The sequence below is a fragment of the Enterobacter sp. AN-K1 genome (assembly GCF_020971765.1).
Taxonomy (GTDB): Bacteria; Pseudomonadota; Gammaproteobacteria; order Enterobacterales; family Enterobacteriaceae; genus Enterobacter; species Enterobacter hormaechei_C.
Window position 1 is genome coordinate 2,402,774 of the sequence record NZ_CP087390.1, and the last position, 57,456, is coordinate 2,460,229.

Annotated in this window: 53 protein-coding genes and 4 tRNA genes (2 of these 57 only partly in view); 36 read left to right on the plus strand and 21 right to left on the minus strand. The window is 55.3% G+C overall.

What is annotated here, in order from left to right; genetic code table 11:
* Together LOC22_RS11515 and rfaQ are read right to left on the minus strand one after the other, a co-directional pair.
* Positions 1 to 985 carry the 5' portion of a glycosyltransferase family 4 protein gene (locus tag LOC22_RS11515; RefSeq protein WP_015570036.1) on the minus strand. It extends 143 nt beyond the left edge of the window, so the window shows 985 of its 1,128 coding nt (coding positions 1-985); it begins with the start codon at positions 983 to 985; the stop codon falls past the left edge of the window.
* On the minus strand, positions 982 to 2,052 hold the full coding sequence (rfaQ, locus tag LOC22_RS11520) for a putative lipopolysaccharide heptosyltransferase III (protein ID WP_074145782.1): 1,071 nt from the start codon (positions 2,050 to 2,052) through the stop codon (positions 982 to 984). Before rfaQ ends, LOC22_RS11515 begins: the two co-directional genes overlap by 4 nt.
* A 150-nt stretch (positions 2,053 to 2,202) precedes the next feature.
* Here rfaQ and LOC22_RS11525 point away from each other — a divergent pair, with 150 nt between their 5' ends.
* Entirely contained in the window at positions 2,203 to 3,156 is a 954-nt protein-coding gene (locus tag LOC22_RS11525; RefSeq protein ID WP_023302886.1) for a polysaccharide deacetylase family protein, read from the plus strand.
* A gap of 26 nt (positions 3,157 to 3,182) precedes the next feature.
* Here LOC22_RS11525 and LOC22_RS11530 read toward each other — a convergent pair whose 3' ends face one another.
* Genes LOC22_RS11530 through rfaD form a run of 6 tightly spaced genes read right to left on the minus strand, consistent with a single transcriptional unit; the run spans position 3,183 to position 9,368 of the window.
* The gene (locus LOC22_RS11530; RefSeq protein WP_230238912.1) at positions 3,183 to 4,394 is read right to left on the minus strand and encodes an O-antigen ligase family protein; all 1,212 of its coding nucleotides are present in this window, start codon (positions 4,392 to 4,394) and stop codon (positions 3,183 to 3,185) included.
* Complete coding sequence (locus LOC22_RS11535; protein WP_230238913.1) at positions 4,382 to 5,281, minus strand: glycosyltransferase family 2 protein; 900 nt, start codon at positions 5,279 to 5,281, stop codon at positions 4,382 to 4,384. Before LOC22_RS11535 ends, LOC22_RS11530 begins: the two co-directional genes overlap by 13 nt.
* 5 nt (positions 5,282 to 5,286) lie before the next feature.
* Positions 5,287 to 6,396 carry a glycosyltransferase family 9 protein gene (locus tag LOC22_RS11540; protein WP_017693958.1) on the minus strand — a complete coding sequence of 370 codons (1,110 nt, stop codon included), beginning with the start codon at positions 6,394 to 6,396 and terminating at the stop codon, positions 5,287 to 5,289.
* Positions 6,397 to 6,399: 3 nt separating this feature from the next.
* Complete coding sequence (rfaC, locus tag LOC22_RS11545; protein ID WP_045142435.1) at positions 6,400 to 7,383, minus strand: lipopolysaccharide heptosyltransferase RfaC; 984 nt, start codon at positions 7,381 to 7,383, stop codon at positions 6,400 to 6,402.
* A 3-nt stretch (positions 7,384 to 7,386) separates the two neighbouring features.
* Positions 7,387 to 8,433 carry an ADP-heptose--LPS heptosyltransferase RfaF gene (rfaF, locus tag LOC22_RS11550; protein ID WP_015570031.1) on the minus strand — a complete coding sequence of 349 codons (1,047 nt, stop codon included), beginning with the start codon at positions 8,431 to 8,433 and terminating at the stop codon, positions 7,387 to 7,389.
* 2 nt (positions 8,434 to 8,435) lie between these two features.
* Entirely contained in the window at positions 8,436 to 9,368 is a 933-nt protein-coding gene (rfaD, locus tag LOC22_RS11555) for an ADP-glyceromanno-heptose 6-epimerase (RefSeq protein WP_003860858.1), read from the minus strand.
* A 213-nt stretch (positions 9,369 to 9,581) separates the two neighbouring features.
* Between rfaD and kbl the strand changes: the two genes are divergently transcribed.
* Together kbl and tdh are read left to right on the plus strand one after the other, a co-directional pair.
* Positions 9,582 to 10,778, plus strand: coding sequence for a glycine C-acetyltransferase (gene kbl / locus LOC22_RS11560; RefSeq protein WP_015570030.1), 1,197 nt, complete (start codon positions 9,582 to 9,584; stop codon positions 10,776 to 10,778).
* Positions 10,779 to 10,787: 9 nt separating this feature from the next.
* The gene (gene tdh, locus LOC22_RS11565; RefSeq protein WP_017383610.1) at positions 10,788 to 11,816 is read left to right on the plus strand and encodes an L-threonine 3-dehydrogenase; all 1,029 of its coding nucleotides are present in this window, start codon (positions 10,788 to 10,790) and stop codon (positions 11,814 to 11,816) included.
* Between the two features lie 27 nt (positions 11,817 to 11,843).
* On the opposite strand, the gene LOC22_RS11570 is transcribed toward tdh, so the two are convergent.
* Both LOC22_RS11570 and LOC22_RS11575 read right to left on the minus strand, forming a co-directional pair.
* The gene (locus LOC22_RS11570; RefSeq protein WP_015570028.1) at positions 11,844 to 12,758 is read right to left on the minus strand and encodes a hypothetical protein; all 915 of its coding nucleotides are present in this window, start codon (positions 12,756 to 12,758) and stop codon (positions 11,844 to 11,846) included.
* Between the two features lie 15 nt (positions 12,759 to 12,773).
* Entirely contained in the window at positions 12,774 to 13,979 is a 1,206-nt protein-coding gene (locus LOC22_RS11575) for a glycosyltransferase (RefSeq protein ID WP_017693957.1), read from the minus strand.
* Between the two features lie 205 nt (positions 13,980 to 14,184).
* On the opposite strand from LOC22_RS11575, the gene LOC22_RS11580 reads away from it, so the two are divergent.
* Positions 14,185 to 14,985, plus strand: coding sequence for a glycosyltransferase family 2 protein (locus LOC22_RS11580; RefSeq protein ID WP_023295721.1), 801 nt, complete (start codon positions 14,185 to 14,187; stop codon positions 14,983 to 14,985).
* Between the two features lie 11 nt (positions 14,986 to 14,996).
* Here LOC22_RS11580 and LOC22_RS11585 read toward each other — a convergent pair whose 3' ends face one another.
* The 3 genes from LOC22_RS11585 to gpmM are packed head-to-tail and all read right to left on the minus strand — an operon-like array spanning position 14,997 to position 18,770.
* Positions 14,997 to 15,929: a divergent polysaccharide deacetylase family protein gene (locus tag LOC22_RS11585; protein WP_033486964.1), complete on the minus strand. Its 933-nt coding sequence runs from the start codon at positions 15,927 to 15,929 to the stop codon at positions 14,997 to 14,999.
* 3 nt (positions 15,930 to 15,932) lie between these two features.
* Entirely contained in the window at positions 15,933 to 17,192 is a 1,260-nt protein-coding gene (gene envC / locus LOC22_RS11590) for a murein hydrolase activator EnvC (protein WP_230239551.1), read from the minus strand.
* Positions 17,193 to 17,225: 33 nt separating this feature from the next.
* Entirely contained in the window at positions 17,226 to 18,770 is a 1,545-nt protein-coding gene (gene gpmM / locus LOC22_RS11595; RefSeq protein ID WP_023302893.1) for a 2,3-bisphosphoglycerate-independent phosphoglycerate mutase, read from the minus strand.
* Between the two features lie 248 nt (positions 18,771 to 19,018).
* Here gpmM and LOC22_RS11600 point away from each other — a divergent pair, with 248 nt between their 5' ends.
* From LOC22_RS11600 to cysE, 5 genes are all read left to right on the plus strand, one after another.
* Positions 19,019 to 19,450, plus strand: coding sequence for a rhodanese-like domain-containing protein (locus tag LOC22_RS11600; protein WP_003860840.1), 432 nt, complete (start codon positions 19,019 to 19,021; stop codon positions 19,448 to 19,450).
* 11 nt (positions 19,451 to 19,461) lie between these two features.
* Positions 19,462 to 19,713 (plus strand): glutaredoxin 3, encoded by a 252-nt coding sequence (gene grxC / locus LOC22_RS11605; RefSeq protein WP_003860837.1) that lies wholly within the window; start codon positions 19,462 to 19,464, stop codon positions 19,711 to 19,713.
* A 31-nt stretch (positions 19,714 to 19,744) separates the two neighbouring features.
* Positions 19,745 to 20,212: a protein-export chaperone SecB gene (gene secB / locus LOC22_RS11610; protein ID WP_003860835.1), complete on the plus strand. Its 468-nt coding sequence runs from the start codon at positions 19,745 to 19,747 to the stop codon at positions 20,210 to 20,212.
* Positions 20,212 to 21,231, plus strand: a complete 1,020-nt coding sequence (gene gpsA, locus LOC22_RS11615) for an NAD(P)H-dependent glycerol-3-phosphate dehydrogenase (protein ID WP_006812398.1) — start codon at positions 20,212 to 20,214, stop codon at positions 21,229 to 21,231. The genes secB and gpsA overlap by 1 nt, the downstream gene beginning before the upstream one ends.
* Before the next feature lie 75 nt (positions 21,232 to 21,306).
* A complete protein-coding gene (cysE, locus tag LOC22_RS11620; protein ID WP_022646641.1) occupies positions 21,307 to 22,128 on the plus strand; it encodes a serine O-acetyltransferase in 822 nt (273 codons plus the stop codon).
* 54 nt (positions 22,129 to 22,182) lie between these two features.
* Here the strand turns inward: cysE and ppiC are convergent, their stop codons facing one another.
* Positions 22,183 to 22,464, minus strand: a complete 282-nt coding sequence (gene ppiC / locus LOC22_RS11625) for a peptidylprolyl isomerase PpiC (protein WP_006812396.1) — start codon at positions 22,462 to 22,464, stop codon at positions 22,183 to 22,185.
* 85 nt (positions 22,465 to 22,549) lie between these two features.
* Between ppiC and rep the strand changes: the two genes are divergently transcribed.
* The gene (rep, locus tag LOC22_RS11630) at positions 22,550 to 24,574 is read left to right on the plus strand and encodes a DNA helicase Rep (protein ID WP_230238914.1); all 2,025 of its coding nucleotides are present in this window, start codon (positions 22,550 to 22,552) and stop codon (positions 24,572 to 24,574) included.
* Between the two features lie 51 nt (positions 24,575 to 24,625).
* Here rep and gppA read toward each other — a convergent pair whose 3' ends face one another.
* Positions 24,626 to 26,110 carry a guanosine-5'-triphosphate,3'-diphosphate diphosphatase gene (gppA, locus tag LOC22_RS11635; RefSeq protein ID WP_230238915.1) on the minus strand — a complete coding sequence of 495 codons (1,485 nt, stop codon included), beginning with the start codon at positions 26,108 to 26,110 and terminating at the stop codon, positions 24,626 to 24,628.
* A gap of 6 nt (positions 26,111 to 26,116) precedes the next feature.
* Positions 26,117 to 27,385 carry an ATP-dependent RNA helicase RhlB gene (rhlB, locus tag LOC22_RS11640; RefSeq protein WP_010426359.1) on the minus strand — a complete coding sequence of 423 codons (1,269 nt, stop codon included), beginning with the start codon at positions 27,383 to 27,385 and terminating at the stop codon, positions 26,117 to 26,119.
* Positions 27,386 to 27,529: 144 nt separating this feature from the next.
* Here rhlB and trxA point away from each other — a divergent pair, with 144 nt between their 5' ends.
* The 17 genes from trxA to LOC22_RS11725 all read left to right on the plus strand — a co-directional run bounded on the left by trxA (position 27,530) and on the right by LOC22_RS11725 (position 42,685).
* Complete coding sequence (trxA, locus tag LOC22_RS11645; protein ID WP_004386384.1) at positions 27,530 to 27,859, plus strand: thioredoxin TrxA; 330 nt, start codon at positions 27,530 to 27,532, stop codon at positions 27,857 to 27,859.
* A gap of 341 nt (positions 27,860 to 28,200) precedes the next feature.
* Positions 28,201 to 29,460 (plus strand): transcription termination factor Rho, encoded by a 1,260-nt coding sequence (gene rho, locus LOC22_RS11650; protein WP_001054528.1) that lies wholly within the window; start codon positions 28,201 to 28,203, stop codon positions 29,458 to 29,460.
* 242 nt (positions 29,461 to 29,702) lie between these two features.
* On the plus strand, positions 29,703 to 30,806 hold the full coding sequence (gene wecA / locus LOC22_RS11655) for a UDP-N-acetylglucosamine--undecaprenyl-phosphate N-acetylglucosaminephosphotransferase (protein WP_001050933.1): 1,104 nt from the start codon (positions 29,703 to 29,705) through the stop codon (positions 30,804 to 30,806).
* Between the two features lie 13 nt (positions 30,807 to 30,819).
* The gene (gene wzzE / locus LOC22_RS11660) at positions 30,820 to 31,866 is read left to right on the plus strand and encodes an ECA polysaccharide chain length modulation protein (protein WP_017383601.1); all 1,047 of its coding nucleotides are present in this window, start codon (positions 30,820 to 30,822) and stop codon (positions 31,864 to 31,866) included.
* Between the two features lie 56 nt (positions 31,867 to 31,922).
* Entirely contained in the window at positions 31,923 to 33,053 is a 1,131-nt protein-coding gene (gene wecB, locus LOC22_RS11665; RefSeq protein WP_006812390.1) for a non-hydrolyzing UDP-N-acetylglucosamine 2-epimerase, read from the plus strand.
* Positions 33,050 to 34,312 (plus strand): UDP-N-acetyl-D-mannosamine dehydrogenase, encoded by a 1,263-nt coding sequence (gene wecC, locus LOC22_RS11670; RefSeq protein ID WP_015570020.1) that lies wholly within the window; start codon positions 33,050 to 33,052, stop codon positions 34,310 to 34,312. Before wecB ends, wecC begins: the two co-directional genes overlap by 4 nt.
* Complete coding sequence (rffC, locus tag LOC22_RS11675) at positions 34,309 to 34,986, plus strand: dTDP-4-amino-4,6-dideoxy-D-galactose acyltransferase (protein ID WP_032646798.1); 678 nt, start codon at positions 34,309 to 34,311, stop codon at positions 34,984 to 34,986. The genes wecC and rffC overlap by 4 nt, the downstream gene beginning before the upstream one ends.
* A gap of 4 nt (positions 34,987 to 34,990) precedes the next feature.
* The gene (rffA, locus tag LOC22_RS11680) at positions 34,991 to 36,121 is read left to right on the plus strand and encodes a dTDP-4-amino-4,6-dideoxygalactose transaminase (RefSeq protein ID WP_015570019.1); all 1,131 of its coding nucleotides are present in this window, start codon (positions 34,991 to 34,993) and stop codon (positions 36,119 to 36,121) included.
* 1 nt (position 36,122) lies between these two features.
* The gene (gene wzxE / locus LOC22_RS11685) at positions 36,123 to 37,373 is read left to right on the plus strand and encodes a lipid III flippase WzxE (RefSeq protein WP_230238916.1); all 1,251 of its coding nucleotides are present in this window, start codon (positions 36,123 to 36,125) and stop codon (positions 37,371 to 37,373) included.
* The gene (locus LOC22_RS11690) at positions 37,370 to 38,449 is read left to right on the plus strand and encodes a TDP-N-acetylfucosamine:lipid II N-acetylfucosaminyltransferase (protein WP_230238917.1); all 1,080 of its coding nucleotides are present in this window, start codon (positions 37,370 to 37,372) and stop codon (positions 38,447 to 38,449) included. The genes wzxE and LOC22_RS11690 overlap by 4 nt, the downstream gene beginning before the upstream one ends.
* On the plus strand, positions 38,446 to 39,798 hold the full coding sequence (wzyE, locus tag LOC22_RS11695; RefSeq protein WP_017693948.1) for an ECA oligosaccharide polymerase: 1,353 nt from the start codon (positions 38,446 to 38,448) through the stop codon (positions 39,796 to 39,798). The genes LOC22_RS11690 and wzyE overlap by 4 nt, the downstream gene beginning before the upstream one ends.
* 12 nt (positions 39,799 to 39,810) lie before the next feature.
* On the plus strand, positions 39,811 to 40,551 hold the full coding sequence (gene wecG, locus LOC22_RS11700) for a lipopolysaccharide N-acetylmannosaminouronosyltransferase (protein WP_015570015.1): 741 nt from the start codon (positions 39,811 to 39,813) through the stop codon (positions 40,549 to 40,551).
* A gap of 197 nt (positions 40,552 to 40,748) precedes the next feature.
* Entirely contained in the window at positions 40,749 to 42,134 is a 1,386-nt protein-coding gene (gene thrP / locus LOC22_RS11705) for a bifunctional threonine/serine APC transporter ThrP (RefSeq protein WP_017693946.1), read from the plus strand.
* Between the two features lie 102 nt (positions 42,135 to 42,236).
* Positions 42,237 to 42,313 (plus strand) — tRNA-Arg (locus tag LOC22_RS11710).
* Between the two features lie 67 nt (positions 42,314 to 42,380).
* Positions 42,381 to 42,456, plus strand: a tRNA-His gene (locus LOC22_RS11715).
* 21 nt (positions 42,457 to 42,477) lie between these two features.
* Positions 42,478 to 42,564, plus strand: a tRNA-Leu gene (locus LOC22_RS11720).
* A gap of 44 nt (positions 42,565 to 42,608) precedes the next feature.
* Positions 42,609 to 42,685: transfer RNA gene (locus tag LOC22_RS11725), tRNA-Pro, on the plus strand.
* A gap of 537 nt (positions 42,686 to 43,222) precedes the next feature.
* Here the strand turns inward: LOC22_RS11725 and hemY are convergent.
* From hemY to hemC, 4 genes are read right to left on the minus strand one after another with little or no spacing between them, the layout of a single operon-like run.
* Entirely contained in the window at positions 43,223 to 44,422 is a 1,200-nt protein-coding gene (gene hemY, locus LOC22_RS11730) for a protoheme IX biogenesis protein HemY (RefSeq protein WP_026080629.1), read from the minus strand.
* A 2-nt stretch (positions 44,423 to 44,424) separates the two neighbouring features.
* On the minus strand, positions 44,425 to 45,618 hold the full coding sequence (gene hemX / locus LOC22_RS11735; RefSeq protein WP_015570012.1) for a uroporphyrinogen-III C-methyltransferase: 1,194 nt from the start codon (positions 45,616 to 45,618) through the stop codon (positions 44,425 to 44,427).
* 20 nt (positions 45,619 to 45,638) lie between these two features.
* Entirely contained in the window at positions 45,639 to 46,379 is a 741-nt protein-coding gene (hemD, locus tag LOC22_RS11740; RefSeq protein WP_017383593.1) for a uroporphyrinogen-III synthase, read from the minus strand.
* Positions 46,376 to 47,317 carry a hydroxymethylbilane synthase gene (gene hemC, locus LOC22_RS11745; protein ID WP_017383592.1) on the minus strand — a complete coding sequence of 314 codons (942 nt, stop codon included), beginning with the start codon at positions 47,315 to 47,317 and terminating at the stop codon, positions 46,376 to 46,378. Before hemC ends, hemD begins: the two co-directional genes overlap by 4 nt.
* 350 nt (positions 47,318 to 47,667) lie before the next feature.
* Here hemC and cyaA point away from each other — a divergent pair, with 350 nt between their 5' ends.
* Complete coding sequence (cyaA, locus tag LOC22_RS11750; RefSeq protein ID WP_045349547.1) at positions 47,668 to 50,211, plus strand: class I adenylate cyclase; 2,544 nt, start codon at positions 47,668 to 47,670, stop codon at positions 50,209 to 50,211.
* A gap of 232 nt (positions 50,212 to 50,443) precedes the next feature.
* Here the strand turns inward: cyaA and cyaY are convergent, their stop codons facing one another.
* Positions 50,444 to 50,764: an iron donor protein CyaY gene (gene cyaY / locus LOC22_RS11755; RefSeq protein ID WP_003860816.1), complete on the minus strand. Its 321-nt coding sequence runs from the start codon at positions 50,762 to 50,764 to the stop codon at positions 50,444 to 50,446.
* A 135-nt stretch (positions 50,765 to 50,899) separates the two neighbouring features.
* On the opposite strand from cyaY, the gene lptM reads away from it, so the two are divergent.
* The 8 genes from lptM to corA form a co-directional block, all read left to right on the plus strand.
* Entirely contained in the window at positions 50,900 to 51,103 is a 204-nt protein-coding gene (gene lptM, locus LOC22_RS11760) for an LPS translocon maturation chaperone LptM (RefSeq protein ID WP_003860815.1), read from the plus strand.
* 35 nt (positions 51,104 to 51,138) lie between these two features.
* The gene (dapF, locus tag LOC22_RS11765) at positions 51,139 to 51,963 is read left to right on the plus strand and encodes a diaminopimelate epimerase (RefSeq protein WP_023295730.1); all 825 of its coding nucleotides are present in this window, start codon (positions 51,139 to 51,141) and stop codon (positions 51,961 to 51,963) included.
* Positions 51,960 to 52,667 carry a DUF484 domain-containing protein gene (locus tag LOC22_RS11770; RefSeq protein WP_015570007.1) on the plus strand — a complete coding sequence of 236 codons (708 nt, stop codon included), beginning with the start codon at positions 51,960 to 51,962 and terminating at the stop codon, positions 52,665 to 52,667. Before dapF ends, LOC22_RS11770 begins: the two co-directional genes overlap by 4 nt.
* Positions 52,664 to 53,566, plus strand: coding sequence for a tyrosine recombinase XerC (gene xerC / locus LOC22_RS11775; RefSeq protein WP_022650173.1), 903 nt, complete (start codon positions 52,664 to 52,666; stop codon positions 53,564 to 53,566). Before LOC22_RS11770 ends, xerC begins: the two co-directional genes overlap by 4 nt.
* Positions 53,566 to 54,282: a 5-amino-6-(5-phospho-D-ribitylamino)uracil phosphatase YigB gene (yigB, locus tag LOC22_RS11780; protein ID WP_015570005.1), complete on the plus strand. Its 717-nt coding sequence runs from the start codon at positions 53,566 to 53,568 to the stop codon at positions 54,280 to 54,282. Before xerC ends, yigB begins: the two co-directional genes overlap by 1 nt.
* A gap of 79 nt (positions 54,283 to 54,361) precedes the next feature.
* Complete coding sequence (gene uvrD, locus LOC22_RS11785; protein WP_017383586.1) at positions 54,362 to 56,524, plus strand: DNA helicase II; 2,163 nt, start codon at positions 54,362 to 54,364, stop codon at positions 56,522 to 56,524.
* A gap of 149 nt (positions 56,525 to 56,673) precedes the next feature.
* A complete protein-coding gene (ysgD, locus tag LOC22_RS11790) occupies positions 56,674 to 56,730 on the plus strand; it encodes a YsgD/CorL family protein (protein WP_212743980.1) in 57 nt (18 codons plus the stop codon).
* Between the two features lie 150 nt (positions 56,731 to 56,880).
* Positions 56,881 to 57,456 carry the 5' portion of a magnesium/cobalt transporter CorA gene (gene corA, locus LOC22_RS11795; protein ID WP_003860807.1) on the plus strand. Its footprint extends 375 nt past the window's final position, so 576 of the gene's 951 nt are visible here — the first part of the coding sequence; its start codon is at positions 56,881 to 56,883; its stop codon lies beyond the right edge, outside the window.

The window sequence follows — 57,456 nt, forward strand, 5'->3', positions numbered from 1 at the left end:
TGTGGATATCAAGTGCATCACAGTAAAACCCGTTCTGGCCTTGCTCAATAAATTCTGAACCACCGCAACTCTCTGACGTAATGACGGGCAATCCACAGGCCATTGCTTCAAGTATGACGTTAGGGAAAGGATCATACAGCGTCGGCAGCAGTAAGCCATCAGAAAGCTGATAAAATGGCAGCGTCTCTTTTTGCATCCCCAGGAAACGGATTTGCCCCTCACAGCCTAATGAACGGGCGAGGTCGCGATAACGGCTTTCCGCTTTATCCTGACCGACCACAACCAGCCACGCCGAGGTTCCTGCTATAGCCCGAATAGCGCTTGCCAGCCCCTTGCGTTCAAACCCTGAACCCACGAAGCAGAAAATGACGGCATCAGCGGGTAAGCCAAATTGCTGACGCAGTACAGCGCGTTGTCTCTCTTCTGCCGGAACGAAGCGGCTGGAATCTATTGAATTATAAATCACATGTATCTTTTTTGCGTCAATATCAAAGTCTTCGACGATTTCGCGCTTGATCATCTCCGCATTACAGATAACGGCTTTCAACTCGGGAGCCTGGTACATTTCACGTTCTGCGTGCATCACGTAGCGGTGATAGCGATCGTGCATAAGCAGCTTCGCGCGCCAGGCGGGAAGAATACGCGTACGCTGTAGCAGCCAGCGTCGATGTACACCATCCCCGGCGCGGTAAATATCGCAGCCCGGAATACGTTCGTGGCTCTGGACAATATCAAACTGCTGTTGCTGCCACAGCGCGCGTGCGGCGTGTGCAAAGCCGCGCTCACGGCTGATGCGGCCCCACTTTCGGGGATCGCAAATATGAATATGCCAGTCGTCCTGCTTTTCGCCCTGCCACTCGCGGGTGATGACGTTGAGCTCAAGATTTTGATTGCTCAGCGCGGTAAGTGCCCTGGAGACAAAACGTTCTGCTCCCCCATCCGGACGATATTTTTGGCGCACAATGGCCAGACGATGAAGCTTCATTGCAGGTATCTCCTTGCGGCGGAGACGACAGTATCAACGGGGATGGCGTCGAGATAACGTTCCGTCGTTTTTGTATCAATGGCGTCAGGGTTGGGAAGCGGGCCGTAGTTACCTGCCCAGATGACCTCTCCGTTAACCTGCCATGGCGACCAGAACGTCAATTTTGACGGGCCAAACAGCGCCACGCAGGGCGTCTGAAGAGCGGCGGCCATGTGCATGGGTACGGAGTCAACGCCAATGAACAGGATCGCGTGATCGATTAGCGAGGCCAGCTGGCGCAGGGTTAACTGCCCTGCCAGCGATACAACACCCGTCTGCGGGGAGGCGGCAAGAATGCGGTCAATCATCGCCAGCTCTTTCTTATCCGGTCCCGCCGTGAGGACGATAGTGTGGCCGTCCTGCTGCAACGCGGCGATAGTTTGCGCCATTTTGCCTTCATCCCAGCACTTAAAGAACCAGCGTGAAGTGGGTTGAATAACGATGTAGCGGTCTCCCACGCCCTTTTGCGACAGCTTTTGGTGAGCATGGCGCCAGTCATCCACGCTGTAAGCCATGGTCACGGTAGGGTTGGCCATTACCGGCAGCGCTGACAGTATGGAGAGATTTTGTTCAACGGTGTGCAACGACTGATGGCTGGCGACCGAGACCAGTTCACTGTGACAAAAACGCCAGAAGGCGTTATTGCGCTTGTTAAAGGCGAACCCGAGCCGAACCGGTGCGCCGGTGAAGCGGGTAACAATCGCGCTGCGCCACTGATCGGCAAGATTGATCACCAGATGATAATGCTGAGCGCGTAAAGCACGAAGCAACTGCCACTCTTTTTGCAGGTGCTTCAGCGTCCCCAGCTGCTTCCATTTACGATCGATACCATAGATCGTCCCGATTGCCGGATGCGCGGCGAGCATGTCTCGCGTCTCTTCATAGAGAAGCACGTCGATTTGGGCTTCAGGCCATTTCTGGCGTAATGAATTGATGACGGGGGTGGTGAGTAACATGTCGCCATGATGGCGAAGTTTGATCAGTAAAATGCGCAAATCAGGCGTGTCAGGTAAGTTATTCATCATCATCTTATCGGCGTTGTACTATTGGCAATTCTAATAGACCTGGTAACGACTTGCACTCTTTCTCCATAATGTCAGGAATTTCCCTGGAAGGGTTTACTCCTGCTTTCGGGCGTGCGTAACATAGCGCTAACTATTTTGTCTTGCGGGCTCATTATGAAAAAACCAGCGTTTATCATCACGATCGATACCGAAGGGGATAATCTCTGGCAGAACCACCGGGTGATCAAAACGGAAAACGCGCGCTACCTGGCGCGGTTTCAGGCGCTTTGTGAACGTTTCGGCTTTAAGCCCGTCTGGCTGACCAACTACGAGATGGCAGTCGAACCGGTATTCATTGAGTTCGCGAAAGAGGTCATAGCCCGCGGCCAGGGTGAGGTGGGAATGCATCTCCATGCCTGGAACAGCCCTCCGGAGCACGATCTGACCGGTGATGACTGGCGCTGGCAGCCTTATCTGATTGAGTTCTCAGACGAGGTCATGCGTGAGAAAGTGCTCTTCATGACCCGCTTACTGGAAGAGACTTTCCAGACAAAAATGCTCAGCCATCGCGCCGGGCGCTGGGCATTCGACAGCCGTTACGCCCAGTTGCTGATTGAGCTGGGGTATCAGGTAGATTGTTCCGTTACGCCGCGCGTGAACTGGCGCAACGCGAAAGGTGCCCCGCAGGGTAATGGCGGAACGAATTACCAGCATTTTCCCGATCGTGCCTACTTTTTGGACGTAGACGACATTTCCCGGCCGGGAAACAGCCCTCTCCTCGAAGTGCCGATGAGCATCCAGTATAAACACCCGGCATGGCTGAATTCCCTGAAGCAGGGTTATGATCGTCTGCGCGGTAAATACCGTTCTCCGTCAGTTAACTGGTTACGTCCGTCCGGAGGAAATGCGGCGGAGATGATTAAGGTTGCGCAGCAGTGCCTGGCTCAGGGGAATGACTACGTGGAATTCATGCTGCATTCGTCGGAATTTATGCCTGGCGGGAGCCCTACTTTTAAAGACGAGGCCGCGATTGAGGGGCTGTATCAGGATCTGGAGCAGCTCTTTACCTGGTTATCAGATAAGACCGTGGGGATGACGCTGGCGGAGTTTTACCAGTACAAAAAATAGTTATGCCCGCCAGGCGGGCATATTTGTTATTGCTGTTTTGTTTGTGAGAAAGGTGTACTTAGCGCAAACAAAATCATAAAGAAGATTAAGGCTTCTGAACTGAGCAGTATGACATCTGTCAGTCCATACAAAAGCAAAAGAAGCATCGACGTCAGCAGCAGTGCGTTTCTGTTTCGTAAGGCATACACAATCATCGAAACGAAGAAAAAGAGCATTACCGCTACGCCGGGGATCCCCTGCAAAGAGTATTTCTCAATAAATTCATTATGCAGGTGGACTTTGATGTACACGAGCGCGGTAGCAAGATGTGGATGGCCGTCTTTTATATACTGCCGTGTCCACGCTTCACGCTCTTCCAGCGATTGCCCTAACGGATGGGCAAGACCATTCTCGATCCCGATAGTCCACATCGAAAAACGTGCGCCGAGTGAGGTGCGGTCAAAACCTTGTTGATAACGTTCAACCTCACGTTGGGTTTGTTGTATTTTTGGCGAAATCACTGGTTTGTAGCTAACGATTACAACGCCTGCAACAATGCATAAAAAGATGAGGGCTGATTTAAGATGAATCTTTCTGAAATGATAAAGCGTGAGCACAATTGCCAGAAGCAGATATAAACCCATCGCAGCGCGGGTCCCCGTCAACAGTATGACGAAGTAAGAGATTAATATAGTGAAGCCCGCAACAACATACAGCTTCACGTTCTGTTGAAGGTAAAGACTGTATACGAAAGCCAGTGACAGGACAGAATAAACATAAGCTGAAACGGTGGCACGGTTAATTGCCATCTCAACGCGAGTCATACCTTGCGAGGCCTGCCACAAGCCATACCCTGTGGCGAGCACAAACCCCAGGGCCGTTGCGAAGAAGAAGAATTTCCTGAAGGTATCCTTATCGATATAAAACTTAAAGCGGTCGATATAGAAAATCAGGACACTCGCTAAAATTAACTTTTTGCTGGCACCGAGGTAGTCGCTGTAAAGGTTGAGACCCTCGTTATGATACTCATAGAGTAAGTACCAGCCGAGGTTAAGTAACCCAATCAGCAGAATGGGCAGTGCTATAGTAAAAGGTCGCAGAGTGATTTTTTTATATTCGAAAGCCAGGCCAATAATACTGACGTAAATAGCGATATAGAAAAATTCTCTTTGCTTCCCAGAACTGACTAAAGCCAGTATCAAGGAGATGAGGCTTAAAGCGATCGTCAGTTGATATAGCCGTGGTTTTATTTTTTCCATAACGCCTCAATAACCCTTTTTTTGTAGCTAAAACGAACATCGGTGGACAGGAAAAAAGACAATGTATACATGGTCTTTACGCGTTGTTTCACGAGCTGCAATTGTTGGTCTGTCAGACAGGACCGATGGTTGCTGTAAATATCAAACCAGTGGCAATTGACGAGATGTTTGTAGCGTGACGGAAATGTTCTTTCCATCTGTAACGTGCATTCGACAAGCGTTGAAATTTTGCTGGCGTCCAGACTGCTCGACAAACTGTCGCGACGCTTGATGTAATAATAATGCCCCTGGCGCTGATAGGCTATTTTGCTCGATTGCATCAACATTCCCGGGAAGACAGCGAAATCCTCATAACATAACATCGGAGGTATGGGATTTTTCTCGTAAAGGCTACGATGAATAAACTGGCCAATGAGATGTGCCTGAAAGTCTTTATGACGTAAGAAACGAATAATTGCTTCATGTTGTGACAATGGCACAGGATTAAATCCCTGCCAGTCTGACGTTATTTTCCGGGGATCGCGAATCTCAAGCAAACGAGTCAGTAACATGTCCGGACGTTGCGCTTTCAGGTAGGCCATTGCGTCCCTGAGGCTGCCCGGCTTTAAGCAATCGTCACTGTCGAGCATCGTAATATACTCACCCGATGCCAGTGCGACAGCACTGTTTCGTACCCGGCCGACGTTACGAAAGTTCACGGTGCGCGTTATGATCTGAGGAAATTTCGGCGACCACTCTTCAATTATTGCCTGCGTGGCATCCTCAGAACTGTCATTGAAAATAATAATTTCAGTGTCCTGATCGGTTGCTGCCAGCAGGCTTGAAAGCGTGGCGTGCAGCGTAGCTTCAGCGTTATGCGCAGCAATAATGACGCTTAAAAAAGCCATAAAAATTAGTTTCCTTGAGCGTCGGTAGCGCTAGCCAGTGAGCGGGCTTTTGGTAGTGTACGGATAAACTGCTGAAGATCGTGTAACGCGGAGTCAGTGACAGAGAATAGCGCTTCCCGCTCTTGCGGGAAGTAATAGCGCGTTTCAAACACATAAGAACAAATGTTATCGTCATTCCCGATCAGCATCACATTGCCAAGCGGACGCTGTTCATAGTGACAACACGGTCCAAACAGCAGGACCACCGGCACGCCGACGGCGTCTGCGATGTAGACATTCCCCGAGTCAGACGCGATATAGCAGTCCATCTTAGAAATGGCCCAGGGAAGCTCTTCCAGCGAAATTTTGCCAATAAGATTGATAAAATTGGGGATGTCACCGTAAAGACGGGTGATATCGTCCATCCACGACTGTTCGTTTGGCGCGCCGAAGACATAAAACTCGCAGGGTAAATCAGCGAGTTGATCAACAATCCGCTTCCAGATAACCGGAGGGACGGTTTTGGCTTTATTGCCCGCCGCAATACTGATGCCGATGCGGATAACGCCAGGTTTATCAAGAATGGCCGGCCAGGTCGTCGGCTTGAAGAGTGGCTTTGTGGCGTGCTTGGGAGAGTCTTGCCACGTGAGCGAGCGGTCGGCCAGTTTCAGGTAGTTCGTCACCGAAAGCGTTTTTTTGCCATGCTCAACGGTGCCGTCGGCTGCGAGATAGAAAATCCCGTGATACCACCTGCGCGTGTAAATGCTTAAAAATTGTTTGTTTTTGGCATTGCAGACGGCGGCAAAAAAGAGGTTCACGCTGTTGGGCTGTAGCAGGTAGACGTTGTCGTAGCGGTTCATGATCCTGCACGCGAAGCACAGTTTACGCCACAGGTTGCGCTTATGCTGCTCAATAAAATAGATCTGCTCAATAGTCTCATCATGCTTCGCCAGCGCGCCAACGCTGCGACTGATCAACACATCGCTTTTTTGCAGATATGCCAGAAGAGGCGTCGCATTAATAAAGTCACCGATTTTGGCTGTCTGAATGACAAGGTTCTTGCCCGTGTCCTTTCGAAACAGCTTCCGGATGAGTTTCACCGGAAAGAGTAAAATCAGCAGAAATACATAACTCATGGGTTAAATATCCCTGTTGGAAAGCCGATGGCTGCCCTGTAAAAATGAAAAAATAGCATCTGCGCTAATATCCTTCGTTTGTTGCGTAGGGCTAACCATCTGATGCTGGTTTTTACCGTAACCCCCGATCAACCCCGGATCGGTCGGGCCGAAAATCGTGATATTAGGACGATCCAGTGCGGCGGTTAAATGGCTTAACCCTGTATCCACAGAAACGACGGCGTTAGCGCCCGCCAGCTGTGCGGCAACCTGCGCCAGCGTGAGTTTGGGTAACACCTCGACGTGGGAAAAACCTGCTGCCAGACGTTCCGCTCGCTGCCGCTCATGTTCAGCGCCCCACGGGAGTTTAATATGGATACCGCTAGGTTGCATTAGTTCAATCAGCCTTCTCCAGTGCGTTTCCGGCCAGTGCTTATCGTCGCGCGTTGTGGCATGCAGGAAAACCAGATAGGGCGCGATATCCTTGTCCGTTTCGCGCAGAAAATGCTGTGCGATGGCGTAGTCACCCTGGAGGTCGGGTTTTGCATAGCCGAGACTCTTAGCGAACAGCTCGCGGGTACGTTCCACGGCGTGCTGCTGCTTCGCAATATGGTGGCGACGATTATAGAACAGGCTCGCCAGCGGTTCGCGGGCGGTTTGCCAGTCCATGCCGTGCTTTACGCCGTGCGCCAGACGCGTGACCAGCGCGGCGCTTTTCACCAGCCCCTGGGCGTCGACGATCGCGTCGTAACGCCGGGCCTGCACCGCTTCGCGGAAGGCTTTGCGTTCGGCTTTAATCTGTGCGGAGAACCATGCTTTGCGCCAGCGGCGAATGGCCACCGGGATCACGCGATCAACCGCTTCATGCCAGGTGGGGATCTGCGCGAAGCCTTCTTCCACCACCCAGTCAAAACGGATGCCGGGAATGGCCCGCATGGCGTCCGTCAGCGACGGCAGCGTATGCAGAACATCACCCATTGAGGAGGTTTTAACGATCAATACCCGCATCCGTTATCCTTCTTCGCTCAACAGCAGTGCGTTGAGTTCTTCGAGAACACGCTGCGGGGTAATGTCGATCAGGCTCTGATGGTAACCTTCTGCGGCATCGCCTTTGCGCACCTTGTGGTAGCCGGTGATCAAACGGATCACGCGCGCCTTGTGCGACAGCGGCGGCGTGAAGTCCGGGCTGCTTGGACCATACAGCGCGACCAGCGGGCGATCCAGCGCGGCGGCGACGTGCATCAGGCCAGAGTCGTTACTGACCACGGCCTTACAGGCGGCAATCAGGATAACCGCCTGCTCGAGCTGCGTTTCCCCGGCCAGGTTTCGGCACCATGCCTGTTGCTCGGTGCTCAGCGTGGCGAGAATTTCATTGCCCGCCTCATGATCTTTCGCCGAGCCAAACAGCACAATCTGATAGCCTTCATCGATAAGCTGTTTCGCCAGCTCTGCATAGTGATAGTGCGGCCAGCGTTTTGCCGGACCGAATTCTGCGCCAGGGCAGAACCCAATCATCGGGCGTTCGGACGAAATGCCAAATGCGTTGCAGGTGTGGGATTTCTCCCCATCGCTTACCTGGAGCTGCGGCCACAGCAGCGGCTGCGGCAGATCTTTCGCGCTGCGCATCACGCCTTTGTCGTAGGCCAGCGCCACGTAGCGCTCCACCATCAGCGGCCAGGCCTCTTTATCCAGCACCCGGGCGTCGTTCAGCAGGCCGTAGCGCATTTCACCGCGCCAGCCGGTACGGTGCGGGATGCCCGCAAAGAAGGGCACAAGGGCGGATTTGAAGGAGTTAGGCAGCACGTACGCGCGGTCATAGCGTTTCTCGCGCAGGCTGTGGCCGAGTTTGCGGCGTTCACCGATTTCCAGCGCCCCGTGTCCGAGCGGCATCGGGATCGCCTCGTTCACTTCCGGCATACGCGATAACAGCGGACGGCACCATGCGGGTGCCATCACGTCGATTATCGCCTGGGGATAACGCGCCTTGAGCGTGCGATAGAGACTTTGCGACATCATCATGTCGCCCACCCATGACGGGCCGATCACCAGAATTTTCATGCTTATGCGTCGCGGTTCAGCCAGGCCATATATTCCGTTACGCCTTCGGCAACGGTTTTGAACGGCTTGTCGTAGCCTGCGGCGCGCAGGTTAGTCAGGTCCGCCTGGGTGAATGCCTGGTAGCGGCCTTTCAGCTTATCCGGGAACGGAATGTACTCGATGCTGCCTTTCTTATGGTACGCCAGCGTCGCGTCTGCCACCGCCTGGAAGGATTCCGCGCGGCCAGTGCCCAGGTTGAAAATGCCGGACACGCCATTTTCCAGGAACCACAGGTTTACTGCCGCCACATCGCCCACGTAGACGAAGTCACGCTTGAAGCCGTCGCTGCCTTCGAACAGTTTCGGGCTTTCGCCGTTATTTAATTGGGTGTTCAGGTGGAACGCCACGCTCGCCATGCTGCCTTTGTGGCCTTCGCGCGGCCCGTAGACGTTGAAGTAGCGGAAGCCGACAATCTGCGAGTTCGCTTCTGGCAGGATCTGACGTACGTACTCATCAAACAGGAACTTGGAGTAACCATAAACGTTCAGCGGCTGCTCATATTCGCGGGATTCGATGAAATCTGAAGTGCGCCCACCGTAAGTTGCCGCGGAAGAGGCGTACAGGAACGGAATTTCACGCTCCAGGCAGTAGTGCAGGAGCTCTTTGGAGTACTGATAGTTGTTATCCATCATGTACTTGCCGTCCCACTCGGTGGTGGAGGAGCACGCACCTTCGTGGAAGATGGCTTCGATCTCGCCGAACTCTTCACCCGCCATAATCTGGATAAGGAAGTCTTCTTTATCCATGTAGTCAGCGATGTTCAGATCCACCAGGTTCACGAACTTGGTGCCGTCTTTCAGGTTGTCCACCACCAGAATGTCGGTGATGCCTTTGTCATTGAGGGCCTTAACAATATTGCTGCCGATAAAGCCCGCGCCGCCAGTAACGATGATCATAACTGTAACCTTTGAAGTATGAGTCGGGGAATATCCCGAACGCTAATCTCTTTATCATATCATCACAATGCTCAGGCTTCAGCCATTCACCGATATGCAGCAGGGGTACGCGTGATTTATGCTGCAAAAACGAGAAGAGATACTGCGTCATCTCGTCATGAACTATTGGTTTGGGTAATATGTGCCAAAATTTGCCGAGTCTGGAGAATTGCAATGCGTGGTGATTTTTACAAACAGTTAAACAGCGACCTCGACACCGCACGTGCGGAAGGGTTGTTCAAAGAAGAGCGTATTATCACGTCTGCCCAGCAGGCGGACATCACCGTTGCCGACGGCAGCCATGTGATCAACTTTTGCGCGAACAACTACTTAGGTCTTGCGAATCACCCTGAGCTAATTGCCGCGGCGAAAAACGGCATGGACACCCACGGTTTCGGTATGGCCTCCGTTCGCTTTATCTGCGGTACGCAGGACAGCCACAAGCAGCTTGAGCAAAAGCTGGCGAACTTCCTCGGAATGGAAGACGCGATTCTGTACTCCTCCTGCTTCGACGCCAACGGCGGTCTGTTTGAGACCCTGCTCGGCGCAGAAGACGCGATTATCTCCGACGCCCTGAACCACGCCTCCATCATCGACGGCGTACGCCTGTGCAAAGCGAAGCGTTTCCGCTACGCCAACAACGACATGGTGGAGCTGGAAGCGCGCCTGAAAGAGGCCCGTGAAGCAGGGGCTCGCCACGTCCTGATCGCCACCGACGGCGTGTTCTCCATGGACGGTGTGATCGCCAACCTGAAGGGCGTGTGCGATCTGGCGGATAAATACGACGCGCTGGTGATGGTGGATGACTCTCACGCGGTCGGTTTTGTCGGCGAAAACGGTCGTGGCTCCCACGAATACTGCGACGTAATGGGCCGCGTGGATATCATCACCGGTACGCTGGGCAAAGCGCTCGGCGGCGCGTCTGGCGGCTACACTGCCGCGCGTAAAGAGGTGGTCGAGTGGCTGCGCCAGCGCTCCCGCCCGTATTTGTTCTCCAACTCCCTGGCGCCGGCGATTGTGGCTGCCTCCATTAAAGTGCTGGAGATGGTGGAATCCGGGGCTGAGCTGCGCGACCGCCTGTGGGCTAACGCCCGCCTGTTCCGTGAAAAAATGAGTGCCGCAGGATTCACCCTGGCCGGTGCCGATCACGCGATCATTCCGGTGATGTTGGGCGACGCGGTTGTCGCGCAGAAATTTGCTCGTGAGCTTCAGAAAGAAGGGATTTACGTGACCGGGTTCTTCTTCCCGGTGGTACCAAAAGGTCAGGCGCGTATCCGCACCCAGATGTCTGCGGCGCACTCGCCTGAACAAATTGAACGTGCGGTGGAAGCCTTTACCCGCATCGGCAAACAGCTGGGCGTCATTGCCTGAGGACGTATGATGAAAGCGTTATCCAAACTGAAAGCGGAAGAAGGGATTTGGATGACCGACGTGCCGGAGCCGGAAGTCGGTCATAACGATCTGCTGATCAAAATTCGTAAAACCGCCATCTGCGGTACTGACGTTCACATCTACAACTGGGACCAGTGGTCGCAGAAAACCATTCCGGTACCGATGGTTGTCGGTCACGAATATGTAGGCGAAGTGGTGGGTATCGGCCAGGAAGTAAAAGGCTTCAACATTGGCGATCGCGTCTCCGGTGAAGGCCACATTACCTGCGGTCACTGCCGTAACTGTCGCGGTGGGCGTACCCACCTGTGCCGCAACACCGTCGGCGTGGGCGTGAACCGTCCGGGCTGTTTCGCGGAATATCTGGTGATCCCGGCGTTTAACGCCTTCAAAATCCCGGACAATATCTCTGACGATCTGGCCTCCATTTTCGACCCGTTCGGCAACGCGGTACACACGGCGCTCTCCTTCGACCTGGTGGGTGAAGACGTGCTGGTTTCCGGCGCGGGCCCCATCGGCATTATGGCGGCAGCCGTGGCGAAGCATGTGGGTGCGCGCAACGTGGTGATCACCGACGTGAACGAATACCGCCTGTCGTTGGCGCGCAAAATGGGCGTCACCCGCGCGGTGGATGTCTCGAAAGAGAGCCTGACCGATGTGATGGAAGAGCTGGGCATGACCGAAGGCTTTGACGTGGGTCTGGAGATGTCCGGCGCGCCACCGGCGTTCCGCACCATGCTCGACACCATGAACCACGGTGGCCGTATCGCGATGCTGGGTATTCCACCGTCAGATATGTCCATTGACTGGAACAAAGTCATCTTCAAGGGGCTGTTCATTAAGGGCATCTATGGCCGTGAGATGTTCGAAACCTGGTACAAGATGGCCGCGCTGATCCAGTCCGGTCTGGATCTGTCCCCGATTATCACTCACCGTTTCTCCATCGATGAGTTCCAGCAGGGCTTTGACGCAATGCGGTCCGGCCAGTCAGGGAAAGTGATCCTGAGCTGGGATAAGTAATTAAAAAGGGGCCAGCGGCCCCTTTTTTTACTGATTCTTTTTCTCTTCGTCCGTCAGGTAACGCACCTTGCGGGTGTAATCCTGGCCTTTGAACAGCAGTTTGTTATCCGGCGATTCCAGATACTTCTGCCATTCGGAAAGCGGGAAACCACCGTGCGCGCCAATCACCTCTTTCGGCACAACGGCTTCCTGACCGCCGATCTTCTTGGAGACCGGCCAGTTCATCCAGTCGCCCAGGTTAACCGTTTTTACATCCAGCATGTCCAGCAGCGCAGCGAGCGGCAGCTGATCGGTCGGCGGCTGCGTGTCGTCCATCAGCTCCCAGGTATCCTGGAACAGCGTCAGCCACAGCGGGCAGATACGGCGCCAGGTCTTTTTGGTGGCGGCAAGAAACGCGCCGTTAACGTGATCGACCAGATACGGACGCACCGTTTCTTTGTAATATGCCGGCACTTTCTCCGCTGGCGCGCCGTCCAGCTTGGCAATCATTTTGCCCTGACGGAAGCTGGAGTAGATGTGCATATCCGCCATGTTGATCTCTGGCATTTTAAGCAGGTTGAGATCGGAGTCGATCATCAGCACACCTTCACCGCGCGCCTGCAACGGAGCGTTAAGCTTCACCAGACGACTGAGGTAGATCTGCTTATAGCGGTAACCTTCTTCACGTTTTGGAAGCGTGAGGGTAACAACGCGGGTTTTTGGCGGCAGCTCGCCGAAAGCGGATTCAGGCTGATCGCTGACGATAACAATCTCGCTGACGTCGGTGGCATAACGCTCTGCAAAGGTCGCTGACAATAACGCCTCTTCGACGAAATCCGCGCCCGTACACGGGATCACAATGGAATCCACCGCAACGAGATCGCGCGTGACCGGAAGGGAAGCGTAAGGAATGTTATGACGCCCGGTAATGTGGCGGTAGCGAGCATTCAGGAATTTAAACATGTTCTTCTCGTTTGGTTATTGCGCGCCAAGAACGGCCTCGACACCGTTAACATAGCTTTCAATGGCATACATGTTGCAGACATTCTGGTGTGCGGCAGCGGCGAGCCGGGCGCGCAGAGCAGGATCCTGCCAGATATTATCCAGATGTTGAGCAAGTTGCGACACGTCGCTCCAGGGAAACAGCAGGCCGGTCGACTCATGATCGATCAATTCTGCCGTGCCGGTCACCTTTGAACCAATCACGGGAATATTCAGCAGCATCGCCTCCAGCACGACGCGCGGCAGGCCTTCGCTCTTCGAGGCCAGAATAAATGCGTCAAAGGTGGCGAGATAGTCAAAAGGCGTGTTCTGGAAACCGGTAAAAATGACGTGCTCAGCAATACCCAGCGCGTCAGCCTGTGCCGCCAGTGCGCCGCGCTCCGCCCCTTCACCGACCAACACCATCTTCCATTTTGCCTGCGGGTGCCTCTGGCTGAACTGTGCCAGCGCCTCCAGCGTATGGTGGTTGGCTTTGCGAGGGATTAGCGAGCCAATGCTGCCGAACACAAACGTGTCGTCATCAATGTTCAGGCGCTGGCGCATCGCGCGTCGGTCGGGCAAAGGCTGGTGGATGTCGATAGCATTGTTGACCGTGGTACACAGCGCTGGCCGGACGCCATGCTGAAGCAACACGCGTTCAACGCCGTGCGAGACGGCGATGATTTTTGTGGCATGGGCATTGACCAGCTTCACCAGCGGCGGGGTCAGCACCGGTTCAATCCGGCAGTGCTGGATTATCCGCGCATGCAGGTTTGCGCCCGCCAGATACCCTTCTTCGTTAGAGCCTGGCTGGTTGTTCATATACAGCGTATCGAATCCACCTTCCCTGAAAATGGTCTCGATCTTGCTGACGTTGGGGCGAATGCGCCACAGGGTATCGATATGCCGCGTAAATGCTTTGCGCGCTGAACGCGAGAAAAACAGCAGACCACGTCCCGCTTCTTTCAGTAGTTTTGCCCATGCCGGTTGCTTACGTTGAGGGATAACGAGTAGCGGGATCCCAATGCTATTGAGCACCTGGCCAATCGTTTGACCTTCAGCACGACTATAATCACTGTAAAAACAACAAGTAATGTCGAATTTGTCGCGGTTGATTCGCTTCAGAAGCTCAAGCATACTGTTGGTACCTCCCCCCCATTCTTTGCCCGTGTCCAGGAGGAGGATTTTACGTTTTTGCGGCATGTCTGAATCCGTATGCTACCCTTCATCTGACCGCATTATAAAGAATTTACTGAAATAAAATAGATTTTTTGTATTTCTTTGTCTTTTTACAAGAAAACATTTTAAACGCGCTTATTTTAAAAGTGCGATTTAAGACTTTAATCGCCTCTTCTCAATTCGATAGTATGAGTGAAAAATTTTATGTCGTTATTGAGAGAGTGAAAATATGTTTAAAATAACGGTCTGCTTATTAACGTTTAACTCCGAAAGAACGTTGCACGATGTTATTCCTCCTCTTTTAAAAATAGCAGATGAATTCGTTATAGTGGATTCCGGAAGTACAGACTCGACGATATATATTTGCCAGAGTTATGGATTGTCGCCTATATTCAAAAAATATAGCTGGCACGGCGAGCAGATGAACCATGCCGTATCCCATGCGCACAACGACTGGGTGCTGTGCATGGACAGTGACGAAATACTCGATCAAGAAACCGTTGATGCTATTTTAAAATTAAAAATGGGCGATGAACCCGAACCGGATATGGCGTGGCGGATATGTCGTCACTGGTTTGTTTTGGGAGAAAATGTCCGAACGATTTATCCCGTCTCATCACCGGATTATCCGGTGCGTCTTTTTAACCGTACGCAGTCGCGATTTAATAACCGGCCAGTAGACGATCAGGTTGAAGGTTTTCTCCGCTCTGAACGTATTCCGGGTTATGTCAGACATGATACGTTTTATTCGCTGCATGAACTTTTTAATAAATTAAACGGATATACCACTCGCCTGGTTCAATATCAGACGATACGTCCCTCTCTTGGTCGCGGCGCGATCAGCGCTATTGGCGCATTTTTCAAATGGTATCTGTTTAGCGGTGCGTGGCGTCAGGGCAAAGTAGGTGTGGTGACAGGGTTTTATGCCACGGCGTACAGTTTTTTGAAGTATTTCAAGGCCTGGTATCAGGATCGGGAAAAGAGAGAGTCCGTTGCAAAAGAGCAGTCGGACTCTTATCTGGCAGAATAGGCGTTAGCCGATCAGGCTTTTTTTCCCCAACCCTGCCACTGTTGCTGGACGTATTTAACCAGTGTACTGCTGCTGATGCTTTCGCCAATCACCGAGAAGAAGCGGGTTGCATAGACCGGTTCAGGCGGCTGTTTCAGCGTGCAGTTCTTCACGCCGCGGAATGGATTACGCGGCTGCGTTGCGGGTGGTTGCGCGCTACCCGGACGAGAAGTATCCACCTGAGGTTCATTGAGCAGATCGCTCGGACGCACCAGCGTAATATCGGCGGGTAAGCCCGACAACATTTGCTGCAAAACGCGAACGGTAGACGGATGCGGATGCCCAATGGCAATCGCCGAACCGTTACGGCGCGCCAGCTGTACCGCGCGGTTGAACTGCACGCGGATATCCGCTTCGTTCTGGGAGTCGTCCAGGAATACTTTGCGCTTGATGACTTTTACACCCGTCCCCTGAGCGGCACGCATCGCCTGGCTGTTGCCGATGGTCATGCTGTCGAGGAAATAGAGATTGTAACGCTCCAGCGCCTGCATCACTTTCAGCATACCGTACAGGCTGGAGGTCATCGCGCTGCCCATATGGTTATTCAGACCCACGGCATACGGCACTTTATTGTACGCATCGCGGATGATGCGATCGATCTCGTCGCTGCTCATGTCCGGGCGCAGGGTATCTTTTTCCAACGGCTGCTTGCTGAGGGGGGCCATCGGCAGATGGATGAGGACCTGATGGCCGCCATTGTGCGCTTTGGTCGCCATTTCATGCGCGTGAGGCGCATTAGGCAGGACGGCGACAGAGATGGCTGGCGGCATCGCCAGCACCTGATTTTCATAGTGTGGTCGATAACCGAAGTCATCAATCACAATCGCGAGTTTGCCTGCATAAACCGGTGCAGCCAGCGCCAGTGCGCTGACTACGGAAACAACAATTCGACGAAATTGAAGCAAAACCTATCTTCCCAACCACGGCTGTGGATTGACCGCCTGACCCTGACGACGAATTTCGAAATAGAGTGACGGGCGGCCCTGACCGCCACTGCTGCCCACAAGGGCAATGGGTTGACCCGCGCGCACCTGAGTGCCAACGCTGACCAGCGCGCTCTGGTTGTAGCCGTAAAGACTCATATCGCCTTTACCGTGTTCAACCACCACCACGAGCCCATAACCCTGTAGCCAGTCGGCCAGGATCACGCGGCCATTGGCGATGGCTTTCACTTCGCTACCTTCAGACGCACCGATAACGATCCCCTTCCAACGTAGCTCACCCTGCAACTGTTCGCCATAGCGATGCAGGATCGTACCGCGAACGGGCCAGTAAGCCTGACCACGCGGGGAGCCGAGGCCGCCGGTACGCGACATCAGGGAACGTTCATTTTCAGTCGGTTTGTAGGTGGTGCCTTTCCGGGAGGCTTCCTGCTGCTTATTACGCACCGCCTGCGCTTCGCGCGCTTCTTTTTCGGCGCGCGCTTTGGCCGCGGCTTCTGCCCGGGCAATGCTGTTACGCAGTCTGGATTCGTTGGCGCGCATTTCGCTCAGCTGGCTTTGTCCTGCCTGGATAGAGGACTCCAGCCCGGCGAGCGTCTTCTTACGCTCATTGCGCGCCTGCTCAAGCTTCTCCTGCTGCGCCTGCTGATCGTAGAGCAGCGTTTGCTGCTGGCTCTGCTTCTCTTCCAGCTCGGCTTTTTGCGTGGTGACTTCTTCGCGCGTCTGTTTCAGCTGCGCAATGGTCTCCTGACGCGCCTGGTTTAGATAGCCGAAATAGGCCTGTAAACGCTGACCACGCTGGCTCTCTTCACCGCTGAGGATCAGCTGAAGGCCTGTGTGCTCACCCTGACGGAAAGCAGCATCAAGCTGTGCAGCAAGGTTCCGCTCCTGGGCATCGCGCTGACGCTCCAGTTTCGCAATCGACGCGTTCATTTCATCGATTTGCTTATTGAGCTGGGCAAGGGTGTTTTGTGTTTCACGCAGCTTACGCGCGGCGGCGGAAATGGCCTCTTCCTGCTTTTTAAGCTGGGCGAGCAGGGTGGCGCGCTGCTGTTGCTGCTGACGTACCGCACGCTCTTTGGCGGCGATATCGGCCTGAATGGATTTAAGCTGATCGCGGTCATCCGCGTGGGCGGATGCGGCGCACAGCAATACGCCAGCGCTGAGTGCGCTGGCGCAAAGCAGAGGTCTGACTGATAACCGAAGCGGCTTCACGACCCATGTGATTGAAAAAATCGCCTTTCCCCTCATGGGGAGCGATTATTCCACGATGAACAGCGGCTTGCCAGTCATCTCTTCAGGGATTTCCATACCCATCAGCGACAACATGGTTGGCGCGATGTCGGAAAGCTTGCCGCCTTCCACAGCTTTCACTGATTTATCACCCACATAAATCAGTGGAACAGGCAGGTTGGTATGGGCGGTATGCGCCTGACCGGTTGCCGGGTCACGCATCTGTTCTGCGTTACCGTGGTCAGCGGTGATCAGCAGTTGGCCGCCTACGGATTCAACCGCCTTCGCAACCTGCTCAACGCAGTGGTCCAGCGCTTCAACCGCTTTAACGGCTGCTTCCATCACGCCGGTGTGGCCCACCATGTCGCCATTCGGATAGTTACAGATGATGGTGTCGTATTTACCGCTTTCGATCGCGGCCACCAGTTTTTCGGTCAGCTCCGCAGAGCTCATTTCTGGCTGGAGATCGTAAGTGGCGACTTTCGGCGAGTTAATCAGGATGCGGTCTTCGCCTTCAAACGGCTCTTCTACGCCGCCGTTAAAGAAGAAGGTCACGTGCGCATACTTCTCAGTTTCGGAGATGCGCAGCTGCGTTTTATCGTTTTTCGCCATCCACTCGCCGAAGGTATTTTCCAGGGAAGCGGGTGGATACGCGCATGGCGCTTTGATATCCGCTGCATATTCGGTCAACTGGATGAAATCGATCTTCGCCACTTTCTTACGGGCGAAACCGTCGAAATCGCTGTTGACGAAGGCGCGGGTGATTTCGCGCGCGCGGTCAGCACGGAAGTTCATGAAGATCAGCGCATCGCCATCTTCCATGGCGGCATCGGCCTGGCCTTCAGCGCGGATCACGGTTGCCTTCACAAATTCGTCGTTTTCATCACGCGCGTAAGCCGCTTCCAGGCCTTCAACGGCGGTCGGGAACTGGAACTCACCTTTTGCCAGGGTCAGCAGATCATAGGCTTGCTCAACGCGGTCCCAGCGGTTGTCGCGGTCCATGGCATAGTAACGGCCAACGATGGACGCCACGCGGCCTTTGCCCAGTGCGGCAAATTTATCTTCAAACGCTTTAAGAGAACCTTTTGCGCTGCGTGGCGGCGTATCGCGACCATCCAGGAAGGCGTGCAGATAGATTTTTTCCGCACCGCGCTCGGCGGCCAGTTCTACCATCGCCATGATGTGATCTTCGTGGCTGTGAACGCCGCCCGCAGAGAGCAGACCCATAATGTGAACGGCCTTGCCTGCGGCAACGGCTTTATCAACCGCTCCGGTGAGCGTTGGGTTGGCAAAGAATGTACGTTCTTTGATTTCAACGTCCAGGCGCGTCAGGTCCTGGTAAACGATACGGCCCGCACCCAGGTTAACGTGACCCACTTCAGAGTTGCCCATCTGACGATCCGGCAGACCCACTTCCAGGCCAGACGCATCAATCAGGGTGTGGGGACGTTTTGCCCATAGCGCATCCATAACCGGGGTTTTGGCGTTGAAAATGGCGTTATCCTGTTGATCTTCACGGTAGCCATAGCCATCCAGAATCACCAGTACCATAGGTTTTTTAGAAACCGACATTGCGACAACCTCATGCTCAAGAGACAAAAAATTTGCGTAATTTTACTACAGCTGAATCGATAAAATAGCCGCAGAAGATCAAAGAAAGCGCGGGGGCAATGCTGTTCTCAGGCCATTTTGAGGCTTTTTTTACGTGGCATGCCGCAGAAAATAGATTAGCTTTATGTCGCTGGCTGTATTTGCCACAGTGCACAGGTATACTCCTGTCCTGGTTTTTTTAATCACTTAGTCGGGAGTTGTTACCCCCCATGCAAGAAATTATGCAATTCGTTAGCCGCCACCCGGTTCTGAGCATCGCGTGGATTGGCCTGCTGGTCGCTGTACTGTTCACCACATTTAAGGGACTGACGTCTAAAATTAAGGTGATCACCCGCGGTGAAGCGACACGTCTGATCAACAAAGAGGACGCCGTGGTTGTCGATCTGCGTCAGCGCGACGATTTCCGCAAGGGCCACATCGCAGGTGCTATCAACCTGCTGCCAGCGGAAATTAAAGCGAACAACATTGGTGAGCTGGAGAAGCATAAAGCCCAGCCGATTATTGTTGTTGACGGCACTGGCATGCAGGCGCAGGAATCTGCCAACGCACTGCATAAAGCAGGCTTTGAAAACGTAACGGTGCTGAAAGAAGGCATCTCCGGCTGGAGCGGGGAGAATCTTCCTTTAGTGCGCGGTAAATAAGGAGTTAAGTGATGGCCAATATTGAGATCTACACCAAAGCAACGTGCCCGTTCTGCCACCGAGCGAAAGCGCTGCTGTCCAGCAAAGGCGTAACGTTCAAGGAACTGCCGATCGATGGTGACGCGATTAAACGCGAAGAGATGATCCAACGCAGTGGTCGCACAACGGTTCCACAGATTTTTATTGATGCGCAGCACATTGGCGGCTGTGATGACTTGTATGCGCTCGACGCCCGTGGTGGACTCGATCCGCTGCTGAGCTAGAGACTTTAGGACAATTAAAAAGGGTTTTTCCATGTCAGAACAAAATAACACCGAGATGACTTTCCAGATCCAGCGCATCTACACCAAGGATGTCTCTTTCGAAGCGCCAAATGCGCCGCACGTTTTCCAGAAAGACTGGCAGCCAGAGGTTAAACTTGATCTGGATACCGCATCCACCCAGCTGGCGGATGATGTGTATGAAGTCGTACTGCGTGTCACCGTGACCGCCTCTCTGGGCGAAGAGACTGCATTCCTGTGCGAAGTTCAGCAGGGCGGTATCTTCTCCATCGGCGGCATCGAAGGCAACCAGATGGCACATTGCCTGGGTGCATACTGCCCGAACATCCTGTTCCCGTATGCCCGTGAATGCATCACCAGCCTGGTTTCTCGCGGTACATTCCCGCAACTGAACCTTGCGCCAGTAAACTTTGATGCGCTGTTCATGAACTATCTACAGCAGCAGGCTGGCGAAGGTGCCGAACAACATCAGGATGCCTGATGAGCACTGTTAATGCGTCAATGACTGTGATCGGTGCCGGCTCTTACGGCACCGCTCTTGCCATCACGCTGGCAAGAAATGGTCACGACGTGGTCCTGTGGGGCCACGATCCAAAACATATCGCGACGTTGCAACACGACCGCTGCAACGTGGCGTTTCTCCCGGACGTTCCGTTCCCTGACTCTCTGTATCTGGAAAGCGACCTCGCGACCGCGCTGGCGGCCAGCCGCAATATTTTGATTGTGGTGCCAAGCCACGTGTTTGGCGAAGTCCTGCGTCAGATTAAGCCGCTGATGCGTGCGGATGCGCGTATTGTGTGGGCGACGAAGGGGCTGGAAGCGGAAACCGGACGTCTGTTGCAGGACGTTGCCCGCGAAGCGCTGGGAACAGCGATCCCGCTGGCGGTGATCTCCGGGCCGACGTTTGCCAAAGAGCTGGCTGCGGGCTTGCCGACGGCGATTTCGCTGGCGTCCACCGACCAGGCATTTTCCGACGATCTTCAGCAACTGCTGCACTGCGGCAAAAGCTTCCGCGTGTACAGCAACCCCGATTTTATCGGCGTGCAGCTGGGCGGCGCGGTGAAGAACGTCATTGCCATCGGGGCCGGGATGTCTGACGGCATCGGTTTCGGCGCGAATGCGCGTACTGCGCTGATCACCCGTGGCCTGACCGAAATGTCCCGCCTGGGCGAAGCGCTAGGTGCCGATCCGGCCACCTTTATGGGAATGGCAGGGCTGGGCGACCTGGTGCTGACCTGCACCGATAACCAGTCCCGTAACCGCCGCTTTGGCATGATGCTCGGACAGGGCAGCGATGTAAAAAGCGCGCAGGAGAAGATTGGTCAGGTGGTTGAAGGCTATCGCAATACCAAAGAAGTTCGCGAACTGGCGCACCGTTTCGGTGTTGAAATGCCAATAACCGAGGAAATTTATCAGGTATTGTATTGCGGAAAAAATGCGCGCGAGGCAGCATTGACCTTATTAGGTCGTGCGCGCAAGGACGAGCGCAGCAGCAATTAGCCGGGAAGTATCGTCACCTGAATGACCCAGCCAGCGCAGAACTGGCTGGTCATTAACTATCGTCTGGAGCAAGCAATGCCGTGTGAAGAACTGGATATCGTCTGGAATAATATTAAAGCCGAAGCCCGAGCGTTGGCCGACTGTGAGCCCATGCTGGCCAGTTTCTATCACGCGACGCTACTTAAGCACGAAAATCTCGGCAGCGCCCTGAGCTATATGCTCGCCAATAAACTGGCTTCCCCTATCATGCCTGCTATTGCGATTCGCGAGGTGGTGGAAGAGGCCTACGCCGCAGATCCGGAGATGATTGCTTCTGCCGCCTGCGACATCCAGGCTGTGCGCACGCGAGACCCGGCGGTGGATAAATATTCCACGCCGCTGCTGTATCTCAAAGGCTTCCACGCCTTACAGGCGTACCGCATCGGCCACTGGTTATGGAATGAGGGACGCCGCGCGCTGGCCATCTTCCTGCAAAACCAGGTGTCCGTGACCTTCCAGGTCGATATTCACCCGGCGGCGAAAATTGGCCGCGGGATTATGCTCGATCACGCCACCGGCATTGTTGTTGGTGAAACGGCGGTGATCGAAGATGACGTGTCGATCCTGCAATCCGTTACGCTGGGCGGTACCGGTAAAACCAGCGGCGATCGCCATCCGAAAATCCGTGAAGGGGTGATGATTGGCGCGGGCGCTAAAATCCTCGGCAATATTGAAGTCGGACGCGGCGCGAAGATTGGCGCGGGGTCGGTTGTGCTCCAGCCTGTACCGCCGCACACCACCGCCGCTGGCGTCCCGGCGCGCATCGTCGGTAAGCCAGACAGCGATAAGCCGTCAATGGATATGGATCAGCACTTCAACGGTATTCATCACACCTTCGAATACGGCGACGGCATCTGAACCCCGGAACAGCCAAATAAAAAAGCCCGGTGAGTCAATGCACCGGGCTTTTGATTAGTTGCGGTATAACACTTTGATAATGTGATAGCCGAACTGCGTATGCAGTGGGCCGGTTGGCTCCAGCACCGGGCAGGAGAAGACCACTTTATCAAACGCCGGGACCATCTGGCCTTGGCGGAACTCGCCTAAGTCACCACCGCGTTTGCCTGACGGGCAAATCGAGTGTTTCTTCGCCAGTTTGCCGAAGTCGGCGCCGTTTTTAATCTGTTCGAGCAGATCCTGTGCCAGTTTCTCTTCTTTAACAAGGATATGCAGTGCTGCTGCTGTTTTTGCCATGATCGTGCCTTGAGTCGACTAGTTTACGATCGGTATACTACCACGCGTTTTTCCTCCTCTCCCGACTTTCATTGAGTGATCATTTATGCGTTTAAACCCCGGACAACAACAAGCTGTCGAATTCGTCACCGGACCCTGCCTGGTGCTGGCGGGAGCGGGATCCGGTAAAACACGCGTGATCACCAACAAAATCGCCCACTTAATTCGGGGTTGTGGATACCAGGCGCGCCATATCGCGGCGGTCACCTTTACCAACAAAGCGGCGCGTGAGATGAAAGAGCGCGTCGGCCAGACGCTGGGCCGTAAAGAGGCGCGCGGGCTGATGATCTCTACCTTCCACACGCTGGGTCTGGATATCATCAAGCGCGAATACGCGGCGCTGGGCATGAAGTCCAACTTTTCTCTCTTTGATGACACCGACCAGGTGGCGCTGCTTAAAGAGCTGACGGAAGGGCTGATCGAAGATGACAAAGTGCTGTTGCAACAGCTGATCTCGACGATCTCGAACTGGAAAAACGATCTGATGACGCCGGCCCAGGCAGCGGCAAGCGCCAAAGGCGAGCGCGACCGCATCTTTGCCCACTGCTACGGTCTGTACGACGCGCACATGAAAGCCTGCAACGTCCTGGATTTCGACGATCTGATCCTGCTGCCGACGCTGCTGCTTCAGCGGAATGAAGAGGTGCGCGAGCGCTGGCAGAATAAAATTCGTTACCTGCTGGTGGATGAATACCAGGATACCAACACCAGCCAGTACGAGCTGGTAAAGCTGCTGGTAGGGCAGCGTGCACGCTTTACCGTCGTTGGCGATGACGATCAGTCGATTTACTCCTGGCGTGGCGCACGTCCGCAAAACCTGGTGCTGCTGAGCAAAGACTTCCCGGCGTTGCAGGTGATTAAACTGGAGCAGAACTACCGTTCCTCCGGGCGTATCCTGAAGGCGGCGAATATCCTGATTGCCAATAACCCGCACGTCTTTGAGAAGCGCCTGTTCTCCGAACTGGGTTACGGTACAGAGCTGAAAGTGCTCAGCGCCAACAACGAAGAGCACGAAGCGGAGCGCGTAACGGGCGAGCTGATTGCCCATCACTTCGTCAACAAAACGGAATACAAGGATTACGCGATCCTCTATCGCGGAAACCACCAGTCGCGCGTCTTTGAAAAGATGCTGATGCAGAACCGCATTCCCTACAAAATCTCCGGCGGTACGTCGTTCTTTTCGCGTCCGGAAATCAAGGATCTGCTGGCCTATCTGCGCGTGCTGACCAACCCGGATGACGACAGCGCTTTCCTGCGCATCGTGAATACGCCGAAACGTGAGATTGGCTCTGCGACGCTGCAAAAGCTGGGTGAATGGGCGATGACCCGCAACAAAAGCCTGTTCATCGCCAGCTTCGATATGGGGCTGAGCCAGACCCTGACCGGGCGCGGTTATGACGCCTTAACCCGCTTTACCCACTGGCTGGGTGAGGTGCAGCGTCTGGCTGAGCGCGAGCCGGTGGCAGCTGTGCGCGATCTGATCCACGGCATTGATTACGAATCCTGGTTGTATGAAACCTCCGCCAGCCCGAAAGCAGCCGAGATGCGCATGAAAAACGTTAACCAGCTCTTCAGCTGGATGACCGAAATGCTTGAAGGATCTGAGATTGACGAGCCCATGACGCTGACCCAGGTCGTCACCCGCTTTACGCTGCGCGATATGATGGAGCGCGGTGAGAGTGAGGAAGAGGCCGACCAGGTGCAGTTGATGACCCTGCATGCGTCCAAAGGACTGGAATTCCCGTATGTCTATCTGGTCGGTATGGAAGAGGGCTTACTGCCGCATCAGAGCAGCATTGATGAAGATAACGTCGATGAAGAGCGTCGACTGGCCTACGTGGGGATCACCCGCGCGCAGAAAGAGCTGATTTTTACCCTGTGTAAAGAGCGCAGACAGTACGGTGAACTGGTGCGCCCTGAGCCGAGCCGTTTCCTGCTGGAGCTACCTCAGGACGATCTCATCTGGGAGCAGGAACGCAAAGTCATTACCGCGGAAGAGCGCATGCACAAGGGACAGGCTAACGTGGCGAATATTCGCGCCATGCTGGCAAAAGCCAAAGAGAAGGGATAATGATGAGTAGGCCGGGTAAGGCGAAGCCGCCACCCGGCATTGTTCAGCGACTTACTTTATCTCAAGCGCCCAGTGCACGTAGCTCTGCCACTGGCACTCTTGCTCGATCAGCTCTGCCCCAAGTGGATGATTATCCAGCCAATTTTCCGGTAGCGTCAGCGTGAGCTTTTCATCGTCTGCCGCCAGCGTAATTGCCGGGAGGAGATCGTCGCGGCGACGGCTGGCAAACAAAATCGCCAGACGAAGCAAACGGCACAGATGCTCGGCCACGCGCGGCGGCACCGCATTTTGCTGGTGGAGTGAAGAGAGGTCCACGGCATTGGTCTGGTTTAGCAGCAGGGTAGCGAGCAATTTTTTCTGCGCAGGGGTATAGCCCGGCAAATCAAGATTACGCACCAGCCAGGCGGCATGCAGCGGCGCTTGCTTGTACTCAACGCTCAGGCCAATTTCATGCAGCGCACATGCACTTAGCAGCAAATCGCGACTTAATTGTTCAATATCCCAACGCTGTTTGACCTGGTCCGCAAAGAGCGACGCCAGCTGTCCCACCCGTTGTGCCTGCTCGGTATCCACAATGAAGCGACGCTGGACGTTACGCAGCGTACGGCTGCGGATGTCCAGATCAACCGACAGATGCAGCATTCCGTAGACCAGACCTTCGCGCAGCGCGCCGCCTGCAAGGGTCATGCACTGGATGTTCAGTTCGGTGAAAATGGCGATCAGAATGGCCAGACCGCTTGGAAAAACCAAAGCACGCTCAAGCGTCAGGCCTTCAATTTCCAGCTCTTCCAGCCGACCACACTGAATAGCGCGTTGCTTCAGTTGCTGGAGTTTGGCAAGCGTGATCCGCTCGTCCATCCCCTGCGCCATCATGATTTCCTGCAACGCCTGTACGGTTCCGGACGCGCCAACACACACTTTCCAGCCGTGGTAGCGCAATTCGTCCATGACCGGACGCAGCACCTCGCGCGCGGCGTTTTCCGCCTCGTCGAAGTTCTCTTGCGCGAGATTGCGGTCGGTAAAGTAGCGCTCAAGCCAGGTCACGCAGCCCATCGACAGGCTGAACAGCGACGTCGCCTGGGCGCCCGTGCCGGTGACCAGTTCGGTGCTCGCTCCGCCAATATCCACCACCAGACGGCGATCGTCACCCCCGGTGGTGTGCGCCACGCCCTGATAGATCAGACGCGCTTCTTCTTCACCGCTGATGACCTGCACCGGGCAACCGAGAATTTCCTGCGCTTTGGCAATAAAATCCACGGCATTAACCGCCAGGCGAAGCGTCGCGGTAGCGACAACGCGGATTTGGGTATGGGGTATGTCCTGCAGGCGCTCAGCAAAGAGGCGCAGACACTGCCAGCCACGTTCCATGGCTTCGGGGGAGAGGTGATTGTCGCTGCTCAGGCCCGCCGCCAGGCGGACCTTGCGCTTAATGCGCGTCAGCGTCTGTATGCTTCCCGCCACCTCGCGCACAACCAGCATATGAAAACTATTCGAACCGAGATCAATTGCCGCATATAGCGAGGTGGAACTGAGCATAATTTCTTAACCTGAACGACGACGATTACGCGGTGCGCCACCAGAACGACGCGGACCATTGCCGGAGCGTGGGCGAGTAAGACGCTTCGGCGGCGGCAGTTCGCTTAACAGCGCTTCCGGGTTGTATTTGCTCTGCGGAATAGAGTGACCGATGTAGGTCTCAATGGCTGGAAGATTCAGCGCATACTCTTCACACGCAAGGCTAATAGAGTGACCGCTTGCGCCCGCACGACCGGTACGACCGATACGGTGTACATAGTCTTCGCAGTCATCTGGCAGATCATAGTTAAAAACGTGCGTCACGGCTGGGATGTGCAGACCACGAGCGGCAACGTCGGTTGCGACCAGAATATCGAGATCGCCACGGGTAAATTCTTCAAGAATACGCAGGCGTTTTTTCTGTGCGACGTCGCCGGTCAGCAGACCAACACGGTGACCGTCTGCAGCCAGATGGCCCCAGATATCTTCACAGCGGTGTTTGGTGTTCGCAAAGATGATGGCGCGATCGGGCCATTCTTCTTCGATCAGCGTTTGCAGCAGACGCATTTTCTCTTCATTCGAAGGATAGAAGAGCTCTTCTTTAATGCGGTGACCTGTTTTCTGCTCTGGCTCCACTTCCACATACTCGGCGTTGTTCATTTGTTCGAACGCCAGTTCGCGAACGCGGTAAGAAAGGGTTGCAGAGAACAGCATGTTCAGACGCTGATTCGCAGCAGGCATGCGGCGGAACAGCCAGCGGATGTCTTTAATGAAGCCCAGATCGTACATACGGTCGGCTTCATCCAGCACGACAACCTGGATGGCACCGAGGTTGATATGGTTCTGTTTGGCGTAGTCGATAAGACGGCCAGTGGTACCGATCAGGATATCCACACCGCTTTCCAGCACTTTCAGCTGCTTATCGTAGCCGTCGCCGCCATAGGCCAGGCCAAGCTTCAGGCCAGTAGCCTGCGCCAGGGGTTCAGCGTCTGCGTGGATCTGTACCGCCAGTTCTCGCGTCGGGGCCATAATAAGCGCGCGCGGCTGGTTAACTTTGCGGTCTGCAATCGCTGGATGAGACAGTAAATAATGAAACGTTGACGTTAAGAACGCCATCGTTTTGCCAGTACCGGTTTGCGCCTGCCCTGCAACATCGCGACCGGCCAGCGTAAGCGGCAGGGCGAGAGCCTGAATGGGCGTGCAGTTATGAAACCCTTTATTTTCAAGGGCTTCGATCACTTTTGGGTGCAGGGCGAAGTCGGAAAACTTCTGTTCTGTTAAATGTGTTTTGCTCATAGTGTGGTAGAATATCAGCTTACTATTGCTTTACGAAAGCGTATCCGGTGAAATAAAGTCAACCTTTAGTTGGTTAATGCGACATCAACACGTCGTTGGTGGAGACAAAACCAACGTACCAGGCTTATTCCTGTGGAGTTATATATGAGCGATAAAATTATTCACCTGACTGACGACAGTTTTGACACGGACGTGCTTAAGGCTGACGGGCTAACCCTCGTCGATTTCTGGGCTGAATGGTGTGGTCCTTGCAAAATGATCGCCCCGATTCTGGATGAAATCGCTGACGAATATCAGGGCAAACTGACCGTTGCCAAGCTGAACATCGACCAGAACCCGGGCACCGCGCCAAAATACGGTATCCGTGGCATCCCGACCCTGCTGCTGTTCAAAAACGGTGAAGTGGCAGCGACCAAAGTGGGCGCACTGTCCAAAGGTCAACTGAAAGAGTTCCTGGACGCTAACCTGGCGTAAGGTTTCTCAGCTGAGCGTCCAGAGCGCCTAATTAACGGCGAGATCTGGACGCCCGGCTTTAGTCGTGCTAAGTTAGCTATGACTACGTTTTAAACATATCTTGTTGTTTGAATCTTGTTTTACCCGATACTTCCCGTTGTTTACTTAAACAGTGCGTGAAGTTGCTAGATTCCGGGCTTGTCACTCAATCCGTCTTGTCGTTTCAGTTCTGCGTTCTTTCCCTGTGACCAGACAGCGAACAGACATGAGGTGATGGCCGCTAAACAGGCATGGATGACCCTGCCATACCATTCACAACATTAAGTTCGAGAATCACCCCGAGTTTAAGAACCCACACCATTATGAATCTTACCGAATTAAAGAATACGCCGGTTTCTGAGCTGATCACTCTCGGCGAAAATATGGGACTGGAAAACCAGGCTCGTATGCGCAAGCAGGACATCATTTTCGCCATCCTGAAGCAGCACGCTAAGAGTGGCGAAGATATCTTTGGCGACGGTGTGCTGGAGATACTGCAAGACGGATTTGGTTTCCTCCGCTCCGCAGACAGCTCCTACCTCGCCGGCCCTGACGACATCTACGTATCCCCTAGCCAAATCCGCCGTTTCAACCTCCGCACTGGTGACACCATTTCAGGTAAGATTCGTCCTCCAAAAGAGGGTGAACGCTACTTTGCGCTGTTGAAGGTTAACGAAGTTAACTACGACAAACCGGAAAACTCCCGCAATAAGATCCTGTTCGAGAACTTAACGCCGCTGCACGCTAACTCTCGTCTGCGCATGGAGCGTGGTAATGGGTCTACTGAAGACTTAACTGCGCGTGTGCTGGATCTGGCATCGCCAATTGGTCGTGGCCAGCGTGGTCTGATTGTGGCGCCGCCAAAAGCCGGTAAAACCATGCTGCTGCAAAACATCGCGCAGAGCATTGCTTACAACCATCCAGACTGTGTGCTGATGGTGCTGCTGATTGACGAACGTCCGGAAGAAGTGACCGAGATGCAGCGTCTGGTGAAAGGGGAAGTGGTTGCGTCTACCTTCGACGAGCCTGCTTCTCGCCACGTTCAGGTTGCGGAAATGGTTATCGAGAAGGCGAAACGCCTGGTTGAGCACAAGAAAGACGTGATCATCCTGCTCGACTCCATCACCCGTCTGGCGCGTGCCTACAACACCGTGGTGCCTGCTTCCGGTAAAGTACTGACCGGTGGTGTGGATGCCAACGCCCTGCATCGTCCGAAGCGTTTCTTCGGTGCGGCGCGTAACGTGGAAGAGGGCGGTAGCCTGACCATTATCGCGACGGCGCTGATCGATACCGGCTCCAAAATGGACGAAGTTATCTACGAAGAGTTTAAAGGTACAGGCAACATGGAACTGCACCTTTCTCGTAAAATCGCAGAAAAACGCGTCTTCCCGGCGATCGACTACAACCGTTCCGGTACCCGTAAAGAAGAGCTGCTTACCACTCAGGAAGAGCTTCAGAAAATGTGGATCCTGCGTAAAATCATCCATCCAATGGGCGAAATTGACGCAATGGAATTCCTCATTAACAAACTGGCGATGACCAAAACGAACGACGATTTCTTCGACATGATGAAACGCTCGTAACGCAAATAATCCCAGTAAACGCCACGTTTTTACGTGGCGTTTTTTATTTATGGACTATACGCTATTACCACACACTCCCAATTTTGACCTGTCGGTGCGACAATAAGAAGGTTTGCACAGTCAAAGAAATAATTGATTGAAAAACATACAAAGGGAGTTGTGAGAAGCCATCTTTAATCCTTCTGAGGCAGAGGCTTCATGGTTATACTTCCGGGACTAACATTTGTTGAGAGCAATCCATTGTGAATCTACTCACTGCAGTAACTGAGCTGATCAGTATTTTTTTATTCACAACCTGTTTTTTGTTCATTGCGCGCAAGGTAGCAAAAAGAATTGGGTTAGTGGACAAACCGAACTTCCGTAAACGTCATCAGGGGCTTATTCCGCTGGTGGGCGGCATTTCGGTATACGCAGGCATCTGTTTCACATTCGGGATCGCGGATTACTATATCCCCCATGCCGCACTCTACCTGGCATGTGCCGGTGTGCTGGTACTGGTCGGCGCCCTTGATGATCGTTTTGATATCAGCGTGAAGTTCCGCGCGACGGTACAGGCGGCCATTGGCATCATTATGATGGTGGTAGGCGGCCTCTATCTCAGAAGCCTGGGCTACGTGTTTGGTCCCTGGGAGCTGGTGCTTGGGCCATTCGGCTTCTTCCTGACGCTGTTTGCCGTGTGGGCGGCTATCAACGCCTTTAACATGGTTGACGGTATAGACGGTCTGCTCGGTGGGCTGTCCTCTGTTTCGTTTGGCGCTATCGGCATCATTTTATGGTTTGACGGCCAGTACAGCCTGTCAATGTGGTGCTTTGCCATGATTGCCGCCATCCTGCCTTACATCTGCCTGAACCTGGGCGTATTAGGGCGTCGCTATAAAGTCTTTATGGGCGATGCGGGCAGTACCCTGATTGGCTTTACGGTTATCTGGGTCCTGCTGGAAACCACGCAGGGTAAAACGCACCCTATCAGCCCGGTAACGGCTCTCTGGATTATCGCCATCCCGCTGATGGACATGGTCGCTATTATGTACCGCCGTCTGCGTAAAGGGATGAGCCCGTTTTCTCCCGATCGGCAGCATATTCATCACCTGATTATGCGCGCCGGCTTCACGTCTCGTCAGGCATTTGTGTTGATTACGCTTGCGGCTGCTATTCTGGCTGCGATTGGCGTTGCCGCGGAATACGCACATTTCATTCCTGAATGGGTAATGTTGGTATTATTCTTGCTAGCATTTTTCATGTACGGTTACTGCATCAAGCGTGCATGGAAAGTCGCGCGTTTTATTAAACGTTTAAAACGCAGGATGCGTCGGAACAGTGGCAAAAACACAACATTAACTAAGTAAAACCGGGACTATGATGACTCAACCGTTGGCGGGAGCGAAATCAGTGGGCACTGAGAACGAGCTGGATATTCGTGGTTTGTTTCGCGTGTTATGGCAGGGCAAACTGTGGATTGTGGGAATTGCCCTGGGGTTCGCACTGTTAGCGCTTGCCTACACCTTCTTTGCAAAACAAGAGTGGAGCGCCACGGCGATCACAGACCGACCAACGGTGAATATGCTTGGAGGCTACTACTCCCAGCAGCAATTCCTGCGTAATCTTGATATCAAGGCCAATCTGGCGACCCCGGATCAGGCCTCGGTGATGGATGAATCCTACAAAGAGTTTGTGATGCAGCTGGCGTCGTGGGATACACGTCGCGATTTCTGGTCCCAGACGGACTACTACAAGCAGCGCATGGTCGGTAACAGCAAAGCGGATGCCGCGCTGCTGGATGACCTGATTAATAACATTCAGTTTATGCCTGGCGATGTGCTTCGTAACGTTAGCGACAGCGTGAAGCTGATTGCGGAAACGGCGCCGGACGCCAATAACCTGTTGCGTCAGTACGTTGCTTTCGCCAGCCAGCGCGCGGCCAGCCATCTGAATGACGAGCTGAAAGGCGCCTGGGCTGCGCGTACTATCCAGATGAAAGCGCAGGTCAAACGTCAGGAAGAGGTCGCTAAGGCCATCTTCGCCCGTCGCGTGCATAATCTTGAGCAGGCGCTCAAGATTGCGGAACAGCACAATATTTCCCGTAGCGAAACGGATGTTCCGGCTGATGAACTCCCGGATTCAGAAATGTTCCTTCTTGGTCGCCCAATGCTTCAGGCACGTCTGGAAAATATCCAGGCCGTTGGCCCTGACTTTGACCTTGATTATGACCAAAACCGCGCCATGCTCAATACGCTCAACGTCGGTCCAACGCTGGACCCGCGTTTTCAGACCTATCGTTATTTAAGAACGCCTGAAGAGCCTGTAAAACGCGATAGTCCGCGTCGCGCATTCCTGATGATCATGTGGGGGATTGTGGGCGCACTGACTGGCGCTGGCGTAGCGTTATTGCGTCGCCGCACAAACTAAGAACGCCGTCTACGATGAAGGCTGCGGCCTTCATCGTCTAATCGAAGAGAATCGATGTGAAAGTACTAACCGTATTTGGCACCAGGCCGGAGGCCATCAAGATGGCGCCTCTGGTTCATGCGCTGGCCAGAGATCCTGATATCGAAGCGAAAGTGTGCGTGACTGCCCAGCACCGTGAGATGCTCGATCAGGTCTTAACCCTTTTTTCTATCGTCCCGGATTACGATCTCAATATAATGAAACCGGGACAGGGACTGACGGAAATCACCTGCCGTATTCTGCAAGAATTAAAGCCTATTCTGGAGTCGTTCAAGCCGGATGTGGTGCTGGTGCACGGCGACACCACCACCACCGTGGCGACCAGCCTGGCCGCGTTCTATCAGCGTATCCCCGTTGGTCATATTGAAGCGGGTCTGCGTACCGGCAATCTCTATTCCCCGTGGCCGGAAGAGGCCAACCGTACGCTCACCGGTCACCTGGCGATGTACCATTTTGCGCCAACCGAGAACTCACGTCAGAACCTGCTGCGCGAAAATATCAGCGACAGCAAGATCTTCGTCACCGGCAATACGGTCATTGATGCGCTGATTTGGGTGCGTGACCGCGTGCTGGCTAACAGCGAGCTTCAGGCAGAACTTGCTGCGCGCTATCCGTTCCTGAACAACGGCAAGAAAACGATTCTGGTGACGGGCCACCGCCGCGAAAGCTTTGGCCGTGGCTTTGAGCAAATATGCCACGCGCTGGCTGAAATCGCCGCGCAGAACGAGGATGTGCAGATTGTCTATCCGGTGCACCTCAACCCGAACGTCAGCGAACCGGTCAACCGTATCCTGGGCCACGTGGAAAACGTGCTCCTGATCGAGCCGCAGGACTATTTGCCATTTGTCTGGCTGATGAACCACGCCTGGCTGATCCTGACCGATTCTGGCGGCATTCAGGAAGAGGCGCCCTCCCTCGGTAAGCCGGTACTGGTGATGCGTGAAACCACCGAACGCCCGGAAGCGGTTACTGCCGGTACCGTGCGTCTGGTTGGAACGGATCCGCGTCGTATTGTCGAAGAGGTCACGCGCTTACTGCATGACGATGAAGAGTATCAGGCGATGAGCCGGGCCCACAATCCGTACGGTGACGGGCAGGCTTGTGGTCGTATTTTGCACGCACTTAAACACAATCGGGTAACGCTATGAGTTTTTCTACCATCTCTGTTGTTGGTCTTGGCTATATCGGGCTGCCTACTGCGGCGGCCTTTGCCTCTCGTCAAAAGCAGGTCGTTGGCGTAGATATCAACGCGCACGCGGTGGAAACCATCAACCGTGGCGAAATTCATATCGTGGAGCCCGATCTCGATCGTGTGGTGAAAAAGGCGGTGGACGGTGGCTTCCTGCGCGCCAGCACCACGCCGGTAGAAGCCGATGCGTACCTGATTGCGGTTCCTACGCCCTTTAAAGGCGATCATGAGCCTGACATGGTTTACGTCGAGGCGGCGGCAAAATCCATTGCGCCTGTGCTGAAGAAAGGGGCGCTGGTTATCCTTGAGTCCACTTCACCTGTTGGGGCAACCGAGCAGATGGCACAGTGGCTGGCCGAGGCGCGTCCTGATCTCAGCTTCCCGCAGCAGGCGGGCGACCAGGCCGATATCAATATCGCCTACTGCCCTGAGCGCGTACTGCCCGGCCAGGTGATGGTGGAACTGATCAAAAATGACCGCGTGATTGGCGGCATGACGCCAGTCTGCTCCGCGCGCGCCAGCGAGCTGTATAAAATTTTCCTTGAAGGCGAATGTGTGGTGACCAACTCCCGCACCGCCGAGATGTGCAAACTGACCGAAAACAGCTTCCGCGACGTTAACATCGCGTTTGCGAATGAACTGTCGTTGATTTGCGCTGATCAGGGGATTAACGTCTGGGAACTTATTCGCCTTGCCAACCGTCACCCCCGCGTGAACATCCTTCAGCCGGGGCCGGGCGTGGGTGGGCACTGCATCGCGGTCGATCCGTGGTTTATCGTGGCGCAGAACCCGGAACAGGCACGCCTGATTCGCACCGCGCGCGAAGTAAACGACCACAAACCGCACTGGGTTATCAACCAGGTCAAAGCCACGGTCGCGGATTGCCTGGCCGACAGCGGCAAACGCGCCAGTGAGCTGAAAATTGCCTGCTTTGGTCTGGCATTCAAACCGAATATTGACGATCTGCGCGAAAGCCCGGCGATGGAAATTGCCGAAATGATCGCTGCCTGGCACAGCGGTGAAACGCTGGTGGTTGAGCCGAATATTCATGCGCTGCCGGCAAAACTTGCCGGTCACTGCACCCTTACCGCCCTGGATGACGCGCTGGCGACGGCGGATGTGCTGGTGCTGCTGGTGGATCACAATGCGTTCAAAGCGGTTTCCGGTGATGCCGTTCGTCAGCAGTATGTTGTTGATACCAAAGGCGTGTGGCGTTGAGTATCCTCAACGGCGTGCTGGAGTCCCTTGAGTGGGAAAGCGCATTCTTTGCGCGTCCCTCAGCGATAGTGCGTCTGCGCGACAATGCCCCTGCGTTGCAGGAAGCAGACTTCAGCGCCTGGCAGCGCGTACAGGCTAAGATCCCGGCGGACCGCGCCGATCTGCTGGACGCCCTCCAGCAGCACGGATTCCGGCTGGTCGAGGGTGAGGTTGATCTCTCTGTTACCGTGGCTCTCCACGCCTCACCGGGCGCGGAAATTGCAACGGAGCAGGATATCCCCGCGCTGCGCAAGATGGCGGCGCTGGCCTTCGCTCAGAGCCGTTTCCGGGCGCCCTGGTATGCGCCCGATGACAGCGGCCGCTTTTATGCCCAGTGGATAGAGAATGCGGTCAAAGGCACGTTTGACCACGTCTGTCTGGTGTTCCGTACTGCCGGGGGGCAGATTCAGGGTTTTGTTTCGCTTCGCAGGCTCAACGAGCACGAGGCGCGCATCGGTTTGTTAGCCGGGCGCGGCATGGGCGAGAAACTCATGCAGGCGGCGCTGCACTGGGCGGAGCAACAACAGGTATCGACGCTGCGGGTCGCAACCCAGATGGGCAACACCGCTGCGCTTAAACGTTATATTGCGAGTGGTGCCAGCATCGACGCCACCGCCTACTGGTTATACAGGTGACAAGATGATTCCATTTAACGCGCCTCCCGTTGTGGGCACTGAACTTGATTACATGCAGTCTGCTATGGGCAGCGGCAAGCTCTGTGGTGACGGCGGTTTTACCCGCCGCTGCCAGCAGTGGATGGAGCAACGTTTTCACAGTGCCAAGGTACTGCTGACGCCGTCCTGTACCGCATCGCTTGAGATGGCGGCGCTGTTGCTGGATATCCAGCCCGGCGATGAAGTGATCATGCCGAGCTACACCTTCGTCTCCACGGCGAACGCGTTTGTCCTGCGCGGGGCGAAAATCGTGTTTGTGGATATCCGTCCGGATACTATGAACATCGACGAAACGCTGATTGAAGCGGCGGTCACCGATAAAACGCGGGCGATTGTGCCGGTGCATTACGCGGGCGTGGCCTGTGAGATGGACACCATCATGGCCATCGCTAAAAAGCACAACCTGTTTGTGGTGGAAGACGCCGCGCAGGGCGTGATGTCCACCTACAAAGGGCGCGCGCTGGGTACCATTGGTCATATCGGCTGCTTTAGCTTCCACGAAACCAAAAACTACACCGCAGGCGGCGAAGGCGGCGCGACGCTGATTAACGATCGTGCCCTGGTAGAGCGTGCGGAAGTGATCCGTGAAAAAGGGACCAACCGCAGCCAGTTCTTTCGCGGTCAGGTGGATAAGTACACCTGGCGCGATATCGGCTCAAGCTACCTGATGGCGGATTTGCAGGCCGCGTATCTCTGGGCGCAGCTGGAAGCGGCAGAGCGCATCAATCTGCAACGCCTCTCCCTGTGGCAAACCTACTACGACGCGCTGGAGCCGCTGGCAAAAGCCGGACGTATTGAACTGCCGACCATTCCGGCAGACTGCATCCACAACGCCCACATGTTCTACATCAAGCTGCGCGATAACGACGATCGCAGCAAGCTGATTGCCTGGCTGAAAGAGGCGGAAATTATGGCGGTATTCCACTATATTCCGCTGCACTCCAGTCCGGCGGGCGAAGCCTTCGGGATGTTTGCCGGTGAAGACCGCTACACCACCAAAGAGAGTGAACGTCTGCTCCGCCTGCCCCTGTTCTACAACCTCGCGCCGGTGAACCAGCGTACGGTGATCAATTCGCTTCTGAGTTATTTCGCCTGATATGTCTCTGGCAAAAGCGTCGGTGTGGACGGCAGCGTCCACGCTAGTAAAAATTGGCGCCGGGTTACTGGTCGTCAAGCTGCTGGCCGTCTCATTTGGTCCGTCAGGCGTTGGGCTGGCAGGAAACTTCCGCCAGCTGGTCACGGTGCTTGGCGTGCTGGCGGGGGCCGGGATATTCAATGGCGTCACCAAATACGTCGCGCAGTATCATGACGATGCCGAAAAGCTCCGCACGGTGGTGGGCACCTCCTCTGCTATGGTGCTGGGCTTCTCTACGTTGCTGGCCGTCGTCTTTTTGCTGGCGGCGGCACCCATTAGCCAGGGGCTGTTCGGACACACGCATTATCAGGGGCTGGTGCGCCTGGTGGCGCTCGTTCAGATGGGGATCGCCTGGGCGAACCTGCTGCTGGCGCTGATGAAAGGCTTCCGTGATGCCGCCGGGAATGCGCTGGCGCTGATCCTCGGCAGCATTATCGGCGTTGTCGCTTACTACTTTTGCTATCGGCTGGGCGGCTATGAAGGCGCGCTGCTGGGGCTGGCGCTGGTGCCTGCGCTCGTTGTCATTCCGGCAGCGTTTATGCTGATGCGCAGAGGCAATGTCCCGCTGAATTACCTGAAACCGCAGTGGGACAAGATGCTGGCGGGGCAGCTAGGAAAGTTTACCCTGATGGCGCTCATCACTTCGGTAACACTTCCCGTTGCCTACGTGATGATGCGAAACCTGCTGGCAGCGCATTACAGCTGGGATGAAGTGGGGATCTGGCAGGGCGTGAGCAGCATTTCAGATGCTTACCTCCAATTTATTACGGCTTCCTTTAGCGTCTATTTACTGCCAACCTTATCGCGCCTGACTTCCAGGCAGGATATTACCCGCGAGATTTTTCGCTCCCTGCGTTTTGTATTGCCGGCGGTTGCGATCGCCAGCTTTACCGTCTGGTTACTGCGTGATTTCGCCATCTGGCTGCTGTTTTCGGCGAAGTTTACCGTCATGCGCGATCTGTTTGCCTGGCAACTGGTCGGCGATGTGCTGAAAGTGGGGGCATACGTTTTCGGCTATCTGGTGATTGCGAAGGCTTCGCTGCGGTTGTATATCCTGGCAGAGATCGGCCAGTTTGCGCTGCTGACGGCATTTTCTCACTGGCTGATCCCCACCCACGGTGCGCTGGGGGCGGCTCAGGCCTATATGGCAACTTATATCGTTTATTTCGCTGCCTGTTGCGGCGTATTTTTACTTTGGCGTAAACGCGCATGACTGCACTGATACACATACTGGGATCGGATATCCCGCATCATAACCAGACCGTTCTGCGGTTCTTCAACGATGAACTGGCATCCGGCACGCCCGATGCGCGCGAGTTTATGGTCGTTGGACGCGATAACGGCCTGAGCGCGGCGTGTCCGGCATTGCACATCACCATCTGGCCAGACAAAGCGGCCCTGACCAAAGCCGTTGTCGCGAAAGCCAAAGCGGACCGAAGCCAGCGTTTCTTCTTCCACGGACAATTCAATACCGGGCTGTGGCTGGCGCTGTTAAGCGGCGGGATAAAACCTTCCCAGTTCAGCTGGCATATCTGGGGAGCGGATCTCTACGAAGTCTCCCACGGCTGGAAGTTCCGTCTTTTCTATCCGCTGCGTCGTCTGGCGCAGGCGCGCGTGGGCTGCGTTTTTGCTACCCGTGGCGACCTCAACTATTTTGCTAAACAGCACCCGAAGGTTCGCGGGGAACTGCTCTATTTTCCGACCCGTATGGATCCGGCACTGAATACCATGGCGAATGACGCGGTTCGTGAAGGCAAACTGACCATCCTGGTGGGAAATTCAGGCGATCGCAGTAACGAGCATGTCGCGGCGCTGCGGGCGGTGCATCAGCAGTTTGGCGATACGGTGAACGTGGTGGTGCCAATGGGCTATCCCGCCAATAACGACGCCTACATCGATGAAGTTCGCCAGCAGGGGCTTGCGCTGTTTAGCGCGGAAAATCTGCACATTCTCAGCGATAAGCTGGAATTTGATGACTATCTCGCGCTGCTGCGAAAATGCGATCTGGGCTATTTCATCTTTGCCCGTCAGCAGGGGATTGGTACGCTGTGTCTGCTGATTCAGGCGGGCGTACCGTGCGTGCTCAACCGCGAAAACCCGTTCTGGCAGGACATGGCCGAACAGCATATTCCGGTGCTGTTTACCTCTGACACGCTTAATGTCGAGGTGGTACGGGAAGCGCAGCGTCAGCTCACGCTGGTGGATAAAAATAGCATCGACTTTTTCAGCCCGAACTATCTCACGCCGTGGCACCGCGCGCTGCGTATTGCTTCAGGAGACAACGCATGAGCCAGTTGCAATTTAGCGGCTTGCTGGTGGTCTGGCTGCTGAGCACGCTGTTTATCGCCACGCTCACCTGGTTTGAATTCCGGCGCGTACGTTTTAACTTCAACGTATTCTTCTCGCTGCTGTTTTTGCTGACCTTTTTCTTTGGCTTCCCGCTGACCAGCATCCTCGTGTTCCGCTTTGATGTTGGCGTCGCTCCGCCGGAAATTTTGTTGCAGGCGCTGCTCTCTGCGACCTGCTTCTACGCGGTGTATTACGTCACCTATAAAACGCGCCTGCGCGCGGCGAAAGACACCACACCCCGTCGTCCGCTGTTTACAATGAACCGGGTAGAAACCCATCTGACGTGGGTTATGCTGATGACCATCGCCCTCGTCAGCGTGGCGATTTTCTTCATGCATAACGGCTTTTTACTGTTTAAGTTGCAGTCCTATAGCCAGATTTTCTCCGCCGAAGTCTCCGGCGTCGCGCTCAAGCGTTTCTTCTATTTCTTCATTCCGGCGATGCTGGTGGTCTTTTTCCTGCGTCAGGACAGTAAAGCCTGGCTGTTCTTCCTGGTCAGCACCGTCGCATTTGGCATTCTGACCTACATGATCGTCGGCGGCACCCGCGCCAACATCATTATCGCCTTCGCGATTTTCCTGTTTATAGGCATTATTCGCGGCTGGATCTCGCTGTGGATGCTGGCGGCGGCAGGCGTCTTTGGCATTGTGGGGATGTTCTGGCTGGCGCTGAAGCGCTACGGACTGAACGTGGCCGGCGACGAAGCGTTTTATACCTTCCTGTATCTGACGCGCGACACCTTCTCGCCCTGGGAAAACCTGGCATTGCTGCTGCAAAACTACGACAAAATCGAATTCCAGGGGCTGGCGCCGATTGTTCGCGATTTCTATGTCTTTATACCGACGTGGCTGTGGCCCGACCGTCCCGGTATTGTCCTGAATACGGCGAACTACTTTACCTGGGAAGTGCTGAACAACCATTCGGGCCTGGCGATTTCCCCAACCCTGATTGGCTCGCTGGTAGTGATGGGCGGAACGTGGTTTATCCTGCCGGGCGCGATCGCGGTCGGGTTGATAATAAAATGGTTCGACTGGCTATATACGCTGGGTAACGAAGAGACCAACCGCTACAAAGCCGCTGTTTTGCACAGTTTCTGTTTCGGTGCCATTTTCAATATGATCGTTCTGGCGCGCGAGGGGCTGGATTCGTTCGTCTCACGCGTGGTGTTTTTTATGGTCGTTTTCGGTCTCTGTCTGCTGCTGGCAAAACTGCTGTACTGGTTGTTTGACAGTGCAGGGCTTGTGCACAGACGTGAGCCACAGGGCAGCACAACGCTGTCACAAGTCTGAGTAGGGATTATCATGACGGATACAACTTCAGCCCCGCGTTACGCGCTGCGTGGGCTACAGCTTATTGGCTGGCGTGACATGCAACACGCGCTGGATTTCCTGTTCGCGGACGGGCAGATGAAATCGGGCACGCTGGTGGCCATCAACGCAGAAAAAATGCTGGCGGTTGAAGATAATGCGGAAGTGAAAAGCCTGATTGAAGCCGCGGAGTTTAAATATGCCGACGGTATTAGCGTGGTGCGTTCAATTCGTAAAAAGTTTCCTGACGCTAATGTGTCTCGCGTGGCGGGTGCTGACCTTTGGGAGCGGCTTATGGAACGCGCAGGCGCTGAAGGCACGCCGGTATTTTTGATTGGCGGCAAACCAGAGGTGCTGGCGCAGACCGAACAAAAGCTGCGTAGCCAGTGGAATGTTAACATCGTGGGCAGCCAGGATGGCTATTTCAGGCCGGAAGATCGCCAGGCGTTATATGAGCGCGTGCGCGACAGCGGGGCGAAAATTGTCACTGTCGCCATGGGGTCGCCGCGGCAGGAAATTCTGATGCGCGATTGCCGTCTGGTCAGCCCGGATGCGCTCTATATGGGCGTTGGCGGCACCTACGACGTCTTTACCGGCCACGTTAAGCGGGCGCCCAAAGTCTGGCAAAACCTGGGGCTGGAGTGGCTCTACCGCCTGCTCTCTCAACCGACGCGTATCAAACGACAGATTCGTCTGCTGCGCTACCTCGCCTGGCACTACACCGGGAAAATGTAATCAATATGCAGCGCGATCTGCTGTTCGCGCTGCAACCCCCCCTGTAAAACTGCTGGATTTCTGTACAATGCATTCATTTTTTTAATGCATTGTTTGCCATTTGCCAGAATTTAAGAAACCATTCGCTCCGTATTTCAGTACCCCTCAAAACAATACCCGGCAATAAGTCGGGAAACAGCAAACACAACCGAGGATTTATGGCAGAGAAAAAACCGGAGCTTCAGCGTGGGCTGGAAGCTCGACATATTGAATTGATCGCGCTGGGCGGCACTATCGGCGTTGGCCTGTTTATGGGCTCGGCAAGCACGCTGAAATGGGCGGGGCCTTCCGTCCTGCTGGCGTATATTATTGCCGGGCTGTTCGTCTTCTTCATCATGCGCTCAATGGGCGAAATGTTGTTTCTGGAGCCGGTAACGGGCTCTTTCGCCGTTTACGCCCACCGTTATATGAGCCCGTTCTTTGGCTATCTCACGGCCTGGTCGTACTGGTTTATGTGGATGGCCGTCGGGATTTCGGAGATCACCGCCATCGGGGTCTACGTGCAGTTCTGGTTCCCGGAGATGGCCCAGTGGATACCCGCGCTCATCGCCGTAGGGCTTGTGGCGCTGGCGAACCTTGCCGCCGTTCGCCTTTACGGTGAAATCGAGTTCTGGTTTGCGATGATCAAAGTCACCACCATTATCGTGATGATTGTTGTGGGTCTGGGTGTCATCTTCTTTGGTTTCGGTAACGGCGGGCACGCGATTGGTTTCGGTAACCTGACCGGACACGGCGGCTTCTTTGCCGGCGGCTGGAAAGGCTTCCTGACCGCACTCTGTATCGTTGTCGCCTCTTATCAGGGCGTTGAGCTGATCGGCATTACCGCAGGTGAGGCGAAAAACCCGCAGGTCACGCTGCGTAGCGCGGTAGGCAAGGTGCTGTGGCGTATCCTGATTTTCTATGTGGGCGCGATCTTCGTTATCGTGACCATTTTCCCATGGAACGAGATCGGCACCACCGGCAGCCCGTTTGTCTTAACCTTCGCTAAGATTGGCATCACGGCGGCGGCCGCCATTATCAACTTTGTGGTGCTGACGGCGGCGCTCTCCGGCTGTAACAGCGGGATGTACAGCTGCGGGCGTATGCTTTACGCGCTCTCGCAAAACAAACAGCTGCCGGCGGTGATGGGTAAAGTCTCCCGCGTGGGTGTACCGGTGGCGGGCGTAGCGGTGTCGATTGTGATTCTGCTGATTGGCTCTTGCCTGAACTACATCATCCCGAATCCGCAGCGCGTGTTTGTTTACGTCTATAGCGCCAGCGTGCTGCCGGGAATGGTACCGTGGTTTGTCATTTTGATTAGCCAGCTGCGTTTCCGACAGGCGCACAAAAAAGCGATCGCCAGCCATCCGTTCCGCTCCATTCTGTTCCCGTATGCGAACTATTTGACGATGGCGTTCCTGATTTGCGTATTAATTGGAATGTACTTTAATGAAGATACCCGCATGTCGCTGTTTGTCGGGATGATCTTCCTGGCTGCCGTCACAGCTGCATATAAACTTTTTGGCCTGGGCCGCCGTGGCTCCGCCCATAAAGTGGAGGAATAAGCGGCAAAATGTGCAAACCATAACCAAACGCGCATTTTTTTCAAAAAAGCACTAGACAGCGGGGACGGAGGTACGTAATATCCAGCCCCGCAACGGCGCTAAGCGCCCGTAGCTCAGCTGGATAGAGCGCTGCCCTCCGGAGGCAGAGGTCTCAGGTTCGAATCCTGTCGGGCGCGCCATTTTAGTCCCGGCGCTAGAGCTGCGGTGGTCTGAGAAGTAGTCAGAACCGCGTGAAAGAATACAGTGGTGGCTATAGCTCAGTTGGTAGAGCCCTGGATTGTGATTCCAGTTGTCGTGGGTTCGAATCCCATTAGCCACCCCATTATTGAAAGAGTTGTGAATTGCGAAGGTGGCGGAATTGGTAGACGCGCTAGCTTCAGGTGTTAGTGTTCTTACGGACGTGGGGGTTCAAGTCCCCCCCCTCGCACCACGACTTTTAATGAGTTGAACTAAAAATTCAAAAAAGCAGTACATCGGCGAGTAGCGCAGCTTGGTAGCGCAACTGGTTTGGGACCAGTGGGTCGGAGGTTCGAATCCTCTCTCGCCGACCAATTTTGAACCCCGCTTCGGCGGGGTTTTTTGTTTTCTGCGTTTTTTATCCTGTAGCCTTTCCCCGACAACACTCTATATCCTTGTCGCGATTCAGCGACATATAACCCATTAATATTAAATAATTTATTATTTTACCTCTTAACCTGTCTCCTGGTGACGACATATCGCCGCCTTCAGCGCGATGTTGTATGGCTTCAGGCGGTTCTTAACAGCATAATTTCCTTTTATCTTAAAATGTTGCGCGATGTAAAAGTTCTGCGTGTAAACCTGGCACATTACATGCAATAATATGCGTGTAGATGCTCATTCCATCTCTTATGTTCGCCTTAAGGCCTCATAAACTCAGGAATGACGCAGAGCCGTTTACGGTGCTTATCGTCCACTGACAGATGTCGCTTCGGCCTCATCAGACACCATGGACACAACGTTGAGTGAAGCACCAAATATGTTGTCTTACAGACCTGTTTTAACGCCTGCTTTTATAGCAGGCGTTTTTTTATGGGCGTAAAAAAGGAGGCCATCTGGCCTCCTGTTAATTACTGCTGCGTTCCGTTATTTTGCAACGTCAATAACAGCCCATCACGGCGCATAGCTGCGGCCTCTTCCGGCTTATGCTGCTTGTCCAGCGAATCAGCAAGCCAGGCGTAATCAAATGCGTCCGGACGTTGCTTCAGCGCGGCGCGGAAGGCGAGACTCGCCTCCTGCCACTCGCCGTGTTTCATCAGAGACTGGCCCAGCGTACTCCACAGCAGCGGACGATCGCCCACGGTTTTGATCTGCTGGCGCAGTGCTTTTTCAATTTGTTCCGGATTGTTGGTTTTCAGACGCGGGATGACCATCACCAGGCGGTCATCATACTGTCGCTTGAGACCGTCGAGGAGGATCTCCTGCGCGGTGTCATGGTCATCACACTCAATCAGATGTTCTGCCATCGCCACCTGAAGAGGAACCTGCTGGCGCGTTTTACGGCTCTGGTTTTTCCACCAGGTTTTCAGGCCGTCGCTGCCGAGATCGGCGCGCGCCTGATCCATCAGGCCAATCCAGGCCAGACGCTGAAGTTCATCACGATGTTCATCATCGCCCACATCGGCTTTCGCCATGGAAGGGATAATGTCCAGCAGCGAGCCCCAGGCGCCGGTCCGAATATATGCCTGCTCAGCAAGACGCAGCACTTCCGGATGACGAGGGGTAATTTCCAGCAGACGGTCAACGCCGTGACGAGCGGCATGGTTTTCATTGCGCGCCAGTTGCAGACGAACGCGGGTGATCTCAACCGGAATCGGATCCTTAGTAGAGAGCTCAGATGCGCGTTCAAGATGCTGATTGGCGCGGGCCTCATCGCCTCGCTGTTGCGCCGCCTCAGCGGCCAGCAGATAGTTAACAACCGGCTGTTCTGCATGGTCGGCATTTTTCGACATCAGCTTTTCAACCTGCTGATAGTCGCCTTCGGCCAGCTTCAGCAACGCTTGCTCGGTCTGCTTGCGGGCGCGACGGCGCTTACGGCCAACGAACCAGCCGCGCGTATGTACGCCGGTACGGAAAATACGACGCAGGAGCCACTCCACTGCCAGCAGAACGACCACACCCAGGATCAGAATAATTACCAGCCCTGTTACGCTGGTTTCGATATTGTAGTTATCGGTCTGGATCAATACATAACCCTGGTGACCCGCGAGCATCGGCCCCAGTACAATCCCGGCGATCAGCAGGATGAAGAGTAAGAAGACTTTTAGCATCATTACTCTCCTTGCGGCGCGCTTTCAGGCGCTGGCGCGGCGGCAGGTGCTTCAGCCGGACGCTCTGCCGGAACGCCCGGCTGGGCCAGCAGGTTACGCACGCGCGTCTGCATGAGCTTCTCCAGAATCGGCTGGCTTTCCAGCTTGTCCGGCACGTTCATGGTGATGTTTTGCTGGCTCAGCTTGTCGATATCCTCAAGGAACGCGGTCGTGGTTGCGTCATTGGTATCGTAGTAAGCACGTACCCAGGTTGAAACGTTATCCAGCGCCTGTTTGTAGGTCTCTTCCTGGTGACGCGGTACGGCCTGGGCAGCCACCAGCAGGCGGGAGCGGATGTTTTCACGCAGATAGACGTCCTGGTTCGGCGCCAGCAGCGGCACGGCAGTTTCATCACGGCGGCGAATGGTAATAAAGCTGTCCATAAAGTTCTGCCAGCTCTTTTGCAGGTTGATACGCCATTCGCTCAGGGAGCTGGACAGCTCGGTGCCGTCAGAATCCATCGGGGAGTCATCGTCGTTGTTATCGGCCAACTGAAGGTTATCAATCTGGTTGGAGAGCTGATTTACCTTAAGGATGATACCATCGTAATCGACCTGAGAAACCGCGGACAGGCTGGCGATATCTTCCGTAATAGCGCGGCGAGCGTTGATGAGGCTCGGATCGTTCATGTCCGCCAGGCTTGCGTCGGCGCTTTTCAGCAGCGCGGCGGCGGTGGTGACATCCTGATCGCTCCAGAGCTTGCGCCCGGCCAGTTTCACCAGAAAATCGGCCTGTGAAAGTAGCCAGGTTTTGGCATCGGTTCCCGAAATTGTGGCGACTTTTTCCTGTACTTCGCTCAGCTGTTTGGTCAACTCTTCACGTTTGCTGTTCGCGTCGGCGAGGGCGGCAGCCTGCTGTTTGATCACGCCTTCCAGCTCAGCTTTTTGCGTCTCCTGCGCTTTCTGTAGGGCAGTGATTTGGTTAACCAGCGCGTCGCTGGTGGCCGTCTGGTTGGTGCCTTGTTTCTTCACCAGTCCGTAGAGTCCCACGCCTGCGGCCAGCGCAATCGCGATGGCAATCACGCTCAGCGTGAGGCTGGTTTTGTTGCTGCCGTTTTTCTTCTCAACGGTTGTGTCTGTCGTCTCTGGCTGTGACGTGGTGTCCACAGTCTCCCTGGTCTCTTCAACCACGGCGGAGGATTTTTCGTGTTCCGTCATTATGGCTTCCCATTTGAGAGTTATTGTAATGCGCGCAGCAGCGCATCGTTGTCGGCGTTTTCAGCGATCCGAATATCCTGCCAGCCCAGTTCCCGGGCGTGGTTCGCCAGACGCTCACTGACGACCAGAAGCCGACAGCGGAGTAACCAGTTTTCGCGATACCAAAGCGGAATCAGCGACCAAAGCTGTTGTAACATTTCACCGCTGGTGACCACCAGCGTATTAATACCGCGGGCGTGCCAGCGCATTGCTTCTTCCGCGCCATCATAGTGTTTCGCACAGCGCTGATAGCACTCCACAAACGTCACGTCTGCGCCGCGTTCGCGCAGCGTTTCGCCCAGCAGTTCGCGACCACCGTTGCCGCGCAAAATGAGCGCGCGCTTTCCGGCAATGGTTTGTAATTCAGGTAATTGTAGCAAGACTTCGCTGATTTCCCGATCTAACGGGTAACGAACATCGATTCCGCTCGCGGTATGTAAGGCCAGCGCCGTGGTGCGCCCGATGGCGAAATAGCGGGGGGCGTGAGGCCAGCTAACGGCATGCTGTTGCAGCTGCGCATGGGCAAACTCCACGGCATGCTGCGACAGCGCAAAGAGCAGATCGCCTTCCTGCAAGAGACGCATCTGGTCAGCGAGCTCAGGCAGCTCGCGACCGGGGGAGAATTCAATCAGCGGAAAACTCCAGGCCACCTGCCCCAGTGCGCGCAGACGGCTCACTAACTGCTCTCCTGCGGGAGAAGGGCGGGTGACAAGTATGCTCATGCAGGGGGCTCTCCGTTATAGACCTCAGCCAGAATTTCACGCGCGCCGTTATTCAGCAGCTCTTCCGCCAGCGATACGCCAAGCGCCTCGGCATCTTGCGGCTTGCCGCGACGTTCACCGCGAACCATCTGTGAGCCGTCCGGCGCGCCAACCAGCGCACGCAACCACAGCTCACCGTCAGTTAATTCAGCATAGCTGCCAATTGGCACCTGACAGCCTCCTTCGAGGCGAGTATTCATCGCGCGCTCGGCTTTTACGCGAACGGCGGTATCGTCATGATTCAGCGGCGCGAGCAGTGCCTGAGTGCGCGCATCAACCAGACGACACTCAATGCCGACGGCACCCTGGCCGACGGCGGGCAGCGACAGCTCCGGCGGCAACGCGACGCGAATGCGTTCTTCCAGCCCCAGGCGTTTCAGGCCCGCAACCGCAAGAATAATGGCATCGTAGTCGCCGTTATCCAGCTTGCCAAGGCGTGTGCCGACGTTCCCGCGCAGCGAACGGATCACCAGATCCGGGCGACGTTCAGCCAGCTGACACTGGCGGCGTAAACTTGACGTGCCGACCACGCTGCCTGCCGGCAACGCATCGAGCGAGTCATAGCGATTAGAGACAAACGCATCGCGCGGATCCTCGCGCTCGCAGATGGTCACCAGCCCCAGCCCTTCCGGGAACTCAACGGGCACATCCTTCATCGAATGCACGGCGATATCGGCGCGGTTTTCAAGCAATGCCAGCTCCAGCTCTTTGACAAACAGACCTTTTCCGCCCACTTTGGCCAGCGGCGTATCCAGAATGACATCGCCACGCGTGACCATTGGCACCAGCTCAACGCGTAATCCGGTGTGGCAGGCTTCCAGGCGCTGCTTAACATAATGTGCCTGCCAGAGTGCAAGAGGACTTTGGCGTGTGGCAATTCTCAAAACATTGTCTAACATGCTTGTTACCGTCATTATCAATCGCTAACCATCCTAACATTGTTGACACTCGGATGGCAGTTTTACGGTTGATGAAGAGTGAGAGGGACAGGGCGGCGTACTCGTCAGCCATCGCCGTATTCAGGAATTTACACGTCAAGAACGGTGCTACACTTGTATGTAGCGCATCTTTCTTTACGGTCAACCGGCAAGGTGTTAAATTGATCACGTTTTAGACCATTTTTTCGTCTGTACCACCAGAAAAGCAAAAGGCGTAAAAAGGGTAACGGTTATTTTTTGAAATACTGCGGGTCCGCTGCTTTTTGTGTTCTGACTGGCGTGCGACACCCGGAAACATCAGGCGATACGTCTTGTACCTCTATATTGAGACTCTGAAACAGAGACTGGATGCCATCAATCAATTGCGTGTGGATCGCGCGCTTGCTGCCATGGGCCCTGCTTTCCAGCAGGTATACAGTCTACTGCCAACATTGTTGCACTATCACCATCCGCTGATGCCGGGTTACCTTGATGGTAACGTTCCCCAGGGCATTTGCCTCTTCACGCCTGATGAAACCCAACAGCATTACCTGACTGAACTTGAACTCTACCGTGGTATGCCGCCGCAGGATTCGCCGAAAGGCGAGCTGCCGATTACCGGGGTTTACTCCATGGGCAGCACGTCATCGGTTGGGCAAAGTTGCTCTTCTGACCTGGATATCTGGGTCTGCCATCAGTCCTGGCTCGACAATGAAGAGCGCCAGCTGTTGCAGCGTAAATGCAGCCTGCTGGAGAGCTGGGCGGCGTCGCTCGGCGTGGAAGTGAGCTTCTTCCTGATTGATGAAAACCGTTTCCGCCATAACGAAAGCGGCAGTCTGGGTGGTGAAGACTGCGGCTCGACTCAGCACATCCTGTTGCTGGATGAGTTTTACCGTACTGCCGTTCGCCTGGCCGGGAAACGTATTCTGTGGAATATGGTGCCGTGCGATGAAGAAGAGAATTATGACGACTACGTCATGTCGCTTTACTCGCAGGGCGTTCTGACGCCAAACGAGTGGCTGGATCTGGGCGGCCTGAGCTCCCTGTCCGCCGAAGAGTACTTTGGCGCAAGCCTCTGGCAGCTTTATAAGAGCATTGATTCACCGTACAAAGCGGTGCTGAAAACCCTGCTGCTGGAAGCCTACTCCTGGGAATACCCCACGCCGCGCCTGCTGGCGAAAGATATTAAACAGCGTCTGCACGACGGGGAGATCGTCTCCTACGGGCTTGATGCCTACTGCATGATGCTGGAACGCGTCACCGAATACCTGACAGCCATTGATGACGCCACGCGTCTTGACCTGGTGCGTCGATGTTTCTATCTCAAAGTCTGTGAAAAACTGAGCCGCGAACGCGCCTGCGTGGGCTGGCGTCGTGAAGTCGTCAGCCAGTTAGTCAAAGAGTGGGGATGGGACGAAGAGCGTCTCGCCATGCTCGACAACCGCGCCAACTGGAAGATCGATCAGGTGCGTGAGGCGCACAACGAACTGCTTGATGCGATGATGCAGAGCTACCGCAACCTGATCCGCTTTGCCCGCCGTAACAACCTTAGCGTTTCTGCCAGCCCACAGGATATCGGGGTGCTGACCCGCAAACTGTACGCCGCGTTTGAAGCGTTGCCGGGCAAGGTAACGCTGGTTAACCCACAGATTTCGCCTGACCTGTCTGAACCGAATCTGACCTTTATCTACGTACCGCCGGGCCGCGCGAACCGCACCGGGTGGTATCTGTACAACCGTGCGCCAAGCATGGATTCGATCATCAGCCATCAGCCGCTGGAATATAACCGCTACCTGAACAAGCTGGTGGCCTGGGCCTGGTTTAACGGCCTTCTCACCTCACGTACCCGGTTGTTTATCAAAGGCAACGAGGTGGTCGATTTAGCCAAGTTGCAGGAGATGGTGGCGGATGTCTCGCACCACTTCCCGCTGCGTCTGCCTGCGCCGACGCCAAAAGCGCTCTACAGCCCGTGTGAGATTCGCCATCTGGCGATCATCGTCAACCTGGAATACGACCCGACGGCGGCCTTCCGCAATCAGGTCGTTCACTTTGACTTCCGCAAGCTGGACGTCTTTAGCTTTGGCGAGCAGCAAAACTGCCTGGTGGGCAGCGTGGATCTGCTGTACCGCAACTCGTGGAACGAAGTGCGTACCCTGCACTTTAACGGCGAGCAGGCGATGATCGAGGCGCTGAAAACGATCCTCGGCAAGATGCACCAGGACGCCGCGCCGCCGGACAGCGTGGAGGTGTTCTGCTACAGCCAGCACCTGCGCGGCCTGATTCGTACCCGCGTTCAGCAGCTGGTGTCTGAGTGCATCGAACTGCGTCTCTCCAGCACCCGACAGGAAACCGGGCGCTTTAAAGCGCTGCGCGTCTCCGGCCAGACCTGGGGGCTGTTCTTTGAGCGCCTGAACGTGTCGGTGCAGAAGCTGGAAAACGCCATTGAATTCTACGGCGCGATTTCACACAACAAACTGCATGGCCTGTCGGTTCAGGTGGAAACCAATCACGTTAAGCTGCCGCAGGTGGTGGATGGCTTTGCGAGTGAAGGGATTATTCAGTTCTTCTTCGAAGAGTCGGGCGATAACGCCGGGTTTAACATCTACATTCTGGATGAAACCAACCGTGCCGAGGTGTATCACCACTGCGAAGGCAGCAAAGAGGAGCTGGTGCGCGACGTCAGCCGCTTCTATTCGTCCTCGCACGATCGCTTTACCTACGGCTCAAGCTTTATCAACTTCAACCTGCCGCAGTTCTACCAGATTGTGAATGTGGATGGGCGAGCGCAGGTGATCCCGTTCCGTACGCAGGCGATTACCCCTGCGGCGCCCGCTAACCAGGAAACTGCGCCGCTGTTGCAGCAGTATTTTTCCTGAGGCTTTTCGCCGGGTGGCGCTATCGCTTACCCGGCCTACGGTTTGAGCCGCTGTTGCCGGGTAGCGCTGACGCTTACCCGGCCTACGGTTTGAGCCGCTGATGCCGGGTGGCGCTGACGCTTACCCGGCCTACGGTTTGAACCGCTGTTGCCGGGTGGCGCTGACGCTTACCCGGCCTACGGTTCGAGTCGTTGTAGGCCCGGTAAGGCGTAGCCGCCACCGGGCAACGCAACTACCTGAAACTCACGTCCTCGCCCGCCTGCGCCGTCGCCGCCTGCTCCAGCAGATCCCAGAACGTTTCGCCGCTGCGATCGCAGACCCACTCGTCACCTTTCAGATCAAAGTGATAGCCGCCCTGTTTCGCCGCCAGCCACACCTGGTGAAGCGGCTCCTGACGGTTAATAATAATCTTGCTGCCGTTTTCGAAGCTTAAGGTCAGGATCCCGCCGTTGATTTCACAATCGATATCGCTGTCGCCGTCCCAGTCGTCGATACGCTCTTCGATGGTCATCCACAGGGTATCGGCAAGGCGATGAAATTCACTGTCGTTCATGGTTTTATTCCTGTTTTTCGTGATGGCGGCAGTATAACGCTAAATAATTCCCGTTGCAGGAAAGCGGCAAACTCTTGCTTTTGTGTCTTCTCCTGCGATGATAGAAACAGATTTGAACTTACGGGCAACCTCTACATGAAAAACGTCTTCCGAACGCTTGTCGTTCTTGTCACTCTGTTTAGCCTGACCGGCTGTGGACTGAAGGGACCACTGTACTTCCCGCCAGAGGATAAAAACGCACCACCGCCGACAAAACCGGTGCAAAGTGGTATCGAGTCATCTACGCCGGATACCAACGATCGCGGCAATAACGGCGGCCCGACTCAGGTCAATCTCTGACAATTACGTTCTGTACCCGCGCAATGGAGCAAATGATGCAGTTCTCTAAAATGCATGGCCTTGGCAACGACTTTATGGTCGTCGACGCGGTAACGCAGAATGTCTTTTTCTCCCCGGAATTGATCCGTCGCCTGGCGGATCGACACATGGGCGTGGGGTTTGACCAGTTGCTGGTAGTGGAGCCGCCTTACGATCCTGACCTGGATTTTCACTACCGCATTTTTAACGCCGACGGCAGCGAAGTTTCCCAGTGCGGCAACGGCGCGCGCTGTTTTGCCCGCTTTGTTCGGCTGAAAGGGCTGACCAACAAGCGCGATATCCGCGTCAGCACCGCCAACGGCCGGATGGTGCTCAGCGTCACCGACGACGAACTGGTGCGCGTGAATATGGGCGAGCCAAACTTCGACCCCTCTGCCGTGCCGTTTCGCGCCAACAAAGCGGAAAAGACCTATATTATGCGTGCCGCCGAGCAGACAGTATTGTGCGGCGTCGTCTCGATGGGTAACCCGCACTGCGTGATTCAGGTGGATGATGTGCAAACCGCGGCGGTTGAAACGCTCGGCCCGGTGCTGGAAAGCCATGAGCGCTTCCCGGAGCGGGCGAACATCGGTTTCATGCAGGTGGTGAAGCGTGAACACATTCGCCTGCGGGTTTACGAGCGCGGCGCGGGCGAAACCCAGGCCTGCGGAAGCGGTGCCTGTGCGGCGGTGGCCGTCGGTATCTCACAGGGGTTACTGGCAGAAGAGGTTCGCGTGGAATTACCGGGCGGACGTCTTGATATCGCCTGGAAAGGAGCGGGTCATCCACTGTACATGACTGGCCCGGCGACACATGTTTATGACGGGTTTATCCATCTATGAAGCAACCAGGGGAAGAACTGCGGGAACCTGTATCAGAGCTGGACGACAGCGCTGTTGTGGATTACCTGCTGCACAATCCTGAGTTTTTTATCCGCAATGCACGCGTCGTCGAACGGATGCGCGTGCCGCATCCGGTTCGCGAGACCGTGTCGCTGGTTGAATGGCACATGGCGCGCTCGCGCAACCACATCAATCAGCTCGAAGAGAACATGACGCTGCTGATGGAGCAGGCCAGCAATAACGAAAGCCTGTTCTACCGTCTACTGCACCTTCAGGCGCGTCTGGCTTCCGCGCACAGTCTCGAAGAGTTCCTCAACCGCTTCCACCGCTGGGCGCGCGAGCTGGGGCTGGCAGGCGCGACGATCCGTCTCTTCCCTGACCGCTGGCGTATTGGCGCGCCGTCCGGGTTTACCCATCTGGCGCTGAGCCGTCAGGCGTTTGAGCCGCTGCGCATTCAGCGTCTGGGCCATGAGCACCACTATCTGGGGCCGCTTAACGGGCCAGAACTGCTGGTGGTGCTGCCGGAAGCCAAAGCTATCGGCTCGGTGGCGATGTCGCTGATGGGGCGCGATGGTGACCTGGGCGTGATGTTATTTACCAGCCGCGACGCGCATCATTATGAACAGGGGCAGGGTACGCAACTGTTGCAGGAGATCGCCCTGATGCTGCCTGAGCTGCTGGAGCGCTGGATTGAGCGCGTATGACGGACGGATTGCTCGCCACTGACGTCACCCGTTTTCTGCGCTATCTGGGCGTGGAACGCCAGCTCAGTCCTATTACGCTGCTCAACTATCAGCGTCAGCTTGATGCCATCATGCAGATTGCCGATGAAATCGGCCTGAAAAGCTGGCAACAATGTGACGCCGCCACGGTACGCGGGTTCGTCGTGCGTAGCCGTAAAAAAAATCTCAGCCCGGCGAGCCTGGCGCTCCGGCTCTCTGCCCTGCGCAGTTTCTTCGACTGGCTGGTCAGTCAGGGCGGTCTGAAAGCCAACCCGGCGAAAGGGATCGCCACGCCGAAAGCGCCGCGTCATCTGCCGAAAAATATCGACGTCGACGACGTAAACCGCCTGCTGGATATCGATCTTAACGATCCGCTGGCCGTGCGCGACCGCGCGATGCTGGAGGTGATGTACGGTGCGGGCCTGCGTCTCTCTGAGCTGGTGAACCTGGACTTAAAGCACCTCGATCTGGAATCCGGCGAGGTGTGGGTGATGGGCAAGGGCAGCAAAGAGCGCCGCCTGCCGATTGGCCGCAACGCGGTCTCCTGGATTGAGCACTGGCTGGACCTTCGCGGGCTGTTTGGCGCCGACGAAGATGCGCTGTTCCTGTCGAAACTCGGCAAGCGGATCTCGGCGCGTAACGTGCAGAAGCGCTTTGCGGAGTGGGGCATTAAGCAGGGGCTGAACAGCCACGTTCACCCCCACAAGCTGCGCCACTCCTTTGCGACGCACATGCTGGAATCAAGCGGCGACCTGCGCGGCGTACAGGAGCTGCTTGGTCACGCGAATCTGTCGACCACCCAAATCTATACCCACTTAGACTTCCAACACCTTGCCTCGGTGTATGACGCGGCGCATCCACGCGCCAAACGGGGGAAATAATGCGTTTTTACCGCCCACTCGGTCAGATATCAGCCCTGACGTTTGACCTTGATGACACTCTTTACGATAACCGCCCGGTGATCCTGCGTACCGAGCAGGAGTCGCTGGCGTTTGTGCAGAACTACCATCCTGCGCTGAAAGCGATGCAGAACAAAGACTTCCAGAAGCTGCGTCAGTCCCTGCGGGAAACCGAACCGGAGATTTACCACGACGTGACCGAATGGCGCCGCCGTGCGGTTGAGCAGGCGATGCTCAATGCCGGCCTGAGCGCGCAGGACGCGGCCACGGGTGCCGAAGCGGCCATGGAAAACTTCGCCAAATGGCGCAGTCGGATCGACGTGCCGCAGGAGACCCACGACACGCTGGCGAAGCTCGCCGAAAAGTGGCCGCTGGTGGCCATCACCAACGGCAATGCTCAGCCTGAACTGTTTGGTCTGGGGAACTATTTTCAGTTCGTGCTGCGCGCGGGCCCGCACGGACGCTCGAAGCCGTTCAACGATATGTATCATCTGGCAGCGGAAAAACTGGATTTGCCGCTCGGTGAGATCCTGCACGTGGGCGACGACCTGACCACGGACGTCGCCGGGGCGATCCGCTGCGGCATGCAGGCCTGCTGGATCAAGCCGGAAAATGCCGATCTGATGACTACCCCGGATAGCCGTCTTCTGCCGCACGTGGAAATTTCACGGTTGGCATCCCTCACGACGCTGATATAATCATCAATTGTTCTGTATAAATTAACAGGGTTTTGGCGAATGGAAACATTTGCCTGCCCGACATGACGTGACGGTGCCAATGGACGTTTCTTACCTGCTCGACAGCCTTAATGATAAACAGCGTGACGCGGTTGCCGCCTCGCGTACGAACCTGCTGGTACTGGCTGGAGCGGGCAGTGGTAAGACGCGCGTGCTGGTTCACCGTATCGCCTGGCTACAGAGCGTGGAGAACTGCTCGCCGTACTCGATTATGGCCGTGACGTTCACCAACAAGGCGGCGGCGGAGATGCGCCACCGTATCGCGCAGCTGATGGGCACCAGCCAGGGCGGCATGTGGGTTGGCACCTTCCACGGCCTGGCGCACCGTCTGCTGCGCGCGCACCATATGGACGCTAACCTGCCGCAGGATTTCCAGATCCTCGACAGCGAAGATCAGCTGCGCTTGCTGAAACGCCTGATCAAGGCGATGAACCTCGATGAGAAGCAGTGGCCGCCGCGTCAGGCGATGTGGTACATCAACGGTCAGAAAGACGAAGGGCTGCGTCCGCATCATATCCAGAGCTTCGGTAACCCGGTCGAGCAGACCTGGCAGAACGTCTACAAGGCCTATCAGGAAGCGTGCGATCGCGCCGGTCTGGTGGATTTCGCCGAGTTGCTGCTGCGCGCCCACGAGCTGTGGCTGAACAAACCGCATATCCTGCAACACTACCGTGAACGCTTTACCAACATCCTGGTGGACGAATTCCAGGATACCAACAACATCCAGTACGCCTGGATCCGCCTGCTGGCCGGGGATACCGGCAAGGTGATGATCGTAGGCGATGACGACCAGTCTATCTACGGCTGGCGCGGCGCGCAGGTGGAGAACATCCAGCGCTTCCTCAACGATTTCCCCGGCGCGCAAACCATCCGTCTGGAGCAGAACTACCGTTCTACCAGCAACATTCTGAGCGCGGCCAACGCCCTGATTGAGAACAACAACGGGCGCCTGGGTAAAAAGCTGTGGACCGATGGCGTCGACGGCGAACCGATTTCGATTTACTGCGCCTTCAACGAGCTCGACGAAGCCCGCTTCGTGGTGAACCGCATTAAAACCTGGCAGGAGAACGGCGGCGCGCTGGAGCAGTGTGCCATTCTCTATCGCAGCAACGCCCAGTCGCGCGTGCTGGAAGAGGCGCTGTTGCAGGTGAGCATGCCGTACCGCATTTATGGCGGTATGCGCTTCTTCGAACGTCAGGAGATCAAAGATGCGCTCTCGTATTTGCGTCTGATTGCCAACCGTAACGACGATGCGGCGTTTGAGCGCGTGGTGAACACGCCGACGCGCGGCATCGGCGATCGTACGCTGGACGTGGTGCGCCAGGCCTCGCGCGATCGTCAGCTTACGCTGTGGCAGGCGTGCCGCGAGCTCTTACAGGAAAAAGCCCTCGCCGGACGCGCCGCCAGCGCATTGCAGCGCTTCCTGGAGTTAATCGACGCGCTGGCGCAGGAAACCGCCGACATGCCGCTGCACGTCCAGACCGACCGGGTGATCAAAGATTCCGGCTTGCGCACCATGTACGAGCAGGAAAAAGGCGAGAAGGGCCAGACCCGTATTGAGAACTTAGAGGAACTGGTGACGGCAACGCGCCAGTTCAGCTACAACGAAGAAGACGAAGACCTGATGCCGTTGCAGGCATTCCTCTCTCACGCTGCGCTGGAAGCGGGGGAAGGGCAGGCGGATACCTGGCAGGATGCGGTTCAGCTGATGACCCTGCACTCCGCGAAAGGTCTGGAGTTCCCGCAGGTGTTCATCGTCGGGATGGAAGAGGGGATGTTCCCGAGCCAGATGTCGCTGGATGAAGGCGGTCGTCTGGAAGAGGAGCGTCGTCTGGCCTACGTGGGCGTGACCCGTGCGATGCAGAAACTGACCCTGACCTACGCGGAAACCCGCCGCCTGTACGGGAAAGAGGTGTATCACCGTCCGTCGCGCTTTATCGGCGAGCTGCCGGAAGAGTGCGTGGAAGAGGTGCGCCTGCGCGCCAGCATCAGCCGTCCGGTCAGCCATCAGCGTATGGGCTCGCCGATCTCTGAAACCGACACCGGTTACAAGCTGGGCCAGCGCGTGCGCCACTCGAAGTTTGGCGAAGGCACCATCGTCAACCTGGAAGGCAGCGGCGAGCACAGCCGTTTGCAGGTAGCGTTCCAGGGGCAGGGGATCAAATGGCTGGTGGCAGCCTATGCCAAGCTGGAAAGTGTGTAACTTTCAGAAAAATATCACTATTTTGTAATAATCTGCTAGCCTTATACGTTGAAGGTCAATTAATGCCCTTCAGCGTTCCGTTGCGTGTTGACGCCACAGTTATTGCTGGCGTAACATGCGCGCACGATTACGCTAAGAGGACATTCGCCTTGGACACACCCAGTAGATACTGGCTCAATTCCCTGTCATCCAGGAACAACTCCTAAGGCTATCTCCTCTTGCTGATGGCCTTAGTGGTTGTCAGCGACTGCATCATTCCCGTCGCGCTGAGTCAGGCTGTTTAATGGTCTGAAACCCAATTTGTTTCTGTGTGCCCACCGAACTGTCCGATATTTTTTGCATTGGGAGTCCCGGTCATGTTGAGCGCATTTCAACTCGAAAATAACCGACTGACTCGGCTTGAAGCCGAAGAGTCACAGCCCCTCATTGATGCCGTATGGGTGGATCTGGTCGAGCCGGACGACGATGAGCGCCTTCGCGTACAATCTGAACTGGGGCAAAGCCTGGCGACACGCCCGGAACTGGAAGACATCGAAGCATCCGCCCGTTTTTTTGAAGACGAAGACGGCCTGCACATTCACTCCTTCTTCTTTTTCGAAGATGCCGAAGACCACGCGGGGAACTCCACCGTGGCGTTTACCATCCGCGATGGCCGCCTTTTCACCCTGCGCGAGCGCGAACTGCCTGCGTTTCGTCTCTACCGTATGCGCGCCCGCAGCCAGGCGATGATGGACGGCAACGCCTATGAGCTGCTGCTGGATCTGTTCGAAACCAAAATCGAACAGCTGGCGGATGAAATCGAAAACATCTACAGCGACCTGGAAAAGTTGAGCCGCGTGATCATGGAAGGCCATCAGGGCGATGAGTACGACGAAGCGTTGTCCACGCTGGCAGAGCTGGAAGATATCGGCTGGAAGGTGCGTTTGTGTCTG

Bases quoted from the DNA above. Each gene is read 5' to 3' on its own strand.
- rep (WP_230238914.1), top strand. From the start codon at position 22,550: ATGCGTTTAAACCCCGGACAACAACAAGCTGTCGAATTCGTCACCGGA.
- hemY (WP_026080629.1), bottom strand. From the start codon at position 44,422: ATGCTAAAAGTCTTCTTACTCTTCATCCTGCTGATCGCCGGGATTGTA.
- LOC22_RS11535 (WP_230238913.1), bottom strand. From the start codon at position 5,281: ATGGCTTTTTTAAGCGTCATTATTGCTGCGCATAACGCTGAAGCTACG.
- LOC22_RS11600 (WP_003860840.1), top strand. From the start codon at position 19,019: ATGCAAGAAATTATGCAATTCGTTAGCCGCCACCCGGTTCTGAGCATC.
- lptM (WP_003860815.1), top strand. From the start codon at position 50,900: ATGAAAAACGTCTTCCGAACGCTTGTCGTTCTTGTCACTCTGTTTAGC.
- LOC22_RS11770 (WP_015570007.1), top strand. From the start codon at position 51,960: ATGAAGCAACCAGGGGAAGAACTGCGGGAACCTGTATCAGAGCTGGAC.
- hemD (WP_017383593.1), bottom strand. From the start codon at position 46,379: ATGAGCATACTTGTCACCCGCCCTTCTCCCGCAGGAGAGCAGTTAGTG.
- thrP (WP_017693946.1), top strand. From the start codon at position 40,749: ATGGCAGAGAAAAAACCGGAGCTTCAGCGTGGGCTGGAAGCTCGACAT.
- wzxE (WP_230238916.1), top strand. From the start codon at position 36,123: ATGTCTCTGGCAAAAGCGTCGGTGTGGACGGCAGCGTCCACGCTAGTA.
- rfaF (WP_015570031.1), bottom strand. From the start codon at position 8,433: ATGAAAATTCTGGTGATCGGCCCGTCATGGGTGGGCGACATGATGATG.
- cysE (WP_022646641.1), top strand. From the start codon at position 21,307: ATGCCGTGTGAAGAACTGGATATCGTCTGGAATAATATTAAAGCCGAA.
- kbl (WP_015570030.1), top strand. From the start codon at position 9,582: ATGCGTGGTGATTTTTACAAACAGTTAAACAGCGACCTCGACACCGCA.
- LOC22_RS11525 (WP_023302886.1), top strand. From the start codon at position 2,203: ATGAAAAAACCAGCGTTTATCATCACGATCGATACCGAAGGGGATAAT.
- secB (WP_003860835.1), top strand. From the start codon at position 19,745: ATGTCAGAACAAAATAACACCGAGATGACTTTCCAGATCCAGCGCATC.
- rffA (WP_015570019.1), top strand. From the start codon at position 34,991: ATGATTCCATTTAACGCGCCTCCCGTTGTGGGCACTGAACTTGATTAC.
- hemC (WP_017383592.1), bottom strand. From the start codon at position 47,317: ATGTTAGACAATGTTTTGAGAATTGCCACACGCCAAAGTCCTCTTGCA.
- dapF (WP_023295730.1), top strand. From the start codon at position 51,139: ATGCAGTTCTCTAAAATGCATGGCCTTGGCAACGACTTTATGGTCGTC.
- LOC22_RS11575 (WP_017693957.1), bottom strand. From the start codon at position 13,979: ATGCCGCAAAAACGTAAAATCCTCCTCCTGGACACGGGCAAAGAATGG.
- wecC (WP_015570020.1), top strand. From the start codon at position 33,050: ATGAGTTTTTCTACCATCTCTGTTGTTGGTCTTGGCTATATCGGGCTG.
- gppA (WP_230238915.1), bottom strand. From the start codon at position 26,110: ATGCTCAGTTCCACCTCGCTATATGCGGCAATTGATCTCGGTTCGAAT.
- rfaD (WP_003860858.1), bottom strand. From the start codon at position 9,368: ATGATCATCGTTACTGGCGGCGCGGGCTTTATCGGCAGCAATATTGTT.
- wecG (WP_015570015.1), top strand. From the start codon at position 39,811: ATGACGGATACAACTTCAGCCCCGCGTTACGCGCTGCGTGGGCTACAG.
- wzzE (WP_017383601.1), top strand. From the start codon at position 30,820: ATGACTCAACCGTTGGCGGGAGCGAAATCAGTGGGCACTGAGAACGAG.
- yigB (WP_015570005.1), top strand. From the start codon at position 53,566: ATGCGTTTTTACCGCCCACTCGGTCAGATATCAGCCCTGACGTTTGAC.
- hemX (WP_015570012.1), bottom strand. From the start codon at position 45,618: ATGACGGAACACGAAAAATCCTCCGCCGTGGTTGAAGAGACCAGGGAG.
- rfaC (WP_045142435.1), bottom strand. From the start codon at position 7,383: ATGCGGGTATTGATCGTTAAAACCTCCTCAATGGGTGATGTTCTGCAT.
- rhlB (WP_010426359.1), bottom strand. From the start codon at position 27,385: ATGAGCAAAACACATTTAACAGAACAGAAGTTTTCCGACTTCGCCCTG.
- cyaY (WP_003860816.1), bottom strand. From the start codon at position 50,764: ATGAACGACAGTGAATTTCATCGCCTTGCCGATACCCTGTGGATGACC.
- gpmM (WP_023302893.1), bottom strand. From the start codon at position 18,770: ATGTCGGTTTCTAAAAAACCTATGGTACTGGTGATTCTGGATGGCTAT.
- ppiC (WP_006812396.1), bottom strand. From the start codon at position 22,464: ATGGCAAAAACAGCAGCAGCACTGCATATCCTTGTTAAAGAAGAGAAA.
- tdh (WP_017383610.1), top strand. From the start codon at position 10,788: ATGAAAGCGTTATCCAAACTGAAAGCGGAAGAAGGGATTTGGATGACC.
- LOC22_RS11540 (WP_017693958.1), bottom strand. From the start codon at position 6,396: ATGAGTTATGTATTTCTGCTGATTTTACTCTTTCCGGTGAAACTCATC.
- rfaQ (WP_074145782.1), bottom strand. From the start codon at position 2,052: ATGATGATGAATAACTTACCTGACACGCCTGATTTGCGCATTTTACTG.
- LOC22_RS11580 (WP_023295721.1), top strand. From the start codon at position 14,185: ATGTTTAAAATAACGGTCTGCTTATTAACGTTTAACTCCGAAAGAACG.
- wzyE (WP_017693948.1), top strand. From the start codon at position 38,446: ATGAGCCAGTTGCAATTTAGCGGCTTGCTGGTGGTCTGGCTGCTGAGC.
- LOC22_RS11530 (WP_230238912.1), bottom strand. From the start codon at position 4,394: ATGGAAAAAATAAAACCACGGCTATATCAACTGACGATCGCTTTAAGC.
- trxA (WP_004386384.1), top strand. From the start codon at position 27,530: ATGAGCGATAAAATTATTCACCTGACTGACGACAGTTTTGACACGGAC.
- LOC22_RS11690 (WP_230238917.1), top strand. From the start codon at position 37,370: ATGACTGCACTGATACACATACTGGGATCGGATATCCCGCATCATAAC.
- gpsA (WP_006812398.1), top strand. From the start codon at position 20,212: ATGAGCACTGTTAATGCGTCAATGACTGTGATCGGTGCCGGCTCTTAC.
- xerC (WP_022650173.1), top strand. From the start codon at position 52,664: ATGACGGACGGATTGCTCGCCACTGACGTCACCCGTTTTCTGCGCTAT.
- LOC22_RS11570 (WP_015570028.1), bottom strand. From the start codon at position 12,758: ATGTTTAAATTCCTGAATGCTCGCTACCGCCACATTACCGGGCGTCAT.
- uvrD (WP_017383586.1), top strand. From the start codon at position 54,362: ATGGACGTTTCTTACCTGCTCGACAGCCTTAATGATAAACAGCGTGAC.
- grxC (WP_003860837.1), top strand. From the start codon at position 19,462: ATGGCCAATATTGAGATCTACACCAAAGCAACGTGCCCGTTCTGCCAC.
- rho (WP_001054528.1), top strand. From the start codon at position 28,201: ATGAATCTTACCGAATTAAAGAATACGCCGGTTTCTGAGCTGATCACT.